General features: G+C 73.0%; 39 protein-coding genes and 1 pseudogene (1 of these 40 running past the window's edge). 18 read left to right on the top strand and 22 right to left on the bottom strand.

All coding sequences use genetic code 11. The annotated features are described in order from the left end of the window. The 13 genes from MXD59_RS21655 to MXD59_RS21595 form a co-directional block, all read right to left on the bottom strand. Positions 1–542, bottom strand: partial view of a polymorphic toxin-type HINT domain-containing protein gene (locus tag MXD59_RS21655; RefSeq protein WP_248826463.1) — the 5' portion only. Its footprint begins 313 nt before the window's first position; the window shows 542 of its 855 coding nt (coding positions 1–542); its start codon is at positions 540–542; its stop codon lies beyond the left edge, outside the window. A gap of 61 nt (positions 543–603) precedes the next feature. Next, entirely contained in the window at positions 604–1,371 is a 768-nt protein-coding gene (locus MXD59_RS21650; RefSeq protein WP_248826462.1) for a hypothetical protein, read from the bottom strand. A gap of 436 nt (positions 1,372–1,807) precedes the next feature. After that, positions 1,808–2,584, bottom strand: a complete 777-nt coding sequence (locus MXD59_RS21645; protein WP_248826461.1) for a thioesterase II family protein — start codon at positions 2,582–2,584, stop codon at positions 1,808–1,810. Positions 2,585–2,619: 35 nt separating this feature from the next. After that, positions 2,620–4,017, bottom strand: coding sequence for an MFS transporter (locus tag MXD59_RS21640; RefSeq protein ID WP_308301756.1), 1,398 nt, complete (start codon positions 4,015–4,017; stop codon positions 2,620–2,622). 669 nt (positions 4,018–4,686) lie between these two features. Further along, positions 4,687–6,135 carry an FAD-binding oxidoreductase gene (locus MXD59_RS21635; RefSeq protein ID WP_248826459.1) on the bottom strand — a complete coding sequence of 483 codons (1,449 nt, stop codon included), beginning with the start codon at positions 6,133–6,135 and terminating at the stop codon, positions 4,687–4,689. Next, positions 6,135–8,129, bottom strand: a complete 1,995-nt coding sequence (locus MXD59_RS21630; protein ID WP_248826458.1) for a rhodanese-like domain-containing protein — start codon at positions 8,127–8,129, stop codon at positions 6,135–6,137. Before MXD59_RS21630 ends, MXD59_RS21635 begins: the two co-directional genes overlap by 1 nt. A gap of 4 nt (positions 8,130–8,133) precedes the next feature. Further along, positions 8,134–9,996 carry a dipeptide ABC transporter ATP-binding protein gene (locus MXD59_RS21625; RefSeq protein ID WP_248826457.1) on the bottom strand — a complete coding sequence of 621 codons (1,863 nt, stop codon included), beginning with the start codon at positions 9,994–9,996 and terminating at the stop codon, positions 8,134–8,136. After that, entirely contained in the window at positions 9,993–11,153 is a 1,161-nt protein-coding gene (locus MXD59_RS21620; protein WP_308301755.1) for an ABC transporter permease subunit, read from the bottom strand. The genes MXD59_RS21625 and MXD59_RS21620 overlap by 4 nt, the downstream gene beginning before the upstream one ends. A gap of 10 nt (positions 11,154–11,163) precedes the next feature. Beyond that, the gene (locus MXD59_RS21615; protein ID WP_248826456.1) at positions 11,164–12,114 is read right to left on the bottom strand and encodes an ABC transporter permease; all 951 of its coding nucleotides are present in this window, start codon (positions 12,112–12,114) and stop codon (positions 11,164–11,166) included. A gap of 121 nt (positions 12,115–12,235) precedes the next feature. Continuing rightward, positions 12,236–13,903 (bottom strand): ABC transporter substrate-binding protein, encoded by a 1,668-nt coding sequence (locus MXD59_RS21610; protein WP_248826455.1) that lies wholly within the window; start codon positions 13,901–13,903, stop codon positions 12,236–12,238. A gap of 92 nt (positions 13,904–13,995) precedes the next feature. Then, positions 13,996–15,231, bottom strand: a complete 1,236-nt coding sequence (locus MXD59_RS21605) for an acyl-CoA dehydrogenase family protein (protein ID WP_248814226.1) — start codon at positions 15,229–15,231, stop codon at positions 13,996–13,998. After that, on the bottom strand, positions 15,228–16,397 hold the full coding sequence (locus tag MXD59_RS21600) for an LLM class flavin-dependent oxidoreductase (RefSeq protein ID WP_248814228.1): 1,170 nt from the start codon (positions 16,395–16,397) through the stop codon (positions 15,228–15,230). Before MXD59_RS21600 ends, MXD59_RS21605 begins: the two co-directional genes overlap by 4 nt. Positions 16,398–16,462: 65 nt before the next feature. After that, complete coding sequence (locus MXD59_RS21595; protein ID WP_248826454.1) at positions 16,463–17,446, bottom strand: alpha/beta fold hydrolase; 984 nt, start codon at positions 17,444–17,446, stop codon at positions 16,463–16,465. An 809-nt stretch (positions 17,447–18,255) separates the two neighbouring features. Between MXD59_RS21595 and MXD59_RS21590 the strand changes: the two genes are divergently transcribed. The 4 genes from MXD59_RS21590 to MXD59_RS21575 all read left to right on the top strand — a co-directional run bounded on the left by MXD59_RS21590 (position 18,256) and on the right by MXD59_RS21575 (position 26,130). After that, positions 18,256–19,497 carry an EAL domain-containing protein gene (locus MXD59_RS21590; protein ID WP_248826453.1) on the top strand — a complete coding sequence of 414 codons (1,242 nt, stop codon included), beginning with the start codon at positions 18,256–18,258 and terminating at the stop codon, positions 19,495–19,497. Between the two features lie 210 nt (positions 19,498–19,707). After that, positions 19,708–21,126, top strand: coding sequence for a GlnX family signal transduction membrane protein (locus tag MXD59_RS26680; protein ID WP_283097281.1), 1,419 nt, complete (start codon positions 19,708–19,710; stop codon positions 21,124–21,126). 415 nt (positions 21,127–21,541) lie between these two features. Further along, positions 21,542–24,613 (top strand): tetratricopeptide repeat protein, encoded by a 3,072-nt coding sequence (locus tag MXD59_RS21580; protein WP_248826452.1) that lies wholly within the window; start codon positions 21,542–21,544, stop codon positions 24,611–24,613. Positions 24,614–24,621: 8 nt separating this feature from the next. Further along, positions 24,622–26,130, top strand: coding sequence for a PP2C family protein-serine/threonine phosphatase (locus MXD59_RS21575; RefSeq protein WP_248826451.1), 1,509 nt, complete (start codon positions 24,622–24,624; stop codon positions 26,128–26,130). Between the two features lie 311 nt (positions 26,131–26,441). Here the strand turns inward: MXD59_RS21575 and MXD59_RS21570 are convergent, their stop codons facing one another. Next, positions 26,442–26,915, bottom strand: a complete 474-nt coding sequence (locus MXD59_RS21570; RefSeq protein WP_248826450.1) for a YbaK/EbsC family protein — start codon at positions 26,913–26,915, stop codon at positions 26,442–26,444. A gap of 97 nt (positions 26,916–27,012) precedes the next feature. Here MXD59_RS21570 and MXD59_RS27070 point away from each other — a divergent pair. Then, positions 27,013–27,861, top strand: a pseudogene (locus MXD59_RS27070) (helix-turn-helix transcriptional regulator). A 95-nt stretch (positions 27,862–27,956) separates the two neighbouring features. Further along, complete coding sequence (locus MXD59_RS21555; RefSeq protein ID WP_248826447.1) at positions 27,957–31,028, top strand: SpoIIE family protein phosphatase; 3,072 nt, start codon at positions 27,957–27,959, stop codon at positions 31,026–31,028. A 449-nt stretch (positions 31,029–31,477) separates the two neighbouring features. Here MXD59_RS21555 and MXD59_RS21550 read toward each other — a convergent pair whose 3' ends face one another. Beyond that, on the bottom strand, positions 31,478–32,923 hold the full coding sequence (locus tag MXD59_RS21550; protein WP_248826446.1) for an aldehyde dehydrogenase: 1,446 nt from the start codon (positions 32,921–32,923) through the stop codon (positions 31,478–31,480). Between the two features lie 222 nt (positions 32,924–33,145). On the opposite strand from MXD59_RS21550, the gene MXD59_RS21545 reads away from it, so the two are divergent. Further along, complete coding sequence (locus tag MXD59_RS21545; protein ID WP_248826445.1) at positions 33,146–33,286, top strand: hypothetical protein; 141 nt, start codon at positions 33,146–33,148, stop codon at positions 33,284–33,286. On the opposite strand, the gene MXD59_RS21540 is transcribed toward MXD59_RS21545, so the two are convergent. Then, positions 33,259–34,113, bottom strand: a complete 855-nt coding sequence (locus MXD59_RS21540; protein WP_248826444.1) for an SAM-dependent methyltransferase — start codon at positions 34,111–34,113, stop codon at positions 33,259–33,261. The two genes, MXD59_RS21545 and MXD59_RS21540, sit on opposite strands and share 28 nt — an antisense overlap. A 297-nt stretch (positions 34,114–34,410) precedes the next feature. Here MXD59_RS21540 and MXD59_RS21535 point away from each other — a divergent pair, with 297 nt between their 5' ends. After that, positions 34,411–35,280 carry an oxygenase MpaB family protein gene (locus MXD59_RS21535; RefSeq protein WP_248826443.1) on the top strand — a complete coding sequence of 290 codons (870 nt, stop codon included), beginning with the start codon at positions 34,411–34,413 and terminating at the stop codon, positions 35,278–35,280. 101 nt (positions 35,281–35,381) lie between these two features. Here MXD59_RS21535 and MXD59_RS21530 read toward each other — a convergent pair whose 3' ends face one another. Further along, positions 35,382–35,900: a hypothetical protein gene (locus MXD59_RS21530; RefSeq protein WP_163550095.1), complete on the bottom strand. Its 519-nt coding sequence runs from the start codon at positions 35,898–35,900 to the stop codon at positions 35,382–35,384. Between the two features lie 246 nt (positions 35,901–36,146). Between MXD59_RS21530 and MXD59_RS21525 the strand changes: the two genes are divergently transcribed. Then, positions 36,147–36,410, top strand: coding sequence for a DUF2277 domain-containing protein (locus tag MXD59_RS21525; RefSeq protein ID WP_248826442.1), 264 nt, complete (start codon positions 36,147–36,149; stop codon positions 36,408–36,410). A gap of 76 nt (positions 36,411–36,486) precedes the next feature. On the opposite strand, the gene MXD59_RS21520 is transcribed toward MXD59_RS21525, so the two are convergent. Together MXD59_RS21520 and MXD59_RS21515 are read right to left on the bottom strand one after the other, a co-directional pair. Next, positions 36,487–36,675, bottom strand: coding sequence for a hypothetical protein (locus MXD59_RS21520; protein WP_163550097.1), 189 nt, complete (start codon positions 36,673–36,675; stop codon positions 36,487–36,489). 413 nt (positions 36,676–37,088) lie between these two features. Next, positions 37,089–39,764, bottom strand: coding sequence for an MMPL family transporter (locus MXD59_RS21515; RefSeq protein ID WP_248826441.1), 2,676 nt, complete (start codon positions 39,762–39,764; stop codon positions 37,089–37,091). A gap of 793 nt (positions 39,765–40,557) precedes the next feature. Here MXD59_RS21515 and MXD59_RS21510 point away from each other — a divergent pair. The 6 genes from MXD59_RS21510 (at position 40,558) to MXD59_RS21485 (ending at position 47,429) form a co-directional block, all read left to right on the top strand. Next, complete coding sequence (locus MXD59_RS21510) at positions 40,558–41,874, top strand: cytochrome P450 (RefSeq protein ID WP_248826440.1); 1,317 nt, start codon at positions 40,558–40,560, stop codon at positions 41,872–41,874. Positions 41,875–42,304: 430 nt separating this feature from the next. Further along, the gene (locus MXD59_RS21505) at positions 42,305–42,532 is read left to right on the top strand and encodes a hypothetical protein (protein ID WP_248826439.1); all 228 of its coding nucleotides are present in this window, start codon (positions 42,305–42,307) and stop codon (positions 42,530–42,532) included. A gap of 206 nt (positions 42,533–42,738) precedes the next feature. Then, positions 42,739–43,689: an FAD:protein FMN transferase gene (locus MXD59_RS21500; RefSeq protein WP_308301754.1), complete on the top strand. Its 951-nt coding sequence runs from the start codon at positions 42,739–42,741 to the stop codon at positions 43,687–43,689. After that, positions 43,686–46,190: an SLBB domain-containing protein gene (locus MXD59_RS21495; protein WP_248826437.1), complete on the top strand. Its 2,505-nt coding sequence runs from the start codon at positions 43,686–43,688 to the stop codon at positions 46,188–46,190. The genes MXD59_RS21500 and MXD59_RS21495 overlap by 4 nt, the downstream gene beginning before the upstream one ends. A gap of 121 nt (positions 46,191–46,311) precedes the next feature. Next, positions 46,312–46,437: a ferredoxin family protein gene (locus MXD59_RS21490; protein WP_248826436.1), complete on the top strand. Its 126-nt coding sequence runs from the start codon at positions 46,312–46,314 to the stop codon at positions 46,435–46,437. A 398-nt stretch (positions 46,438–46,835) separates the two neighbouring features. Beyond that, entirely contained in the window at positions 46,836–47,429 is a 594-nt protein-coding gene (locus MXD59_RS21485) for a DUF4190 domain-containing protein (RefSeq protein ID WP_248826435.1), read from the top strand. Positions 47,430–47,698: 269 nt separating this feature from the next. On the opposite strand, the gene MXD59_RS27065 is transcribed toward MXD59_RS21485, so the two are convergent. The 3 genes from MXD59_RS27065 to MXD59_RS21470 form a co-directional block, all read right to left on the bottom strand. Beyond that, positions 47,699–49,849 (bottom strand): DUF6461 domain-containing protein, encoded by a 2,151-nt coding sequence (locus tag MXD59_RS27065; RefSeq protein WP_248826434.1) that lies wholly within the window; start codon positions 49,847–49,849, stop codon positions 47,699–47,701. Further along, the gene (locus MXD59_RS27060; RefSeq protein ID WP_248826433.1) at positions 49,846–51,879 is read right to left on the bottom strand and encodes a DUF6461 domain-containing protein; all 2,034 of its coding nucleotides are present in this window, start codon (positions 51,877–51,879) and stop codon (positions 49,846–49,848) included. Before MXD59_RS27060 ends, MXD59_RS27065 begins: the two co-directional genes overlap by 4 nt. Positions 51,880–52,080: 201 nt before the next feature. Then, positions 52,081–53,712 carry a metallophosphoesterase gene (locus MXD59_RS21470; protein WP_248826432.1) on the bottom strand — a complete coding sequence of 544 codons (1,632 nt, stop codon included), beginning with the start codon at positions 53,710–53,712 and terminating at the stop codon, positions 52,081–52,083. 528 nt (positions 53,713–54,240) lie between these two features. Here MXD59_RS21470 and MXD59_RS21465 point away from each other — a divergent pair. From MXD59_RS21465 to MXD59_RS21455, 3 genes are all read left to right on the top strand, one after another. Then, a complete protein-coding gene (locus MXD59_RS21465) occupies positions 54,241–54,942 on the top strand; it encodes a FadR/GntR family transcriptional regulator (protein WP_248826431.1) in 702 nt (233 codons plus the stop codon). A gap of 250 nt (positions 54,943–55,192) precedes the next feature. Next, positions 55,193–56,164 (top strand): FkbM family methyltransferase, encoded by a 972-nt coding sequence (locus MXD59_RS21460; protein WP_248826430.1) that lies wholly within the window; start codon positions 55,193–55,195, stop codon positions 56,162–56,164. A gap of 279 nt (positions 56,165–56,443) precedes the next feature. Then, positions 56,444–57,592 carry an MBL fold metallo-hydrolase gene (locus MXD59_RS21455; protein WP_248812104.1) on the top strand — a complete coding sequence of 383 codons (1,149 nt, stop codon included), beginning with the start codon at positions 56,444–56,446 and terminating at the stop codon, positions 57,590–57,592. Positions 57,593–57,671: the final 79 nt, after the last annotated feature.

The following is a 57,671-nucleotide window of genomic DNA, read 5'->3' as shown; positions in this document are numbered from 1 at the left end:
ACGGTGACCGCGACCAGAGGTTTCTTCCCCTGGCCCACGATCAGAGCGGTGACCGTGTGAGCCTCGGTGCGGCCGGTGTCCGGATCGGTGGACAGCACCCGATCACCGACCTTGACCTTCCGGATCGGTCTCGTGGAACCGTCCGCCAGGAGAACCTCGGTGTCACCGTCGAAACTGTTCGGTGTGCACGACCCCCCGGCGATGCCGGCCGCGCCGGTCTGGGAGCCGGCGCCGCTGGTGGTGTGCTGGCAGACACGAGCCTGGATGTCGTCGTAACGGTCGGTGAAGGGATTGCCCGTCTGCCAGCAGGTCTGGTCAGGAGTGACCGGCCGGCAGGCGGTCGCCAACGCGGCCACACCGGTACCGCTGCTGTCACACGGGTTCGACGCCAGATCCGCGATCGCCGGTGCCGGATCAGGCTGATCCGCGGCAGCCGGCTGGCCACCGTTGGCAGGCACAGCCGCCGGGCGGGCCGCGGGAGCGGTGCCTCGGGCGCCCGCGGCCGGCGTGTCACCGATGCAGCGCGCCGGCGGGGCGCACATCGCACCGTGGAACACATATCCCGCGGTCGGATCCGGAGTGGTGATACCAGGACCGGAGTTCTCACTCGCCTGCGCCTTGCGCTGCGGAAGATTCTCCCCGGGACTGTGCAGATCCAGCCGGGTCGCGGTGATTCCCTGAATGTTCTGCTGCGCCGCGGCCGCCGCCGGTGAGCCACCACCGACGCCGGCCCGCCCAGTGCTGCCTGCCGCGACGGTTGGCGGACGCGGAGCTGGTGAAGGGAACGTCGGCGACGTCGCGGGAGGCGAAGCTGCCGGTGCCCGGGGTGTACCAGCGCGCCTGCGCGGAGACCCGGGACGTCGACGGATCCGTCCACGATCCCTGGAAGCCCACCCGCAGACCTGAGGTGCCGGCGGCCACCGGGGTGCCGAACGGGCCGTAGTGACGGCTGTCGGTCAGCGAGACGCCGTTGGTCGTGAACGCGCCGATCACGTCACCATGGGTGTTGGACAGTGTCGCCCAGTTCCCCGCGGCCATGCTGGTGGTCACCGACGCGGGGTCGGTCCAGGAGGTCAGCCGGTCGGCGCGGTCATAGGTGTAGGTGGAGGTGCCGGCACCGGCGACGCCGGCGGGGCTGATCGTGGTGGACAGTTCGTTGTCGTCGTTGTCGTAGGTGTAGCTCTGGGCGCGCAGGGTGCCGCCGGGTCCGGCCAGGGTGTCGGAGGTGGTGCGGCCCAGGTCGTCGTCAGCCGGCCGGCGAGGTCGTAGCCGAGGGTGCGGGTCGCGGAGGTGACTCCGGTGCCGGCGCGGCGGGGCGGCGTTCTGTGTTGCTCGCCCGCTTGGACGGCCGGGACCTGGCCGCCGCGTCACTACCCGGGCACACGGTGACGGTCACCGTGACCATCCCCAAGGATGCCCGCACCGGCTGCCCGGCCCGGGAGATCCTCACGACGCGGATCGGGAACATCGACCCGGGCATGTTCGCCGGCTCTCGCGTCGCGGCACCGGGCTCCGGATCGATCATCCCGCTCTCGCCGTCGCCCTCGGGAACACCCGCCGCACCGTCGACGGCGCCGACATCCGTGTCACCGACATCCGTGTCACCGACGTCGACACCACCGACACCACCGACACCACCGACACCACCGACACCGTCGCCGACCTCGCCTTCGTCGCCGCCCGCACCGGAGCGTGCGGCGACGTCGGAGTCGTCGACGGCCGCGGGGTCAACGTCAACGTCCGAGGCGGTGGTGGAAGGGTCGACGCGGACGGCCGCTCCGGCGGGCTCGCCGGCCGGGCGGTCGGGTCAGGACGCCGGGTGAGGTGCGGGCAGTGTCGCCAGCACGCCGGTCAGGGCGTCGACGACGGCGGGCTGCTGGTCGACCAGGTAGAAGTGGCCGCCGGTGAAGTGGCGCAGCTCGAAGGACGCGCTGGTGTGCTCGCGCCAGCGTTCGGCCTCGGCGGTGGTGACCCGGGAGTCGGTGTCACCGATCAGGGCGACGACGGGAATGTCGAGCACCGCGTCGGGACCGGGCTCGTAGGTCTCGATGGCCTGGTAGTCGGCCCGGGTCGGCGGGACGATCAGTTCGAGCAGTTCGGGTTCGGCGAGGATGCGCGGGTCGGTGCCGCCGAGGCTGCCCAGCTCCGCGATGAACGCGGCCTCGGGCAGACGGTGGTAGGACTCCTCGCGCAACGTCGACGGCGCGCGCCGCCCGGAGACGACCAGCACGGCGGGCCCCGGCCGCTGGGCGGTGGCCAGCCGCCGGGTCACCTCGAAGGCGACGACCGCGCCGAGGCTGTGCCCGAAGAACGCCAACGGACGGTCATCGTCGAGGGCCCCGACGACCTCGGCGATCTCGTCGGCCAGCGGCGCGATCGCGGTGTGGGCGGCCTCCAGACGACGATCCTGACGGCCCGGGTACTGCACGGCGAGCACATCCGCCACCGGTGCCAGCGCCTTCGCCAACGGGACGAAGAAACTCGCCGACCCGCCGGCGTGCGGGAACAGCAGCAGCCGTGGCCCACCCGCCGGAGCGGGCTGGAACCGCCGCAACCACCGTTCGCCGTCCGCAGAGATCCCCATCACCGCATCATAGGAGACCTACCCGCTCCATCCGGTCAAAGTCGGACGCCTCGCTCCACTTCACCGTCCACCTGGCCGATGCCCGGTAGCCCAGCACCACCGGACGCCCCCGGACCACCGGACAGCCCGACGACATCGGACGGCCCAACAACATCGGACGGCCCAGCAGCACCAGACTGCCCGGGAACACCGGGCGGCCCGGGCTTCGACTGGGCCCACGATCGTTGGGCGGCCCAGGCCACCAGTGCCGCGACCGCCGAGATCGCGCCGCCGACGTACAGCCCGGCTCGGGCGTCCGCGACGGCGGTGAGCCCGCCGACGAGCGCGGCGCCCAGGGGGGTCGTCCCCTGCATGATGAGGGTGTAGAGCGCCATCACCCGGCCGCGGTACTCCGGGTCACTGCCCAGTTGGACGCGGTGGTTCGCCGCCTGCATGAAGTACAGCGAGGCGAAGCCGGTCACGGCGAACAGGCCGAACGCCGCCGCGAAGCTCGGGGCGAAACCCGCGGCCGCCTCCGCCAGACCGAACCCGAACGCCGCCGACATCACCAGCCGCGCGGACGGCCGGGTCCGCCGCGTGGTCGTGAGCAGCGCCGCGACCAGCGAGCCCACGGCGAGCCCGGTGGTGAGCAGCCCGAACTCCGCCGCCCCCGCGTCGAACACGGTCCGGGCCATCAACGGGACCGTGAGCTGGAAGTTCATCCCGACCAGTCCGACGGCGGCGACCAGGCCCAGCACCACCACCAGATCCCGCTCGCCGCGGATGTACCGCAACCCGTCGACGACCCGCACCGACCGCGCCGGATCCCGCACCGACCGGCGGATCTCCTGCGGACGCATGAGCCGCAGCCCGACGACGGTCGCCAGGAAACTCCCGGCGTTGATCGCCATCACCGGCCCCGTGCCGACGGCGGCGATGAGCGGCCCGGCCGCCGCGGGCCCCACGATCCGGGCGACGTTGAAGTACCCCGCCGACAACGCCGACGCGTTCGGCAGCAGCGCGCCCCCCACCAGTTCGCTGATGAACGCCATCCGCGTCGGCGCCTCCACCGCGTTCACCACCCCGACCGCCGACGCGAACAGGCACACCTGCCACAGCCGCACCGCCCCGCTGAACACCAGCACCGCAAGCCCCGCCGCCAGCACACCCGAGATCACGTTCGCCCCGGTCAGCAGCGCCCGCTTGTCATACCGGTCGGCGAGCCGCCCGCCGTACAACGTCAACAACAGCACCGGCGTGAACTGCAACGCCGTCACCAACGCCAGCGCGTTACCCGGGTTGTCGCTCAGCGACAACACCAGCCAGTCCTGGGCGGTGTACATGGCCCAGGTCCCGGTGACCGACAGCACCTGTCCCATCGCGAAGAGCCTGAAGTTGTGGACCCGCAGCGCCCGAAAAACCCCGCCATCCCCACCGGTCCGCGCCTTGTCCACTACCACCGCTCCCCCGCTTCCACTGCCGCTTTCACCCACATCCGCCCCATCCACCGCCTCTTTCCGGTCCGCACCGGCAGTCGCGTCCGCACCCACACTCCCACCGCGCCCGATGGCTTTCTCCTCCCCGTGCGCGCCGTGCCCGCGATCACTTCGTTCCCATCGGCCACCCAGCCGGGCCGCGCGCCCGACGGCGTGGTTCGGAGCTGCTTTCGAGGTGCGCGGGGACCCGCGGCGCGCCACCGCTCACCCGGCCCCGTCCGCTACGACCGTCCGTGGCCGACTCGCGGATCCGCGGTCCGCGGTCCGCGGTCCAGATCGACGGTCCGCAGTCCAGGTCCACGGTCCAGGTCCAGATCCACGGTCCGCGGTCCGATGCCGAGGCCTGTTCGGTCTCGTGCCGAGGCCTGTTCCGGATTCGACCCCCGGAAATACCGAACAACCCTCGGCGTTCCGAGCCGGCACGCGTTTCCTTTGGGTGTACGTCGCGTCCCCGCGGCCAGGTCGGGTCGGACGTCGGATGATCCCACGCCAAGGCGCCGAGCCAGGGCTCCGATACCTCCGCGGTGACCCCGAACGGAGCTTGATCACACCCTGCCGAGGTTCGGCGAAGAAAAACCGACCTCGAAGGGAAGCCCACCACGACCGACCGACCGAACGAACGAACGGTTACAGGCCTCGGCCGGGGTTGAGGATGCCGGTGGGGTCGAAGGCGGCGCGCAGGCGTCGTTGCAGGTCGTGGCTGTGGGAGCCGAGTTCGGTGGCCAGCCAGCGGCGTTTGAGGATGCCGATGCCGTGTTCGCCGGTGATGGTGCCGCCGAGTTCCAGGGCGAGTTCGAAGATCTGTTCGGCGGCGTGCCAGGCGGCGGGGGGCAGCTCGGGGCTGGCGGGGTCGACGACGATGATCGGGTGCAGGTTGCCGTCGGCGGCGTGGGCGAGGGTGTAGATGTCGACGCCGGTGGCGGCGGCGATGTCGGTGACGCGGGCGATGGCCGTCGCGAGCTGGCTGCGGGGGACGGCGATGTCCTCGATCAGGGGGCGGCCGAGGCGTTCGAGGCTGGGCAGGGCGGCGCGGCGGGCGGCGAGCAGGGGTTCGGCGGTGGCGTCGTCGGTGCTGCGGTGCACGGCGCGGGCGCGGGCGGCGAGGATGGCCTGCGCCTCGTCGGCCTCGGCGGTGGCGCCGGCGCCGTCGGTCTGGACCAGCAGGAAGACGGCGCCATGGGTGGCCAGGGTGCTGCCGGTGGCGGCGTCGACGGCGCGCACGGTGCGCTCGTCGAGTAGTTCGGCGATGGCGGGGACGATCCCGGCGGCGGTCAGGGCGGTGACGGCGTCGACGGCGGCCAGGGCGGTGTCGAAGTAGCCGGCGAGGGTGACGGTGGCGCGTGGGAGCGGGCGTAGCCGCACGGTGGCGCCGACGACGACCCCGAGGGTCCCCTCGGAGCCGACGAGCAGGCCGGTGAGGTCGTAGCCGGCGACGCCCTTGACGGTGCGCCGTCCGGTGGTGATCACTTCGCCGTCGGCGAGGACGACCTCGAGGCCGAGGACGGATTCGCGGGTGACGCCGTACTTGGCGCAGCGTAGTCCGCCGGCGTTGGTCGCGATGTTCCCGCCGATGGTGGAGATCGACGCGCTCGCCGGGTCGGGCGGGTAGCTCAGGCCGACCTGGCGGGCGGCGGCGTCCAGGTCGGCGGTGATGACGCCGGGTTCGACGACGGCCACCGCGTCGGCGACGGACAGTTCGCGGATGCGGTTCATCCCGGTGAGGTCGAGCACGACCGTCCCGGCGCCGGCCGCGGCCCCACCGGCCAGGCCCGTGCCGGCGCCTCGCACGATCACCGGCACGCCCCGGGCGGACGCGACCCGCAGCACGGACTGGACGTCCGCGACCTCCCGGGCGAAGGCGACACCGAGCGGGCGTCCGGGCGGGATCCAGCCGGAGCGGTCGAGCCGGTGGGCGTCGATGATCGCCGGGTCGGTGCTCCACCGTCCGACCGGCAGCGCGACGGCGAACGCCTCCGTCACCGCCGCCTCCCCGCCCCCGCGGCGCCCGGCGGGAGCGGCGGGAACGGCGGGAACGGCGGGGGCCGCGGGGAGGTCGGTGCCCACCTCGGTGCTCATCAGGCGCCGGTGGCCACGGGACGCGCGGGGTCCGACGACCAGGCCGACCAGGAACCCGGGTAGAGGGCGGCGTCGATGCCGACGACGGCGAGGGCGGCGATCTCGTGGGCCGCGGTGACCCCCGACCCGCAGTAGACCCCGACGGTCTGGTCGGTCACGTCGATGCCGAGGGCGGCGAAACGGGCGCGCAGGTCGGCGGCGGGACGGAACCGTCCGGTGGCGTCGAGGTTGTCGCCGGTGGCGGCGCTGAGCGCACCGGGGATGTGGCCGGCGCGGGGGTCGATCGGTTCGACCTCGCCGCGGTAGCGTTCGCCGGCGCGGGCGTCGAGCAGGATGCCGTCGTGGGCCAGTGCCGCGGCGGCGTCGGCGTCCAGGACGGGCAGGTGCCCGGCGCTCAGGACGATGTCGCCGGGTGCGGGGGTGACCTCCCCGGTTTCCAGCGGCAGGCCGGCCGTGCGCCATCCGCCCAGGGCGCCGTTGAGGATGCGCACGTCGGGCACCCCGGCCCAGCGCAGCAGCCACCACGCGCGGGCCGCGGACAGCCCGCCGACGTTGTCGTAGACGACCACCGGACGGCCTGCGCGCACCCCCCAGCGGCGCGCGGCGCGTTGCAGACTGTCGAGGTCGGGCAGGGGGTGGCGACCGGCGGTGCCGTCCCCGGTGGCGGCCCGGGCGTGGTCGGCCAGTTCGGTGTCGAGGTCGACGTAGACGGCGCCGGGCAGATGCGCCTCGCGGTAGTGGTCGTGCCCGTGCGGATCCCCCAGCGCCCAGCGCACGTCGAGCAGCAGCGGCGGGGTGGCCGAGTCCAGTTCGTCGCGCAACGCCGACGCCTCGACGAGCACCGCGCCCGGGCCGGTGCGTCCGGCCAGGTCCACGGGCACCCGTCCGTTCGCCACCTGCCCGCCGGCGGCGGGGGTGGCGGTGGCGAGCAGGGCCTCGAGGTCGGCGTCACCCAGGCCGCCGGGGGGAACGCCGCGGCGGGCGGAACCGGCGATGCGGGCCTGCACGCCGGCGTTGACCGGCGCGGTCAGGCCGTGCAGCCGGGCGAGCAGGACGATCTCGCCGTTGAGGAAGTCGGATTCGACCGAGCCGCCACGGGCCAGGCTCTGCCAGGTGGAGCTGCCCCCGCGCACATGCCCGGGGATGTCGGCGAGCACCAGGCCGCTCAGGTCGAGGCCGGGCGCGAGCCCTTCGGCCACGTCGATGCCGGCGGCGGCCAGGGCCCGGCGGGCCTCGACGACGAGTTCGGCGCCGGCGGCGTCGCGGCGCGGGCCGGGCGGGTAGAGCGCGTCCAGGTTGTAGGCGAGGTTGCCCAGCAGCTTGCCGGCCTTCCACCGCTCGATGTCGCCGATGACCTGCACGGCCAGCGAGGCCCGCCGCAGGTCGTCGGCGATCCCCGCCGTCAGCGCGTCCACCTCGGACGTCCCCACACCACCTGCGGCGGGGCCGGGGGTGCGGCCGAGCAGCAGGGCGGTGACGATCGGTGTGGCCGGGGAGATGACCTCGCCGGGGCGCAGGTGTGACGCCGGGCTGTACACGACGGCGTCCAGGACGGTGGCGAAGCGGCGCAGGGCGACGCGGGCGCTGTCCAGGCCGTTCTGCAACAGGACGACGGGCAGGGTCTCGGCCGCGGTGGCGGGGCCGCCGTCCACCGGCGCCCAGGCCCAGGCGGCGAGGACGGCCTCGCTGTCCTGCACCTTGGTCGCGAGGACCAGCACGTCCGTGGCGCGCAGGTCGACCTCGGCGGGGCCGGCGGCCACCGGCAGGTCGAGCTGGTGCACGACCGGGTCGCCGCCCTCGGTGGCCGGCGGCCGCAGGTAACGCAGGCCGCCTTCGCGCAGCGCGGCGAGGTTCGCGCCGCGGGCCACGACCAGGACGTCGATGCCGGCCAGCCGCAACTGCGCGGCCACCGTCGCGCCGACCGCACCGGCGCCGATGATCACGTAACGCCGGGTGGTGGCGGTCGCCCCGTCCCCGGGTGCGGTGCTGGTCATGCGGTCATCCTTCCAGTCCGGCGGTGGCGCCGGACACCTTCTGCGGACTCGGGCCGGTGGCTGCCCCGGCGAGATCAGTGGTGGCGGTCGCGGTGGCCCCGACGGTCGCGGTGGTCCCAGCGGTCGCGGTGGCTCCGGCGGCGGCGGCGAGGTCGGCGGCGAAACGCTGGCCGGGGACGGCGTCGAGCAGTTCGCGGGTGTGCGCCTCGGTGGGGGCGGTCAGGACGCTGGCCGCGGTGCCGCTTTCCACGATGCGTCCACCGCGCAGCACGGCGACGTGGTGGGCGAGCGCGGCGACGACGGCGAGGTCATGGGAGACGAACAGGTAGCCGATGCCGAGCTCGTCCTGCAACCGGGCGAGCAGGGTGAGGATCTGGTCCTGCACGGAGACGTCGAGGGCGGACACCGGCTCGTCCAGGAAGACGAGTTCGGGTGACAGTGCCAGCGCCCGGGCGATCGCGACCCGTTGACGCTGACCGCCGGAGAGCTCCGCGGGGCGCCGTCCGGCGTAGGAGACGGGCAGGGCGACCTGGTCGAGCAGTTCGTGGACCCGGGCGGTGCGGCTGGCCCGGTCGCCGACCCGGAAGCTCACCAGCGGTTCGGCGATGCTCTGCCCGACGCTGAAACGCGGGTCCAGCGACGAGTACGGGTTCTGGTGGACGAGCTGGAAACGTCGGCGCAGCGGGCGCAGGGTCGACCAGCTGGCACCGGTGATGTCGGTGCCCTCGAGCAGCACCCGGCCGCGGGTCGGCGACTCCAGGCCCATCGCGATCCGCAGCGCCGTCGTCTTGCCCGATCCGGATTCCCCGACCAGGCCCAGGGTCTGGCCGGCGTGGACGGCGAGGTGCACGTCGTCGAGGGCGGTGAAGACACGGGACTCACCGCCGCGGGGCAGCCGGAAGTCCTTGCCCACCCCGTCCAACCGCAACAGTTCGGACGTGGACGCCACCGGCGCCCCGACCGACCCGCCGGCCGGGCTCACCGAGGCGACACCCGCCGGGGCCGGGCTGGCGGCGACCGGACCGGCCGGGGCGGGGTGGGGCGGCACGCTGGTGTGGCGGGGGACGATGCCGCCGGCGTGCGAGAGCGCGGGGGCGACGGCGATGAGGTGGCGGGTGTAGGCCTCGCGGGGGTGCAGCAGGATCTCGCGGGGGCCGCCCTGTTCGACGATGCGGCCGCGGCGCATGACCACGACCCGGTCGGCCCGGTCGGCGGCGACCCCCAGGTCGTGGGTGATGATCAGCAGCGAGGTGCCGGACTCGCGCACCAGGCTCGCGAGATGGTCGAGGATGCGACGTTGGACGGTGACGTCCAGGGCGCTGGTCGGTTCGTCGGCGATGATCAGCCGTGGCTGGCCGGCGAGCGCGATGGCGATGAGCACCCGCTGGCGCAGGCCGCCGGACAGTTCGTTGGGGTACTGCCGGGCCCGCATCGCCGGCCGGTCGACACCGGCTCGTTCCAGGGCCTCACGCACCTCGGCGGGCACCAGCCGGCGGTCCACGCCGCGGCGGCGCACGGCCTCGCCGACCTGGTTGCCGATGCGCATCGTCGGGTTGAGCCCGACCATCGGGTCCTGCGGGACGAGGCCGACGAACGGGCCGCGCAGCCGGCGCAGCACCCGTTCGGGGGCGGCGGTGACATCGGTGCCGGCGAGGGTGATCCGCCCGGCGGTGACCACCCCGTTGGCGGGGAGCAGGCCGAGGACCGCGTTGGCGGCGGTCGTCTTGCCCGAACCGGACTCGCCGACGACGGCGACGGTCTCCCCCGCGGTGACGGTGAGGCTGAGGTCCTCGACGGCGGGCACGACCCGGCCGCGCGCACGGTAGCCGACCGACAGACCGGCCAGGTCCACCAGGGTCTCGCTCACCGCTCCAGCTCCTCGAGGGTACGGGCCACGTGGTTGAGGCTGAACACGACCAGGCCGACGAACAGGCCCGGCAGCAGCGACAGCCAGGGGCTGGTGATCAGGAAGTTGCGTCCGTGGGAGATGAGGCTGCCCCATTCGGCGGCCGGCGGCGGGCTGCCGAAACCGAGGAAGCTCAGCGTGGACACCAGCAGCACGGCGGTGCCGAAGTCGAGGACGGCGAGCACACCGACCGGCCCCCACGAGTTCGGCAGGATGTGGCGCCACAACACCCGCCCCCAGGACGCCCCGCCGGTGCGGGCCGCCTCGACGTAGGGCTGCGAGCGGACCCGCAGCACCTCGGCTCGGGTGGTGCGGGCGAAGCCGGGGGTGATGCCGACCGCGACCGCGATCGCCATCGGCACCAGGCCGAACCCGAGGGCGGTGATGATGGTCAGGGCCATCATCAGGATCGGGATGGCCAGCAGCACGTCGACGATCCGCATCAGCAGCACGTCGATCCAGCCGCCGAAGAAGCCGGAGACGATGCCCAGGGCCAGGCCGGCGACGATGGCGATCAGCACCGATCCGCCGGTGACCTTGATGGTCAGGGTGGAGCCGTGCAGCATCCGGGTGAACAGGTCCCGGCCCAGTTCGTCGGTGCCGAACAGGTGCGAGAAGCTCGGGCCCCGCAGTTTCTCCAACGGAGAGGTGTCCGAGGGGCTGCGTGAGGTGAACAGTCCCGGCGCCAGGCCCGACACGATCACGAACAGGACGAACAGGACCGCGAGGACGAACCCGGGCCGGCGGCCCAGCGGCCGCAGGGTGGCGGCGGCCCGGTGCCACCAGCCGACCGTCTCGTACGACTCGTGACTGCTCGCCTCCGACACCGCCACGACCCCGGCGGCCTCGCGGTCGTCGGTGATCTCACGGCCGTCGGTGATCTCACGGCCGTCGGTGGCCTCACGGCCGTCGGTGATCTCACGGCCGTCGGTGGCCTCACGGCCGTCGGTGGCCTCACGGCCGTCGGTGGCCTCACGGCCGTCGGTGGCCTCGCGGTCCTGGGGCGGTCGCGCCCGCTGGACGGGCGGCGCCGGGTCGGGTCCGCTGTCGTGGCCGGTCGACGGGGCGAGGCCAGGCAGGGTGGCGCTGAGGTCCGTGGCGGTCAGGTTGTCGGGCATGGCGGGCCTCCTAGCCCGCCCGCGCGGCGGCGGCCACGCGCGGGTCGAGCAGCGTGTACAGCAGATCGACAAGCAGGTTGACCAGGACGAAGCCGGCGGCGGCGATCAGCACGATGGCCTGCACGAGCGGCACGTCCTGGCCGAGGACCGCCCGTTCGGCGAGCTGGCCCAGGCCGTCCCGGGAGAAGATCGACTCGATGACCACCGCGTTGGTCACCGTGTAGCCGAGCAGGATGCCCAGCAGGGTCAGCGCCGGCAGGGCGGCGTTGCGCAGCACGTGGCGCAGCTGCACCCTGGCCCGGGACAGGCCCTTGGCCCGGGCGGTGGTGATGTAGGGCTCGCGCCAGGTGTCGGAGAAGCTGCGGATGAGCAGCTGGGCGAGCATCGACGCGCCGAGCAGGCTCAGCGTCACCGCCGGCAGCACGAGGCTGCGCCAGCTGTCCTCGCCGGTGGCGGGAAACCAGTGCAGCGAGAAGGAGAAGGCCTGGATGAGCAGCAGGCCGATGAAGAACTGCGGCAGCGACACCCCGACGGCGGGCAGCCGGGCGAGCAGGGTGCGCGCCGGGCGCCACTGGACGTAGCTGGTCAGGTAGGCGAGCCCGACGCCGCCGATGACCATCAGGGGGACGGAGACCAGCGTCAGTTCCAGCGTGGACGCGATCTTGTCGGTGATCAGGGAGGCGACGGTGACGTTCTGCGTCAACGACATGCCGAAGTCCAGGTGCAGGGCGTTCCACAGGCCGTGGAGGTACTGCGCGAGGATCGGGTCGTTGAGGTCGTAACGGTCCTTGAGGATGTGCAGCTGCTCGGGGGTGAGCTGGCTGATGTCGGCGCCGCCGGCGGACAGCTGCAAGGTGATCGGGTCGCTCGGCAACACGTGCAGGATGACGAAGACGACCGTGTAGGCGGCCCAGAGCACGGCCAGCGCCTGGGCGAGCCGTCCGGCGAGGTAGCGAGGCATCAGGTTCCCGGTCCTGTTCGGTTCCGGTCGGGTGCGGTGCGGGTGGACGGGCCGGCCGGCCCCGGTGACGCGAACCGGCCGGCCCAGACGAAGCGGGTGAAGCGGGTGAAGCGGGTGGTGCCTACTTGAGGAAGATGTCGTTGGCCCGCAGGAAGGCCTCCGAGGTGAACGCGAAGCCGTGCACCTTCTTGGACACCCCGACGGTCTGCAGCCGGTCGTAGAGCGGGACCGTGACCACGTTGTCGATCAGGTAGTCCTGCAGCTCCTTGTAGGCGGCGGCACGCTTTTCCGGGTCGACGGTGGACTGGCCGGTGGCGAACAGCGCGCTGACCTTCGCCGCGGTCGCCGCGTCCTGGCTGTACTTCGCGGAGTACTGCTTGGTCGCGGCCTGGTCGATGGAGGAGCCGAGCACGCTCGGGTCGGCCCGGGTCAGGTAGGTGCCGGCCAGGTCGTACTCGCCGGCGTTGGCCAGCGGGGTGTACTGCGCCTGGGTGACGACCTTGATCTGCAGGTCGACGCCGACCTTCTTGAGCTGGTCCTGGATGAGCTGGTCACCGGGGCTCGGCGCCGGGCTGAGGTAGGTCAGGCTCAGCTTCCTGCCGTCCTTGTGCCGGTAGCCGTCGGAGCCGAGCGTCCAGCCGGCACCGTCGAGCAGCTTCGCCGCGCCGGACGGGTCGTGGGTGAGCTTGGCGGACTCGTCGGTGAAGTAGGGGGTGCTCGAGGTCAGCGGGCTCTTGGCCGCCGGGTAGTCGTCCCAGAACAGGGTCCTGGCGTAGCTGGACAGGTCCAGGGCCTTCAGGACGGCCCTGCGCACGGCGAGGTCGGCCAGCGGCCGCCCGCCGGTGATGTTCGGGGTGAGCAGGCCGGCGATACCGGGCAGGGCGCGGGTCTCGATGGTGGCACCGGAGGCCTTGATGACCTGCTGGTCGGCCTCGGAGATCGGCTGGCGCGGCCAGGCGATGTCGATGCTGCCGCCCGTGAGGCTGCCGACCCGGACGCTGTCCTCACTGATGTAGGAGACGTCGATGCCCTGCAGGTGGGCCTCGCCCTTGTTCGCGACCAGCGAACTCGGCCAGGCGTAGCCGGCCCGGCGGGTCAGCTTCGCCGACTTGGCCGTGGTGTAGCTGTCGAGGGTGAACGCGCCCGAACCGATGACCTTGCCGGCGCAGCGGGCCTCCGGCGTTTCCCTGTAGGTCGCCGGCGACAGGATCGCCAGCGTCGTCGTGGAGGTGGCCTGCAGGAACGCGGCGTTGGGCCTGGCGAAGTCGACCTTGACGGTGGCCGGGTCGACCACGGTCGTCGAGGTGTAGCCGGCCAGGTAGGTGACGCCGAGGATGGAGCGGGGGCCGAGTTCCTTCAGACCGTCGAAGGCGGTCTTCACGGCGGCGGCGTCCAGCCTGGTGCCGTCACTGAAGGTCGCGTCGGTGCGCAGCTTGAAGGTGAACTCGGTGGCCTGCGGGTTGACCGTCCAGCTCGTGGCGAGCCACGGGACGATCTTGCCGGTCTTCGGGTCCTGGTCGGTCAGCGAGTCGGCGATGTTGCGGTCCAGGCTGCGCGACTCGATCCAGTACACCTGGTTCGGGTCGATGCAGCCCTGCAGGTCGTTCCAGAAGGCGAGCTTGAGTCGCCCACCCGAGACGGGCTTGTCCCCCTGTGATCCGCCGCTGCCGGCGGTGTCCGACCCGGATCCACCACCGCTCCCGCAGGCCGCGAGGGTCACGGCCGCGAGGACGGAAACGGCGGCAGCGGTCAGCCGCCGTCTCGTTCGGTGACGGTGTGTCGTGCTCATGTGATGGTGCTCCTTGCGCGAGGTAGGACGACAGCGGGACGAACGGTGGTGCTCCGGACGGGCGCTTCGGGGGCAGGTCCGTCCGGGTGGGCTCAGGGGGTGGGGGTCTCGGGTGCCGCGGCGGCCAGCGTGCGCCGGCCGGCGGCGAGCAGCGCGCTGTCCTCCTGCGGCGGGTGCACCCGCACGCAGTGGACGTCGCGCAGGTGGCGCTCGAGCGGGTTGTGTCGGGTCAGGGCCGGGTTGCCGAGGGCGGCGACCGCGGTCTGCACGGCGCTGATCGCCGCGCGGGCGATCAGCGGCTTGGCGACGACGACCCGCCCGAGACCGCTCGGGTCGCCTGTCTCGAGCCGGCGGGCGACCCCGAAGGCGATCTCCTCGGCGGCGGTGAGCTGCGCCTCGATCTCCCCGGCGATCGTCTGGATGCGTTCGGTGGTGGCGATGGGACGGCCCAGCGCCGTGGGGACCCGCTCGTGGGCGAAACGCAGGAAGAAGTCCTGCGCGGCCCGGGCCACCCCGATGTACAGGGCGGTCGCGCCGAGTCCGACCGCGGCGAAGGTGGCGTCCGGCGGGACCTGCGCCGACAGCCGCTCACCGCGGAAGTACGACTCGGGCACCACCACGTCGTGGTAGAGCACGTCGTGGGTGCTGCTGGCGCGCAGACCGAAGTGGTCCCAGGTGCGGACGATCTCGATGCCCTCGGCCTCCGCCGGGACGATGACGTGGCCGATCAGCGGGTCGTCCTCCTCGGTGGCAACCCAGACCAGGTGGTAGCTCAGTCCTTCGGAGCTGGTCGCGAAGCCCTTGTGGCCCCGCACCACCCAGCCGTCCGCGGTGCGTCGGATCTTCGTCGCGGGCAGGCCGCCGCGCACGGGCGCGCCCAGTTCCGGTTCGGCGCGGATCGCGTTGAGCAGCACCGGGCGGGTCAGGGAGTCGGCGACGACCCGGCGGTAGAGCTCGTCCGGCCAGAACGGCGCCCGGCCCTGCATGACGTGCTGGAACACCGTCATCGACGAGATCAGTGCGACGGACGGGTCGCCCTTGCCGAGTGCTTCGAAGACCCGCACGCTGTCGGTGGCCGACAGGCCCTGACCGCCGTAGCGGGCGTCGATACCCAGCCGCAGCAGACCCGCGTCGTGCACCGCCTGCACACCGGCCCACGGGAACTCGCCGCTGCGGTCGTACTTCTCGGCGGTGCGGGCCAGGGTCGCGCCGACCCTGGCCAGGGCCTCGTCGGAGAGGTCGATCGCCGGCAGCGGCTCGACCCCCGCGGGCCCGTCGGGCGCGGTGGGCTGCGGGATGGACGTGGCCAGCTCGGTCGGGGCGGTCATGCCGAGGCACCGGTGGCGCCGACGGCCACGAGTTCACGCTGGTCGAGACCGGCGTCGAGGGAGACGACCTCACCGCGGCGGCCGGTGGCCTCCCGGTGCGCGAGCTCCTGGCGGATCAGCGGCAGGACATAGCGGCCGTAGTCGACCAGGTCGTTGTAGTTGTCGTAGCCGCGGATCGAGATCAGGTCGGCGCCGAGGTCGATGTAGTCGAGGATCGCGGCGGCCACCGTCTCGGGCGTGCCGACCAGCGCGGTCGAGGCGCCCCCGGCGTTGGTGGCCTTCGCCGGTGCCGTCCACAGTGCCCGGTCGTGGACCTCGCCGCGTTCGGCGGCGGCCAGCAGCCGCTGGGAGCCGACGTTGGCCGGGGGGAGACCCTTGCGGCGCAGGAACTGGGCGGCCGCGCCGGCGGTCCGCGTCAGCACGCCCAGGGTGCGGTGGGCCTTCTCCCAGGCCAGTTCCTCGGTCTCGGCGATGATCGGACGGAAGGTGACCCAGATCCGCGGCCGGTCGGTGCGACCGGCCAGACGGGCCTGCTCGTAGACGGCGTCGATCTGCTCCCGCGTCTCACGCAGCGGCTCGCCCCACAGGCCGAAGATGTCCCCGAGCGCGCCGCCGACCCGGTAGGCGTCCGCGGACGACCCGCCCACCGACACCGGGATGGTGCCGTTGACCGGCCGGACCAGCGAGACGAAGTCCTCGAAGGAGTAGTAGGTGCCGGCGTGGTCGAACGGGGTGGTCGACGTCCACACCCGGCGCAGGATGTCGATGTACTCGGCCTGGCGGGCGTAACGCTGCTCCTTGGGCAGCCGGTCGCCCTCGCGGGCCTGCTCGTGGTCGTCGCCACCGGCGATGAAGTGCACCACGGCCCGTCCGCCGGAGAGCTGGTCGAGGGTCGCCAGCTGCTTGGCGGCGACCGTCGGGAACATCGTGTTCGGGCGCAGCGCGACGATCGGACGCACCCGCTCGGTGTGCTGGGTGAGGGCCGCGGCCACGGTGAACGGGTCATGCCCGGGCGAGCCGTAGGGCACCAGGGTGTAGTCAAAGCCGTACTCGTCGAGCGTGCGGGCGTAGCGCCGGAAGAACGGCAGGTCGACGGCGGTCAGACCCAGCCGGTTGACCTCGTTGGACGGATTGACGTTGACGGCGCTGATGAACTCGACAGGCATGGTTCCTCCGTGCGTGCGGGTGCTGGGAGCGGATACCGGGGGCCGACGGCCGCGGGCGGGTGGGATCAGGCCCAGCGGGCGATCGTCGGCAGGTCCGCGCCCAGCCGCAGCCGCTCGAGGAACAGCACGATCGCGGCGGCGGCGCTGCGGTGGGTGGCGTCGTTGAGCGCGTCGTGGCGGCCACCCTCGATGGTCACCAGCTCCGCCCGCGGCGCGGCGGCGTAGCGGGCCCGGGCCCGGCCCAGCGGGCTGACCAGGTCGGCCGTGCCGTGCACCCCGAGGACCGGGACCGTCACCGCGGCCAGGTCACCGTCGGCGAGCCAGGCCGCGGGCACCGGCCGCTCCAGCGCGCCGCGACGCACCTCGGGGTCGGCGTCCAGACGGGCCTGGTGGGCCGGGCACGCCGTGCGCACCTCGAGTTCCGCCGTCCAGCCCGGTGCGCCCTGGCCGTCCGGCGCCGCCGCACCCCGCTCACGGGCCTGGTCGGACGGGGCCGAGTCGCCAGAGTCAGCCGAGTCAGCCGAGTCAGCCGAGTCAGCCGAGCCAGCCGAGCCAGCCGAGCCAGCAGAGCCAGCAGAGCCGGCGGTGGGCAGGCCGACGAGCAGCAGCGCGTCGATGTCGACCGCGCCGGTCGCGGTCAGCGCGGCGGCGAAGGCGGCGCCGGCGTCCGAACCGGCGAGGACCCGCGGCGCCGGCAGGTCGGGGTCGGCGAGCAACGAGCGGACGTCCGCGGTGACCGTCGCGGCCGCCTCCTCACCCCGCGAGGGGTCACCGACCACGCGCACCCGGTAGCCGTCGGCCGCGATCCGGGTGCCGAACCGCTCGTAGACGCCGGGATGCTCCCCCCGGCCCGCGACGACGATCACCGTTCCGCGCGCCGCGACCTGCGGCGGGTTGTCGAAGGCCCGCAGCGTCGGCGTCGCCTCGCCGGTGGTGTCGCCCCCGGTCACCACCGACGCGCCCGACGGCCGCGGCGCCGCCGCGGTGGCCGCCGACGAGGTCACCGCCGACGAGGTCGCGGTGGTGGGGATGAGCGGAGTGGAGGTCATCTCGGTGTCCTTCGTCCGGCGTGTTGACGGTCAGCGCAAACAGGAATGGCAGATATGCACATAACGGACTAATGAATGTTTCGACCCGGTGTTGTCCGCCCGGGCATGACGCCGACGACCCTCGGGTCATGCCGGGAAAAGGACCGCCTCGCCACATCGGGACCGGTCACCGCGACGAGGCTGGTCCCGCCGATCCGAAACAACGGCATACATTTCCCCCTGGACGGCCGGGCAGCTGGTCGTGGAGCCGCCCTGGCCGCGGCATCTGTACTGCGACGAACAGCGAGGGCCGGGGTTGTCACACCGCGGGAGCGGGACGCCGGCAGGGCACGAGATGTCAGCCGAATCGAACCGGTGACCGGCCCGAACACGCTCGGGCCCGCCCGTCCAAAAACGGCAGGATCAGCGGGTCGGACAGGCCGAGGAGGCGAGGAAGCCGAAGTCGACGACACGCCTGCGGGTCAGAATCCGCCCAGGCGTGGACGCGGGCAGGACAGCACCGGGCCGGGGAGCTCCGTGCCCCCCGCACCGCCTGGTCGCTGACTCCCCGAACATGTTCATCAGAATGGTGGGTTTTCCCGGCGATGTCCAACGCGGATCCGCGATGGCACCAATCAGCAAACGCGATCGGTTCGCCCAGGTTGCGTCCCTGCCCACCGGGCACACCACCACCGCCGGCGATCGGGATGACCGTGATGGGTGGCCGCGGTGGCCGCGGTGGCCGCGTCCGGGCGCACCCGGGGTCGTGCGGGGCGCATGGGATCGGGCGCTCGGGGGCATCCTGCCCGTGGAACCCGGAGGTGGTCACGATGACGGAGTGGGCGCTGGAGTCGATCGCAGCGGTCCAGCTGCCACAGGCCGAGACCATCGTCGCGGACCTGCTCGACATCCTGCGCCGGCAGCTCGATGTCGACGTCGCCGTGCTCGCCCGGTCCGAACAGGGTGAGCTGGTCGTGCAGGTCATCCGCGGGGATCCGGGCTCGTTGGATCTCACCCCGGGGGTGCCGCTGACCAGGGACAGCGGCCTGCTCGCCAGCCTGCTCGGCGGCGACATCCGACCAGGTGCCGTGCGTTCGACCGCGTCAGCGCCGGTGTTCGACAGCGACGGCGGGATCTACGGGGTGCTGGCCTGCCTGACCACGCGGCCGCACCCGGCGCGCAACGCGGCCCGCGACGAACGGTTCCTGCGGCTGATGGCCGCCTTCCTCACCGACTCGGTGCTGGACCTCCAGGAGATGTGGACGCGGCGTCGGCGCGTCTGGCAGGAGGTCAGCGACCTGATCGACGACGGCGGGCCGCAGGTGGTGTTCCAGCCGATCCTGCGCCTGAGTGACCGGCGGATCGTCGGCCTCGAGGCGCTGTCCCGGTTCCCCGACCTCACCGCCGCGCCGCAGCACTGGTACGCCAACGCCGCCACCGTCGGTCTTGCCACCGAACTCGAACGCATCGCGATCCACGGTGCGTTGCGGGTCCTGCCGATGCTGCCCCCCCACCTGACACTCACCGTCAACGTCTCGCCCTCCACGCTGGTCGCGGGTCTGGTGGATGCCCTGCCGCCCGTCGCCGCCGGCCGGCTGGTGATGGAGATCACCGAGCACGAGCACATCAGCGACGACCAGGAACTGCTGAGCACCGTCGGGGAACTGCGTGCCCGCGGTATCCGCATCGCGATCGACGACATCGGCACCGGCTACGCCGGACTCGCCCAGCTGCTACGCCTACGCCCCGAGATCATCAAACTGGACGGGGTGATCACCCGCGGGATCGACACCGACGCCGCCCGGCGGGCGATCGCCGCGGGCCTGGTCGAGGTGGCCCGGGAGATCGGCGGGCGAGTCGTCGCCGAAGGCATCGAGACCCCCCGGGAACTCGCCACGGTCGAAGCCGCCGGCATCGGCTACGGCCAGGGCTTCCTCCTCGGACGACCAGCCCCCGCCAGCGAGGTCACCCAGGACACCACCACCGCTGCCACCGCTGCCACCGCTGCCACCGCTGCCAGGATCGCCGGGGGGGCCACCGCCGCGGGCTCCGCGCCCGCCAGCCAGGCCTGACCGCCGGGCCTGCCGCGTCCGCTTCGGCCTCCCGCCGGTGGACCTTTCGTTTCCACCCCCTCGGCGCGACCCGGATGGGCGGATCTTGCTCCGGGGCTGGTCGCGGGTGTGGCGGCGGCCGGAGCGGGTCCGTTCGGGGTGGCCCGGGGGGATGACACCCAGCGGACAGATCGACCGGAGTGCGCCCGATGTCGCCTAGCATCATCCGATATGACCGGGGTGGGCACGTCGTCGCAGCCTGCCACGGGCACACCCCCGGACCCCGCCTCCGCAGCACCACCATCCGCGCCATCGCCGTCGTCGCCGGCCCCCTTCTCGCCGTCGGCGTGGGGGTGGCGGCCGTCGGACTGGTGGTCCTCGCCACCCGGTCGGCTGCGGCTGGTCTCGCTGGTCGTGATGGTGCTGCTGGTCGCGCTGTGGATCACGGCGTTCGCCACCAGCCAGGCCCGGCAGGGGACGCTGGACGCCCTGTCCGGGCGACCCGGCGGCGGGCAGAGCGCCACGCTCGTCGCGGCACTGCGCCTGCGTTCGGACCTCGCCGGTACCGATGCCGCCGCCACCCGCGTCCGCCTCGGCGGCAACGACGGCCTCGAGGTGGCCCGCCAGCGGGAGGCCTACCGCCGGGCGATGGCGGACGTCGGGGTGCAGCTCGTCGTGCTCGCCCGCGCCCACCCCGACGCCGACGGCGGCACCGACGCCGATCCGGGCTCGGCGCTCACGGTCATCGCCCAGCAGCTGTCCCCCTACGGTGGCGAGGTGGCGCAGGCGAAGGCCGCCCGTTCGGAACTGATGTGGCGCACGATCCTGCCGGCGGCCGACCGGATCGTCGCCACCGAGCAGAGCCGGGCCGAACACGCCCTGCACCGGGCCGAGGCCACGAACCCGCTGGTCGGCGTCGTCGTTCTCGGCGCGTTGACGTTCGGGGCGCTGGTCAGCACCCAGATCTGGCTGGTGCGGCGGACCAACCGCGTCCTGAATCCCGCCCTCGCCGCCGCGACGGTCCTGTCCGCCGTGGCCGTGGGCTGGACCCTGCTCGCCTTCGCCGCCCAACATGATCACATCGCGGACGGCCGCGACCACGGCTACCTCCCGCTGACCCGAACCTCGCAGGCCAGGGTGCTGGCCCTGCGTGCCTGGACCGACGACGTCCGCGCGCTGCTCGACCGATCCGATGCCCCCCGCCTGGACGCCGACTCCGCCGCCGCGAGCACCCGCCTGCGCCACGACCCGGCCAGCGCCCCCGCCGCAGGTGCCGCCGGTTCCGACGGCGCCGGCCTGCTCGCCATGATCGCCGCCCCCGGTGGCCCCGACCAGGCCGCCCGCGCCGCTCTGACCCCCGCCTGGACCGACTACGCCGACATCGCCGCGCGCATCCGCGACGGCGCGGGACGACCCGAGGGCCTCTGGCCGGCCGCGCTGCTCGCCCAGCAGGACGCGACCGGTGCCCTGCGCACCTTCGACGAACGCTCCGTGGCCGTCCTCGACGCCAGCCGCACCCATCTCACGGACGACCTCACCGCCGCCGCCGACACCGTCGACACGCTGCCCGCCGCCCTGTCGATCACGCTGGGCCTGGCCGCCGTCCTCACCTTCGTCGGCCTCCAACTACGCATCAACGACTATCACTGACCTGCGCCGGCCCCCGGTTCCAGGGAGGATCCAGGGTAGGCGAGCGGGTGGAGGCCGCCACATCGGCGGCCCCGGGCGAACCGGCCGTGGATCATGAGATGCGAGGGTCGACCGCGGGCGGTGCTCGAGCGGGTGCCCTCCCCTGGGTGGCCGGCGGGCCACCGGAGGGTGGTGACGCCGGCCACCCCGCCCTCGGGCGCCGAGCGCGATGCACGAGTGCGTCCAGCCATGATGCGACGATGCGCGGATCGGGCATCTCGGGTCGGATGACGAGAACGCGACAGCTGGCCGAAATCGGTGATCTGGCGACCTACCATCGGTCATCGTGCGGGCTTCACGTTGGCGGGCGGCCTGGCCAGTGACAAGGAGAGCAGTGACCGATCCCCAGCGCTGCCCGCGGCCCACGTGCCACGGTGTGCTCCAGGACGGTCGCTGCCCGGCCTGCGGCTGGTCCCGCGGCCCGGTCAGCTCCGCGGCCCACGAGATCAGCACCGACACGAACGCGGGCACCAGCACCGGCGTCGCGGCCTCGGCCACGCTGCGACCCTCCGCGGTCCCCCAGGTCACGCATCAGCCGGTGGCGCCCCCGCCCACCATCTTCTCGGCTGCGACCTCCACCCCTGGCGGACCCGAGCTGGACCCGACCCGGCCCACCACCTTCTCTCCCGCCGTCCCGCCGGCGTCCCCGTTCACACCCTCGGTGTCCCCGTTCACATCCCCGGCACCTCCCGCCGCACCGCCGGCATCCCCCGCTCCCACCGCCGCACCGCCGGCATCCCGTCCGACGCCCGTGGCGAAACCGTCCGGTGGCTCCGGCGGCGCGAGCTCGGGAAATCCGAGCGCAGATGGCGCGGGCACGGGTGGCGCGGGCACGGGTGGCGCGGGCACGGGCGGTGCGGGCACGGGCGGTGCGGGCACGGGCGGCGGCGCTGCCGGGCGTGGGGTGCTGGACGAAACCGACGGTGATCACGAGGCGGCGACGCTGCCGCCGCGGCCGGGATGGTCGGGGTGGTCGGACGAGGTGGGGGCCTCCGGGTTCCCCACCGCACCGCCGCCGACCGTCTGGACGAAAAGCGAAGGTGACGAAGGCGCCGAGCCTCCGGCGCGTCCCGCCTCGGTCGCTCCGGCGCGCTGTCCGGCACCCCGGCCCGGACAGAACCAGCTCTGGTCCGCGGCTGGCAGCGCGACCGGCGGGCGCTCGCAGCGGGCGTCCGACACCTCCGGGCACGGCGCCGTCGACGGTGCCGGTTCGGGCAGCGGGGCGGGAACCGGCCTCGTCCACGGCCCGGCCGGTGGGCAGGGAACCTCGGCCGGCGGGTCGGGCGGGTCCGGTGGCGAACCGGCGGCTTCGGGCAGGGGGACAGGCGGGTCCGGTGGCGCGTCGGGACGGTCGGGCTCCGGGTCGGTCAACGGGCCGGGGGCGGGGCTGGTGGAGCTGCCCGCGGTGGAACGGCCCGATCCGGCGTCGCTGCTGCTCATCGACCCACGGCTGCCGCTGCGGTTGCGGGTGTGCCGGGGCTGCGGGGAGCCGGTGGGACGGGCCCGGGCCGGCCAGCAGGCACTCGCGGAGGGTTTCTGCGCCGGCTGCGGACAGCCCTACTCCCTGCGGCCGTCGCTGCGGCCCGGGGACCAGATCGGCCGGTACGAGATCGAGGGTGTGCTCGCCCACGGCACCCATGGCTGGACCTACCTGGCTCTCGATCACAGCGCGGAGGCGCAGCCCTGGGTCGTCTTCCGAGGGCTGTGCACCTCCCCCGAGCGGGACGTCCGGGTCGCGGCGATGGCCGAGCGGGGCTTCCTCACAGAGCTGGACCATCCTGGGATCGCGAAGGCCCACACGTGCCTCGAGCACGGCGACACCAGCTATCTCGTCACGGAACACGTCTCTGGTCTTACGCTTCGTGATATGCAGCGACGACGGCAGACCGATGTGGGACGACCGGACCCGCTGCCGGTGACCGCCGCGATCGCCTACGTCATGGCCGCGCTGCCGGCGCTGGAGTACCTGCACCGCCGCGGGCTGGTGTACGGGGACGTCCGGCCGGACACCATCATGGCCAGCGGACACCAGGTACGGCTGGTGGACCTGCGGGCCATCCAGCGCCTCCAGCGCCGACCGGGCAGCGGCCGCGGCGGCGCCGCGATGGGGGCGCTGGGGTTCCAGGCGCCGGAGGTGGGCACCGACGGTCCCTCGGTCGCCGGCGACCTGTACGCCGTCGGACGGACCCTGGCCGCCCTCGCCCTGGACCTGCGCGGTTTCACCTCGACGTACCGGTTCAGTCTGCCGCCGGCCACCGCGCACACGGTGCTGGCCCGGCACGAGTCGCTGACCCGGCTGCTGGCGAAGACGACCGCCCGCGACCCGGCTCGACGTTTCGCCAGCGCCACCGAACTACACGGTGAGCTGCTCGGTGTCCTGCGGGAGATCGTCGCCGCCGAACGCGGCCGGCCGCTCCCCGCCCCCGTCCGCAGCACCCGTTTCGGCCCCGACGCCAGCCCCGACAGTGGCACGGGAACTGGCGGTGGTGCGGGAACTGGCGGTGGCACGGGTGCTGGCGGTGAACTGGCGGGGCCGTGGCCGGTGCTGTCGTGGCGGGTGCTGCCCCAGCTGCTGGCCGAGCCGGCCGATCCGGCCGCCGCTGCCCTCGCGACGTTGCCGGACGTCCCACCCGCCCAGCTCGCGGACCTGCTCGCCGCGCTGGGAGCGGCCAGTCCGGCGGCCCGGCTCCGGCTGGCCGACCTGCACATCCGCACCGGTGCACGGGATGCGGCTCGGACACAGCTGTCGGCCATCGCGGCCGACGACCCGCGGCAGTGGCGCGTCCACTGGCTGCGTGGGCTGCTGCTGCTCGCCGAGGATGACGCCGCCGCGGCGTCCAGCGCGTTCGAGCAGGTCTACGACGAGGTTCCCGGTGAGCTCGCCCCGAAGCTGGCGCTGGCCGTCGCCGCCGAGTCCGCGGGCAATCCCGATCGGGCCCGGGTGCTCTACGACCTGGTCTCCCGGACCGACAGTTCGTTCGCCAGCGCGGCGTTCGGGCTGGCCCGGCTGCGCCTGGCCGCCGGGGACCGCACCGGGGCGCTGGAGGCCTACCGTCGGGTGACGTCCACGCCGAACACACCGGACGCGCACCTGCGGTCACGCATCCACCTGGTGCGAGCCCTCGGTGTGGCCGGTGACGACCCGGCGACACCGACCCTCGCGGGTCTGCGCAGCGCGTCAGCGATTCTCGCCGAGCTGGACCTGCCACCGGCGACCCGGGCCGCGCTCACCCGGGACCTGCTCACCGACGCGCTGCGCCTGCTACGCTCCGGCGCCCAGGCGCCCGACCCGGGCACCGAGATCGCCGGGACGCCACTGCAACCGGTGCCCGTCCGTCTGGGCCTGGAACACGCCTACCGCACCCTCGCCCGGCACGCTCCCACCCGACACGAACGCCACCACCTGGTGGATCTCGCCAACCGCATCCGCCCCCGAACCCTCCTGTGATGTCTCCGATGACGCTGCCGCCCTCCCCCACGCCTCCCACCCCGTCGAGCTCGTCCGTCCCCTCGACCGTCGGCGACCCCGCGGGTTCCCATCCGGTGCCGGTCACCGATGAGACGCCGACCGTCGACATCGTCACGTCCATGGTCGGCGGCAACGGCGACCACAGCGAGCTCGACCTTGACCTGGCCGCCGCGGTCAGCAACGTCGGTCTGGTCCACCACACCAACGAGGACGGCTTCGCCCTGCGCACCGTCCACCCGAACCCCTCGCGGCAGGACACCGGCGCGCCCCCCGGACCCATCGCGAACCACACCATCCCGGCCGGCCATGCCGGCGGCGGCACCGTCGCACAGGGCGGTGGCGTGGGTGGCCTGGGTGGCGCGGGTGGCGCGGAGACCGGCGGCCTCGAGTCGATCATCCTGGCCGCCGTCTGCGACGGGGTGTCCACGGCTCCCGGTTCCGGTCCGGCCGCCGTGCGCGCGGCCCGTGACGCCGTCGACCTGCTCACCCACATCGCCACGACCATGTCGTCACCCACCGGCACCGCCGACGAGGTCGTCTCCCACGAGGCCATCACGGTCGGCGCCGGCACCGGCATCCTCCTGGACGCCTCCCCCCTCACCGATCCCGGCCTCACCGCTCCCACCGGGGCCGGTCACGCCGGGGCCGGTCCTGGCGAGGTTGGTCCTGGCGAGGTTGGTCCTGGCGAGGTTGGTCCTGGCGGGGCCGGTCACGCCGGGGCCGGCGGTGGGAGTGGCGCCGCGCCCGGCGATGCGTCCGACGCCGGTGGCGCGGCCGAGGCCGGTGACATGCTCGATGCCGGTGGCACGGCCGAGGCCGGTGAGGCGTCCGCGTTCGGGGGCGACCCCTGGGACGAGGGCGCGCCGGCCCACGATCGGGACCCGCTCGAGCGGGACCTGGCCGCCGGGGACACCCGTCCGCTGGGACCGCGCCGTCATCCGGCCGCCGGACCCGGCACCGCCTGGCAGCCGAGTGCGCTGCGGGCCGCGGCGTCCGCCGCCGAGCGCGGCGCCCTGGCCACCGCGCTCGACAGTGACAACACCCCCGCCTGCACCTTCGTCGCCGCGATCGTCACCGCCGAGCAGATCACCATCGGCTGGCTTGGCGACAGCCGGGCCTACCTGCTCGACCAGGCCGGGCCGCACCTGCTGACCGCCGACGACACGGTGGCGGCCGAGGCGGTACGGGCCGGGCTGCGACCGGCGGGCACCGCCGAGACGGGTCCGGGTTCGCACACCATCACCCGCTGGCTTGGCACGTCCAGCCCCGGCACGGCACCGCACGTGGTGACGTGCACGCCGACCGGGCAGGGTCGTCTCATCCTGTGCAGTGACGGGCTGTGGAACTACCTGTCGGCACCCAAGCGCCTCGCCGCGCGCGTGCAGGAACTCCCGCCCGAGGCGTCGGCGCTGACCGTCGCCCGGCACCTCACCTCCGCCGCGCTCCTGGCCGGCGGCGGGGACAACATCACGGTGATCGTCATCGATCTCCCCTAGTTGTCCATGAACGTTTCCGGCCGCGGTGGAGTCGCTGCGGGCGCACACTCCGGGACGGCAGACGGGCCCACCCGTCCCGCCGGGCTGCCAGCGGTGACGACGGCCCGTGACGACGGCGCTGTCGGTGAGACATGCGTGGACAGCGCACTGGCCTGACCCTCGTGGCGCGGGGGGCCGACACGGTCAGGGCCGGAAGCGTGGTCGCTGAGCACGGTGAGAGCCGGGCCGAGCGACCACGCATCGCGGGTTGGCTACCTATCGCGGGTTGGCTGCGGGACGGGGCGGGGCGTGGTTGCGGGGTGGGGCGGGGGTCAGGTTATGGGGAGAACGGTGTGGGGGTCGAGAATGGTAGTGATCTTGCCGGGAATGCGGAAGACGGCGTTGGGGGTGCCGGCGGCGGCCCAGACCTCGTCGTACTGAAGAAGGTCCTCGTCGACGAACAGAAGCATCGTCTGTTTGTGGCCGAGGGGGGGAACGCCGCCGATGGAGAAACCGGTGGTCCGTTTGACGTAGGCGGCGTCCGCCCGGGCGATGTCACGGCCGAGGACGGCCGCGATCTTCGTTTCGTCCACCCGGTTCGTGCCACTGGCCAGGACCATCACGGGGCCGCCGGTGTCGGTGTCCCGAAAGACCAGCGACTTGACGATCTGTGCCTTCGAACAGCCCAGGGCACGGGCGGCGTCGTCGGCCGTGTGGGTGGAGTCCGGCAGTTCCAGGACCTCGAGCGCATAACCGCGACCGTCGAGCATTTCCTGGAACTGCCCAGCCCGCTTGCTCAGACTCATCTGTCCCGCTCCTCGCATGTGACCCCTGCCAATCCGACCCGACGCAAACGGGTCAACACTAGCGACATCAGCGACGAAAACCAGCCGGATGGGGATGATGGCGGACCCGAGCGCGCGAATGTTGCGGCTTTTGTCATTGTTGCAGACGCATCGGCACTGGCCGGGTGACCTGCTGGCCGAACGACTCGAGGTGAGCGCCCGCACGCTGCGTCGCGACGTCGACCGGCTGCGGGAACTCGGCTACCCGGTCGAGGCCAGCCGCGGGGTCGCCGGCGGTTACCAGCTTCAGGCACCGCCTTCACCGTGCCGGCGCCGCTGTCCGGGCCGACGGTCGACGTGACGACGCTGACCGCGCTGGCCTCGGCCTGCCGCGCCGAGGAGGAGGTGAGCTTCGCCTACACCGACCGGGCCGGTGCGACGAGCCGCCGCCGGGTGGAGCCTGGCCCTCGGCGGACGCTGGTATCTGCTGGCCCGCGACGTCGACCGGGACGACTGGCGCACCTTCCGGGTCGACCGGGTCCAGGCGGTGACCGGCGGCGGACGGCGGTTTCGACCTCGTGAGCTGCCGGACGCCGACGCGGCGGCCTATGTGCGCCGGGGAGTCGCCGGGGGTGCCTCCCGGCATCGGGTCGTCGTGCGGGTTCGGGCGCCGGCGTCCCAGGTGGGTCGGGTGATCGGCGGCTGGGGACGCACCGAGGTGATCGACGCGGACAGTTGCCTGCTGCGGATGGACGACGTCGCGCTCGACTGGGCGACGATGCTGCTCGGCGTGGTCGGGGCCCCGTTCACCGTGGTCGACCCCCCTGAGCTGGTCGATCAGGTCCGGGTGATCGCCGAGGTCCTGGCCCGGGCCGCCGCGGCCGGGCCGCCGGCCACGACGGGGACGTCCCGCGGTGGGTCCGTCACCGAGGACCCCCGGTCGGGCGGTCCACGCGGGAATCACTGAGCTTGTCTGGCATGCTGGACGTCGCGGAGACACAGTGCGGGCAGCCGCGTCTCATCGGACCGTCAAGGTGCCGGCATCCTCAAGGTGGCCGGCCGGTGCGGGAGGCCGGTCACAACGTGAACGGAGACAGCGGCGCGGAGAACACGTCCAGCGCGCACGGCGTTGCCGACGCGGGCGGCCCCGCCAACGTGGGCGGCGTTGCCGACGCGGGCGGCCCGGTCGACGCGGGCGGGACTGCCGACGCGGATGGTGTGGTCGTCATGCGGTTGGACGCCCGTTCCGGCGGGGTCGACAAGGTGCGCCGGGCGGTGGCGAAGCTGCTCGGCGGCGGACGCTGGGAATCGTTCGGCGACGACGCCTGTCTGGTCCTCAGTGAGCTGACGACCAATGCCCTGTTGCATGGTGACGCGCCGATCGAGGTGCGGGTACGTACCGGTGGGGCTGCGTTGCGGGTGGAGGTGCGCGACGGGAGCCGGGTGCTGCCGGTGCGGCCACCGGCCGGTGGGGACGCCCTGACCGGCCGCGGGATGGTGCTGGTCGCGGCCGCGTCCAGCCGGTGGGGCGTCGACCCGCTGCCCACCGGCAAGATCGTCTGGGCCGAGTTCCGCCCCACCGACACCAGTGGCGAGGACGACGTCCAGGTCGCCGATGGCGGTGTGGCGGTGCGTGGCCTGACCGGGATTCGTGGGGTCCGCCAGCAGACCCGTCCGGTGTCGGGTTCGCCGTCGTCGTCGCCGGGGCACGTCGTGCGCCTCGGCGATGTGCCCACCGATCTGCTGCTCGCCGCCAAGAACCATGTGGACGGGCTGGTCCGCGAGTTCACGCTGGCCGCCTCGGGCGCCGCGTCCGGGGCGAGCGTGGCCGTGCCCGAACGGCTCGCCGAACTGCTGACCATCGTCACCACCCGGTTCGCCGGGCCGCGGATGGCGATCAAGCGGCAGGCCCTGGGGGCGGCCGCGGCCGGATGTCCCCGCACACCGCTGGAGCTCGTCCTGCCCTCGAGCGCGGCGGCGGACGCCGAGCAGTACCTCGCCGCCCTCGAGGAGATCGAGGGTTACGCCCGGGCCGCCCGGCTGCTCACCGTCGAGTCCCCGCCGCAGCATGTCGCCTTCCGCCGCTGGTACATCGGATCCCTGGTCGCCCAGCTACGCGCGGCCGAGCACACCGCCGAGCACGCCGCCGGCCAGAACACCGGGCCCGGTCCGGCCGCGACACGCAGTTTCGAGCAGTACCTGCTGGACACCCTCGACGTCGTCGTCGTCGCGCAGCGCACCGCGGAACGCTCCGCCCGGTTGCAGCGGGTCACCGCGGCGCTGGCCCAGGCGACCACACCGGAGCAGGTGGCAACGGCCGTCGTGTCCCAGGGCGCGGCGGTGCTGGGCGCCTCCGGTGGGGTGCTGCTGGTCCCCCAGGACGCCGGCCGGCTCGCGGTGACCGGGTCCATCGGCTACGGCGACAGCATGATCGCCGCACTGCGGTCCGAACGGATGACCGACCGGCTGCCGGCGATGGCGGCGCTACGCACCGGCGAACCGGTGTGGCTCGAGTCCCGTCGCGAACGTGACCTGCGGTTTCCCGCCCTCGCCGAGCTGGAGCCGACGGCGGAGTCGATGTGCGTGCTGCCGTTGTTCGCCGGCGAGCGCACACTCGGTGCGCTGCGCTTCACCTTCGACCATCCACGGTTGTTCGACGAGGACGAACGCGCCTTCGTCGAGGCGCTGGCCGCGCAGACCGGGCTCGCCCTGGAACGGGCCCGGCTGTTCGCCGTCGAACGGGCCGCGCGTGAGCGCACCACCCTGTTCGCCGCGGCGACCGATCTGTTCACCTCCACCCTCGAGACGCCGCGCATCCTCGAGCATCTGGTCGGCCTGCTGGTGCCGTGGCATGCCGCCCGCGCCGCCGCCGTGCTCGTCGACGAGGACGGCGGCGTGCAGGTCGTCGCCGTCGCAGACCGCGCCGACCTCACCCCCACCGCCACCCCCCTCACCCCCACCGCCCTCACCCACCACGCCAACACCGCCAACACCGCCGGCACCACCCAACCCGTCAACACCGCCGGCACCGCCGTACCCGCCAGTGACACCCTCCAGCCCAGTGCCGGTCGGGTCACCCAGCCCCAGCCGCGCCTGGGCAGCCAGGGCGAGTCCCGGTCGTTCCTCGGCATGACCGGCCAGCCGTGGGACGAGTTCGACTCGGTGCGGGCGGCGCGGCCGGTGCAGCGAGCGGTGGCCGATCCCGTCGGGATGACACAGGCACTGCGCACGGGACGGCCAGCACGCTCGCAGGACGGCGCCCGCCTCGCGTTGCCGCTGGCCCTCGGCGGACAGGCGGTGGCCGCGGTCGGCCTGGTCGCCGCCGACGGGCATGTCTACGACGAGGACGACCAGCGGGTCGTCGCCGAACTCGTCGACCGGGCGACGGTCGCCATCGGCAACGCCCGCCAGTACGAGCACGAGCGGCGCACCGCGGTCACCCTGCAGCGCAGCCTGTTGCCGCAACTCGTCCCGCAGCTGCCCGGACTCGCGTTCGCCTGGCGCTACCTGCCGGGCAGCGCCGGTGCGCTGGTCGGTGGCGACTGGTACGACGTACTGCCCCTCGACGACGGACGGGTCGCTCTGGTCATCGGCGACGTGATGGGCCACGGCATCCACGCCGCGGCGACCATGGGCCAGATCCGCGCGGCCGTGCGGGCACACACGGTGGCACCGACGCGCCCGTCCACGGTGCTCACCCGGCTGGACGCTGCAGCCACCCGACTCGAGCAGGGTCGCACGGCGACGGCGGCGCTCGCGGTGCTCGACCCGTCCACCGGTCGGCTTGTCGTCGCCTCCGCCGGGCACCTGCCGCCGCTGCTGATCACGCCGGGCGCGCCGGCCCGGTATCTGCCGATCGACCCCGGCCCGCCGCTGACCGCCGGCCTCGCTGACTACCCCGAGACCTCGCTGACCCTGACCGCCGGCAGCACACTGCTGTTCTACACCGACGGCCTGGTCGAGGACCGTAGCCGTCCGGTGGACGAGGGCATGGAGCTGCTGCGCTCGCAGATGTCCGCCGGCGGCAGTCCCGACGAGGTCTGCGACCGCGCGCTGGCCGCGGTCGCCCGACCCAGCGGCCACGAGGACGACACCGCCCTGCTCGCCGTCCGCTTCGCCGGCCCCCCTCGCTGACCCACCCCGTCACCAGCCCCACGGACCTGGCGTGCCCGGCCCGTCCCCCACCCGTCTTGCCCCTCTGCCCCCTTCCCCTTCCCGACACCGGCACCGAGCCCGACGCGGGCTCCGACACCGCCACCGAGCCCGACACCGACACCGCCACCGAGCCCGCCACCGCCACCGCCACCGAGTCCGACACCGGAACCGAGTCCGACACCGGAACCGAGTCCGACTCCGGCGGCCCACCTGTCGCTGTGCCGAGGGTTGTTCGGGCTCGTGCCGAGGGTTGTTCGGGAAATCAGGCCCTGATTCCAGAACAACCCTCGGCATGTGGCGACAGCGATGGTTTTGCGGCTACGGCGACCGACGGAGAGCGACGATCGCCGAACGGAGAGCGACTAGGGGTGAGTGGAGGGCGATAGGTGGAGGGCGGAGGGCGAGCGGCGGACGGCGATCTGCGGAGGTCAGGTGGCGGGGCCGGCGATCGACTTCAGTTCGACATAGGCGTCGAACCCCTCGGGTCCGTGTTCCCGGCCGATGCCGGACGCCTTGTAGCCGCCGAACGGAGCGGCGAAGTCGGTGGTGTAGCGGTTGACGGCGAACGTGCCGGTACGCACCCGGCGGGCGACGTCCAGACCGCGTTCGGCGTCGGCGGTCCACACCGAACCGGCCAGGCCGTACTCGCTGTCGTTGGCGAGCTCGACGGCCTGCGCCTCGTCGGCGTAGGGGATGACGGTGAGCACCGGGCCGAAGATCTCCTCGCGGGCGATGCGCATGTCGTTGGACGCGTCGGCGAACACGGTGGGTCGCACATACCAGCCGACGGGCTGGCCGGGTGGGCGGCCGTTGCCCCCGGCGACGACCCGGGCGCCCTCGGCCTGGCCGAGCGTGATGTAGTGCTCGACCCGTTCCTGCTGGCGGGCGGCGACCAGCGGGCCGATGTCGGTGGCGGGGTCCGCCGGATCGCCGACCCGCAGGGTGGCGACCAGATCGGCGAGGGCGTCGACCACCTCGGTGTAGCGGGCCCGGCTGGCCAGGATGCGGGTCTGGGCGACGCAGGCCTGGCCGTTGTTCATGAAGCTGGCCATCTTCAGCCCGTCGACGGTGGCGGCGAGATCGGCGTCGTCCAGGATGATCGCCGCCGACTTGCCGCCGAGCTCCAGGGTGACGCGTCGCAGCCGCTCACCGCACAGCGCGGCGATGCGCCGTCCGGCCGCGGTGGACCCGGTGAAGGCGATCTTGTCGATGCCGGGATGGGTGACCAGATGCTCGCCGATCTCGCGGCCCGCCGGCAGGACGGACACCACGCCCGCCGGGAAACCCACCTCGGCGATCACCTCGGCGAGCGCCAGCGCGTCGAGCGCCGTCTCCGGCGCCGGCTTGACCACGACGGTGCAGCCGGCGAGCAGTGCCGGGGCGAGCTTGGACATGATGGCCGCCTGCGGCACGTTCCACGGCACGATCGCGCCGACCACCCCGACCGGCTCGCGCCGCACGGTGATCGGGTCGCCGAGCACGCCGGTGCGTTCGGCCTCCCAGGGGTAGGTCTCGGCGAGGTCGGCGAGGGTGGTCAGCAGCAGCCACGGTGCGAGGGTCTGCCCGGTCTGGCTGAACCCGATCGGCGAGCCCATCTCCGCGGTGATCAGCTCCGCGAACTCCGGCGCGCGGGCCACGTACAGCTCGGCGAACCGCCGCAGCAGCGCGATCCGCTCCCCCGGGGCCAGCCGCGGCCATGGTCCGGTGTCGAAGGCGTCCCGGGCCGCGGCCACCGCCCGGTCGACGTCCGCCGTCGTCGCCGCGGGTGTGCGGCCCACTAACTCCGTCGAGTGTGGTGAGTGCACGTCGAGGACGTCCGTCCCCGTCGAACGCTCCCAGTTTCCGCCGATGAACAACCGGTCATAGCCACGCACAGGACCTCCCGCTGATCGCGCCGGGCCGCCACACGCGACGTGCCATACGCCATGCGCGCCCGCCGTTCACTGCCCGCCGGTCGACGGACGCACGGGACATCCTGCACCGATTGTCGCGCCCGCTCACCCGATCACGGTTGTGGGCCGGCGGGGCACACGGTCACGGGTACGGGTACGGGGCGGGCACAGTCGCACCGGTCGGCGGCGTCGGAACGGGCCGGGATGCGGTTCGTCTCCGCGGACGCCCTCAGTGGCCCGGTGGTGCGCCGCGCGGTGCTCGACGCCGAGCCGGACGCTGTCGTCCACCTGCTCACCGCGATCCCGGCTCGGATCGGTCAGGGGATGCGGGCGACGCCGCAGTAGCCATCGACGGCCGCCGGCAGCGCCCCGTCGGCGGTAGGCGCGGGACGCCAGTGGGTGTGCGGAACGATGCCGGGCTCGATGAGCGTCAGACCGTCGAAACGGCGGGCGAACTGGTCCGGGGTGCGCAGGATGTAGGGGATGGCGCCGCTGTCGTTGTACTCGTCCTGCGCGGCGTCGAAGTCGCCACCACCGCCGCTGTCGGCGTCGCTGTCAGGTGCGGGGCCCGCGGGCAGGGTGCCGTCGTAGCTCACCAGGTAGCTGCCGGGCACCAGCGGGGCGAGCAGGGCATCGACGATGCGGCGAAGCTCGTCGTCGTCGGCGATGTGGCCGAGCACGCCCATGAGCAGGAGCGCGACGGGTTGGTCGAGGTCGAGGGTGCGGGCGGCACCGGCCAGGACGGTGGCGGGGTCGTGCAGGTCGGCGTCGAGGTAGTCGGTGGCGCCCTCGGGGGTGCCGACGAGCAGGGCACGGGCGTGCACGAGCACCAGCGGGTCGTTGTCGACGTAGACGATCCGGCTGTCGGGGGCGACGCGCTGGGCGACCTCGTGGGTGTTGTCGGCGGTGGGCAGCCCGGTGCCGACGTCGAGGAACTGGCGGATGCCCGCCTCACCGGCGAGCCACGTGACCGAACGGGTGAGGAACCCGCGGGAGGCGCGGGCAAGCTCGGCGATGCCGGGGAAGACCTTGAGGTACTCGTCGCCGGCCACCCGGTCCACCGGGTAGCTGTCCTTGCCGCCGAGCCAGTAGTTCCAGATCCGCGCCGAATGCGGAACCGAGATGTCCACCCGGTCCTGCGGGCTGGACGGAACAGCCGCGTCAGCCGACATCGCGCACTCCGAAGGGTCAGGGGCCAAGGGCCGCGGAGACAGCGGCATGACAGGCGGCAAAACCGCAAAACTGCTCTGCGATGCTGCGGACACCCTAATACAGGGCAGCACCTGTGGGCGGCCGGGCGCATGATGGGTGGCATGGGAACGGGCATGCGATCCGCCCGGAGCACCGTGGGCGATCCAGACGCATCGAGTGATCCAGGCATATCAGGTGATCCGGGCATATCAGGTGGTCCGGGCAGGCGGATCCGGCAGGGCGCCACGGGCGGGCCGGGTCCGGTCGAGGCCGGGCCGGTGGCACAGCTGCGGGGCTGGCTCGGTGGGCAGGTGTTCCAGCGGGTCGCCGGGCCCGAGGGCGCCGGGCGCCGCGAGCGGATCTTCGCCGCGCCCGGTGAGCGCTGGTTCGCCGAAGACCGGCCGATCCGCCTGGTGCATGCGGACTCGGCGATGTTCGTCGGTGGCCTGCGGGCGTTGCTGTTGCAGTCGCTGCATCCACTGGCGATCGCCGGGGTGACGCAGCATTCGGATTTTCGTAACGACCCGTGGGGCCGCCTGGCGCGCACCAGCTTCTTCCTGGCGGCGACGACGTTCGGCCCGGCCGACGAGGCCGAACGGGCCATCGCCCGGGTGCGCGCCGTCCACCGGCGGGTCCGTGGTGTGGCCGCGGACGGCCGGCCCTACGCTGCCGGCGACCCGCAGCTGATGCGCTGGGTGCATGTCGCCGAGGTCGACAGTTTCCTCGCCGCCTACCAGCGGTACGGCGCCCATCCGCTGGATGCCGCGCGGCGGGACGGCTACGTCGCCGACACCGCCGTCATCGCCGAACGGCTCGGCATCAAGGATCCGCCGCGTACCACCGCCGAACTCGACGACACGCTGCGTTCCTACCGGCCGGAGCTCACCGGCACGCCCGAGGCCCGCTCAGCCGCCCGCTACCTGCTGTTGCGCGCGCCGCTGCCGTTGGCCGCCCGCGCCCCGTACGGCGCGCTCGCCGGTGCGGCGGTGGGGCTGATGCCCGTGTGGACGCGCTGGCCGTTACGCCTGCCGTACCTGCCGGCCACAGAGGCGACCGTCGGACGTCTCTGTGGCCAGACGATCGTCACCACCATCCGCTGGGCGACCCGCGCGGCCGACCCTGCCGTGCCCCACGCCGGCATCGACTAGTCGCCGGCTCCCCCGCCCACCGCGGCACGGCCGTTGGCATGCCGTCCACGACTGCTCGGGGACAGCGCCCTCAGCACCCTGTCGCAGCGCCGCCAGCGCCGTCAGCGCCGTTCGAACACGAAGGCGGCGGCGACGGCGGCGCCGACGATGACTCCGACGATCAGGATGCCGCCGAGGACGAAGAAGCCGACCGTCTTGATCAGGGCGATGACGACCGGCAACCCGGCCATCATCAGATAGGAACCGCGGGTGCGTACCGGCGTGTTGGCGACGGTGGTGATCCGCTGCACGGCGGTGACCCGGGAGACGTTCATCTGGTCTGACACCGACGGCATCAGGCGGATGGTGCTCCAGGTCAGCGCGACGAACGCGCCCGTGAGCAGAACCGCGTAGATGAGGCCGAAAGCACGCCCGAACGCCTCGAACGACGCGCCCGCCGCGATGACGGTCGTCACCAGGGGCAGGTACCACCCGGTGGTGCGATCCTGCCCGGCCTGGCTGACCAGCCGCCGTGCCTGCGCGAACCGGGCGCCACGCCCGCCTCGACCCCCCGGACCGCCGCGCCCACCCGCACCGCCGCGGCCGGGTTCGGCCGATCCGCCGTAGTAGCTGTCCGCCATGACCGCCTGACTCCCTCCGCGCCTGGTGCGCCGACCCTCGGCCCGCTACGCCGACCGGATCGACCTGTACCGCGCCGGACGCGGCACTACCCAACCTATTCTCCCCCTTGCACGGGGAAGCAGACGCGGATTTCGCCCGGCGGGTCCACCCCCGGGCACGATCCAGCCCACCTGGGCCGATACGTGCGTCCACGGGGCGGCGGACGTCCGCGGGAAACTGTCGGTGAGGGAAGCTAGCGTGACGGCATGTGTCGCAACATCACGGAACTGCGGGGCCTCGAACCACCGGCGAGCGACGAGGAGATCGAGGCGGCCGCGCGCCAGTTCATTCGAAAGGTCAGTGGGGTGCGTCGTCCGTCATCGGCGGCCGATGACGCGGTCGAGGTGGCCGTCGCCGAGGTGGCGGCGGTGGTCCACCGGCTGCTCGGGACGTTGCCCGCCCGCCGGCAGCCACCCGCCACTGTGCCGCCGCTGCGCCGCCCCGAGGTGCGTGCCCGGCTCGGGCTCTGAGCCTGGCCGGTCTGGCATCGGCCCTACCGTCAGCGGCTCCTACGGCTGGCGACGCCGGCGATCAGGGCGCCTGCGATCAGCGGCGGTGGCGGGCCATGTCGGCGCGGGAGCGGCGCCGGCGGTTACCTGAGTCGACGAGCCGCTCCGGCGGGCGACCGGCCTCGGCGCCCGCGCGGTCGGCGGCGACGCTGTCGGCGATCAGTTCCCGGGTGCGGTCCTGTTCCTGGTCGTCCAGTCCGGTCAACAAGCTGTCGAACACACTCACCTGGTTACTCCTGGTCCTCGCTGCCGCCGAAATGTTCCGTTGCAATAGGCTTTCCCGCAACGTCGGCTGATAAAGCACGCCATCTTCGCTGATTGCGGCCAAGCATCCCGGACCAGAACGTCGCAGGTCGGATCGCCTGTGTCGCATCCGGCGATCAACCTCGGCGGCACGACCCGCGAGAAGCGGCCATCCCACCGGCACGCACCGGCGCCACCACCGCCTGTCACGGCCCCTGGACGACCACGGGCCGACCGCGACCGCACGGTCGGCCACCGCGGATACCGCCCGCCCGTTCGGACGGCCCGTTCATCGGCCGCCGGGTGCTGGTCGCCGGGGACGGGTCGCCGCCCGCCGTCCCGGAGCGTGGACCGGCGGCCACCGCCCCATCGCCGGAAACGTTCATGGACGGCGATCTAGCGGGAGCGGCGACCGTGCCGGCTGGATCGGCGCAGCTCACCGGTGGTGGCGGCGGAGGTGGTGGACGGCCGGGCATGGCCGGGTCCGCCGGACTGGCGCATGGCGGGCATTGTCGTGGTCGGTGAGGAACGGAACCGCCCGGTGGCGGACGGCGGCGGGACCGTCCACGGACCGGTGGAGGCGGCGCTACCGGGGTCGGCGGCGGGCCTGGAACGGCGGGAACCCGCGCGCGGCGAGGGGCCGTCCGCCGTGACGATGCCCCGCCCGCCCGGCCCGCCCGGCCCGCCCGGCCCGCCGGGACCGAAGGAGCCGAAGGGGCCAGTCGGGCCGGTGTGGGTGCTCAGGCGTTCGGCCGCCGCGACGCGGTGACGTCCGCTGTTCCCACCGTCGCGGCCACCACCGGACCGGCCCCCACCCGAACGACCGCTGTCCGAGCGACCGTCACCGGAGCGGCCACCACCCGCGGCGCGTCCGGCGCCGACGCGGCCACCGACGGGTCCGGTGTCGGACGTCCCGCTGCGAAAGACGCGCAGCCCATGGCCACCATGACCGGAGCCGCTGGACTCGTCGGTGCCACGGCCGGGACGCAGCAGGTGCAGCAGCGCGGGCAGCAGCAGGATGCGTACGACGAGCGCGTCCAGGACGACACCCACCGACAGGCCGACGCCCAGCAGTTTCATCACCCGAACGGGCTGTGCGGCCAGCGCCGCGAACACGATCACCATGATCAGGCTGGTGGTGACGACGATGTGGCCGACGTCCGCGTGGCGGCTGCTGATGGCCCGGCGCTGGTCGGGATCGTCGGCGGCGGCGTGCAGGCTGCTGAGCATCGTCAGGTGCATCCCGATCGCCAGACCGAAAACGACGATCATGATGATGCCGAGCAGGAACGGTTCGACCGGGCCGGGTCGCACGCCGAGACGCGCGGCGAGGTGGCCTTCGGTGAACACCCAGGTGATCGCGCCCAGGGTGGCGGCGAGGGCGAGCAGGCTCGCCGTCATCACGGCCAGGCTGTGGCGCACCGAGCGCAGCGCGAACAGCGTGGTGAGCCCGAGCATGCCGAACTCCAGCGCCAGGAAGCCGGGCAGCACGGCGGCGAACCGGCTGGACATGTCCGCGAACAGGGCGGCCTGCCCGCTGATCCGCACGGTCAGTCCCTTGCCCGCGATCGCCGCCGGCACCACCTGCTCACGCAGCCGGTGGACGAGTTCGGTCGCGCCCGGCGCGCGCGGACCGTCGTCCGGCAGGATCTGGACGAGCGCCCCGCCGGCGGCGTCGTTGCGCAGCGACAGGAACGCCCGTGTCACACCGGGCGCGTCGTTGAGCGCCTGGATCACCCCGGGGAGCGGGTCGGGCGCGCCGGTGTGCAGTCCGGTCACGACGGCGAGCATCGGGCCGTTGAGCCCGGGGAAGTACGCCTCGCTGATCAGGTCGTAGCCCCGCCGGGTGGTGTTGGACGTCGGATCGGCACCGTTGTCGCCACCGCCGAGGGTCAGCCCGGTGACGGGCATCGCGAGCACGGCGAGCGCGACGATGGCCACTCCCGCGAGGACCTGCGGGTGCCGGGCGACCATGCCCGCCCACCAGGACCGCAGGCCCGGGCGCACCGGCAGGCCCGTGCCGCTGCGGCGCAGCAGGGTGCGTTCGGTCCAGACGAGCAGGCCGTGCCCGGTCAGGCGCAGCGCCGCGGGCAGCAGCGTCATCACGGCCAGCACGCTCGCCATCGCCGCGGTGAACCCGGCCAGGGCCAGGCCGTCGAACACGCTCAGACGCAGGGCGCTCGTGGCGAGCATGACCCCGGCCAGCGCCAGGCCGCCGATCGCGGTGGCCCGTCCCGGGTGGCGCAGGGCCGCGCGGGCCGCCTGGGGCGGGTCGAGTCCGGCACGCAGCTGGTTCTGGGTGCGGTTGACGATGACGACGCTGCTCCCCAGGGTCATCCCGAAGGCGAGGACGAGGGTGAGCAGCGGGGCGAGCTGGTTGAGGTCGGCCCGCAGCGACAGCAGCATCGCCGCGGCCGTCGCCATCCCCGCGGCGACGAGCGCGACCAGCATGCACACCGCGACCGCCGCCGGTGCCCGGACCATCAGGCCCAGCACCAGCAGGGCGATGCCCACGGCGAGTGCGACCGGCCACAGCGAGATACCCGACTGCACGATGATGGTGGCACCGGGTCCGTTCACCTCGACCTGAAGGTCGGGCCCGTCGTAGGCGCGGGCGGTGTCGATCAGCGCGCGGACGGCGGCGTGGTCCGGCGCGGTCGGCGAACCCTTCATCAGCACCGAGACGACCGCGGCCTGGCCGTCGGCGCTCAGCGGCGACCCGCCTATCGGAAGCGCGGCCGCCGGGCTGAACGGGTCGAACGCACCGGCGACGCCGGGCACCGTCCCCAGCTGCGCGACCATCTCGGCGATCCGGGCCCGCACCGCCGGGACCTGCACCGTGCCGGAGCGCGCCCGCACGACGACCGTCTCCAGATCGGGCACCGTCCCCGACGGCATGAACGACGCGGCCGTGTCCAGGGCCCGCTGTGACTCGGCGTCATGGCCGGCCAGCTCGACGGAGAACCGCGGCCCGGCATGCCCGGCCATCGCGAGCGCACCCACCAGGGACGTCACCCACACCGTGACGACCAGCCAGCGGTGTCGCTGACACCAGCGCACCAGCAGAGCCACGGGCCTCATCCTCCGGCACGGCACGGGCCGGCTATATGGCCCTTTACGGAAATTGTCCGATTTACTTCGGCAAATCTCACCCGCCACCCGCCGACGCGTCAACACGATCCGCAGTCGGAACGCCCAGATAGGCACTCCGGTGGCGGTAGTGGGCAATCGCACCGAGAGCTGGCGGCAACATCCGCGAAACAGCACCCACACGTCCACCCATCCCGTCGGACGCCGCCGCCGGGACCGCCGCCAGCCATCCGGACGCCTGCCCGACAACGGACATCGGGCACCCGCGGGACGCCCCCGGGGCACCGTCGGGCCACCCGCGTACCCGGCCGGACCCACCCAGGTGACCACCGGCGGGTGGCCCGGCACCCGGTGACACCGCGTGAGGACGCGCCGACCTGCCCCCATCCGGGGAGCCGGAAGCGGCCCCGGGCGGACACCCGTCCGGGTTGGGCCACACGTCGGATCGCCGACCCCCACCCCTGCTACCCCGCGCGGCCGCCACGCCGGCGTGGCCCGGCCGCCCCGGTCATGGCGTACCACCCCGACGCCTCGGTGACCGTGCGGGTCCGGACTGGCCATGAGTTGCCACGATCGGACGGTCACCGCGCGCACACCCATACGGATGGCGCATCACGGACATCCGACGTCCAATCGTTCGATTCTCACAACCTGACGCCAACGTCACGTGTGAGGATGGCGCTCGATCGGACGGCACCGCGTTTCCCGTTCCGCTCCCGGTTCGCTCCCGGTTCGGTTCTTCGCCCCCACGGCTCCGAAGGGAACTCCGACCCCGATGTCGGTCACCGAAACTGTGCAGAACACACAGGACATTCCGTCCTTCCCGTTTCCGGACACGTTTCTTCCGCACACCTCCACCCGCATCGCCGAACTTGCCCGCCAGGGCCCCGCCACCCGCGTCCGTTTCGGTCCGTCCCAGCTGCCCATCTGGCTGATCGTGCGCACCGCGCCGGCCCGCGCGATGCTCGCCGACCCCCGGTTCTCCCGGACCAGAACCCTCGACTTCAACCCCCCGCTGACCGCCGGGCAGATTCCCGACCCCAATTCGCTGCTGTGGCTCGACCCGCCCGCGCACACCCGCATTCGTCGCCTGGTCAACGCCGGCTTCGCGCACCGCCGGATCGAACGGATGCGCCCGTTCGTCCGCGCCACCGCCCATGCGCGGATCGACGCGATGCTCGCCGCCGACACCCCCGCTGACCTGCGGCCACTGGCCTTCCACCTGCCCATCGAGGTCATCTGCCATCTGCTTGGCGTCCCCGACCTCGACCGGGAGAAGGTCCGCACGTGGAGCGAGTCCCTGTTCCGCTTCCACCTCGACCCGCAGGCCGCCGCCGCCGGACTCGGCGCTCTCTACGGCTATCTGGGAAACCTCGTCCGTACCCGTCGCGAAGCCCGGTCCACCACCGTCTCCGCAGCCACCGACGGCCTACACAACGGTGTCAACAGCGCCGAGCCACAGGGCCTTCTTGACGTCATCCTGGACGCCTACGAAGAATCCCTCCGTGATGCGTCCACCTCTGCGGGGGAAACGTCGCCGGAGGCGGGCGACGTGCCGCTGACCGAGACCGAACTGCACTCGCTCACCATGACACTGCTGATCGGCGGCTTCGAGACGACGGCCGGCGTGATGAGCAACGTCCTCACCACACTGTTGGACGACCGATCCCAATGGGAATGGCTGGTGGCGAACCCGGACGGGATGCCCGACGCCGTCGAGGAGCTGTTGCGCTACCACCCGCTGTCGATGACGTTCCCCCGTGTCGCCACCGAGGACGTCGACCTCGGCGACTTCGTCGTCCGCGCCGGCGAGGTCGTCGTCGTCCCGCTCGCGGCCATGAGCCGCGACCCCGCCGTCTTCCCCGATCCCGACCGCCTCGACCTCACCCGCACCCCCGTCCCCAACCTCACCTTCGGTCACGGCCCGCACCACTGCATCGGCGCCCACCTGGCCCGGGTGGAACTCACCGAGCTGCTGACCGCCCTGATCGAGAAGGTCCCCGACCTGCGACTGGCCGTCCCCGCCGCAGACCTGCGCTACGAGGTCAAGGCCCCCATCGGACGTCCCGAGGCTCTCCCCGTCACCTGGTAGCCCCGTCACCTGGTAGCCCCGCCACCTGACAGCCCCGCCTCCCGCAGCCCTGATCACCTCCCGGTCCAGTCGCACAGGGAGTAACCGGCAGGCCGCCCGGTACGTCCACGTCGTGCCGGGACCGGAGCTACACGGGTCGCCGTGGGGGCAAATCGGACACGAACACCCCCACGACGACCCGTGTAGCCGTCACGTTCCCGCCCGCCAGCCCACCACGCCGGGACCTTGTTCACCGAGAGTGGTCCATGGTCGTGGTTTCGACGTTCTTCGGTGGCGCACCCCGCACTCGGCCAGCCGCACAGGGGTGGCAGGCGGTGCGTGGGATGACGCAGGGGAGAGGGAAAGCCAACGCACAGCGGGCTCACAGCATCACCTCCCAGTGTGGTCATCGTGCGCTTCGTTCGGGAGCGCCGAGGCTGGGAGGGACACGGTGGCCACACGAGAGCAGGGGCTGCGGCAGACGGGTCCGATCACGGCGGTAACAGCCGCCCTCGCGACCGCGGGCATGATCGGATTCGGCGTGCTGGCGCACGAGCATTCCACCGCCACCGCCGCCGACGCGGAGACCTCGAGCGGGTCCACCACGGACTCCAGCGGGTTGTTGACCGGCTCCACCGGCGACAGCGGCAGCACCCACGTGACGACCGGGGGCTCCTGATCATGGATCGGACCCTGGCCACCACAGTCCCGCCCCGCTCCCCCGCCCCGTCCCCGTCCCCGTCCTCACCTTCGGCCCCGGCCCCGGTCTCGCTCCCAGCCCCAGCCTCGGTCCCAGCCCCGCCTCCCGGTCCGATTGCGGCTCCCGTTCCGCCCTCGGCCTCGACTCCGATCGGGCCAGGGGCGCCGGCATCCGCGTCCTGGTCCGTGTGGAGCACCACCGCACAGGTCGTGGTGACCGATCCGGGCCAGTTGGACGCGGCCAGGCGGATCGTGGCCAACGAGATCGCCGCCGTCGACCGGGCCGCCAGTCGGTTCCGCCCGGACGCGGAGATCATGCACCTCGACGCCGCCGGGGGCGCTCCCCAGCAGGTCAGCGAGCTGCTGGCCGAGCTGATCGGGGTGGCGCTGGACGCCGCGCGGCGCACCGGTGGGGATGTCATCCCGACCCTTGGTGGTGCCCTGGCCGATCTGGGCTACGACCGTGACCTGTCCCTGCTGGCCAGGAACGGACCGCCCGTCCTGACGGTGCGCCGACCGGCGCCGGGCTGGCGGCGGATCAGCCTGGCCGGTCGGACGTTGACCCTGCCGGTGGACGTCCAGCTCGATCTCGGGGCCACGGCGAAGGCGCACACGGCGGACCGGGCCGCGGCCCAGGTGGCCGCCCGGCTGGACACCGGGGTGCTGGTCAGTCTGGGTGGGGACATCGCCACCGCGGGCCAGGCGCCAGCGGGCGGCTGGCAGGTGCACGTCGCCGACCAGCCGGGTGAGCCGACCTGCGTGGTCGGTCTGGCCGCCGGCACGGCGGTCGCCACCTCGAGCACGCTGGGCCGGCGCTGGCAGCGCGGTGACCGACTGCTGCACCACATCCTCGATCCCCGCACCTGCCAGCCGGCTCCCACGGTGTGGCGGACGGTGACGGTCGCGGCCAGCACCTGCGTCGCGGCGAACACCGCGAGTACCGCGGCGGTCGTGCGAGGCCAGGCGGCACCGGGCTGGCTCGGCGCGCTCGGTCTGCCGGCCCGCCTCGTCGACGCCCACAAGGAGATCACCATGGTGGCCGGCTGGCCGTCCTCGCCGGCCCCCATCCGCCGGCTGGGCCAGCCGGGTACCGCCCTCACCGCGGCTCCCACCCGTTCCGAGGGCACGTCGCGATGAGCGTCGACACCCTCTGGTACGTGGCGCGCGGCTCCGGCGTGGTGACGTTGCTGCTGCTGAGCCTGAACGTCGCACTTGGCATCATGGCCCGTTCGGGCCAGGGTCTCGCGGGCCTGCCCGGCTTCGTGGTGGCCCAGGTACATCGCACCGCGGCGCTGCTGTCGGTGGTGTTCCTCGGCATCCACGTGCTCACCCTGCTGCTCGACCCGTACGCGCACCTGACCGTGCCCGATGTGGTCATCCCCTTCGGCGCGGGCTACCGCCCGCTGTGGACGGGCCTGGGCACGCTGGCGCTGGACCTGCTCGCGGCGATCATCGTGACCAGCCTGCTGCGCCACCGGATCGGCCGGCGCGTCTGGCAGGCGGTGCACTGGTCGGCCTACGCGGCCTGGCCGATCTCGATCGGTCACGCGCTTGGCGGCGGCACCGACAGTGGCACCGGCTGGCTGCAGGCGATGGTGGTCGTCTGCGTGCTCACCGTCGCTGGCGCACTCGCCTGGCGCCTGTCGACCGGCTTCGCCCACCCGCCCCGGGCCCGCGGTGCCCAGCCCAACCCCGCCACGCCGGCTGGCCCGCCCGGACCAGCCACACCCCCCGGACCAGCCACACATCCCCCGGACCAGCCACACAGCCTGCACCAGCTACGCCGCCCGGACCAGTCACGCAGTACGACCAGACCGCGGACGGCTACCAGGGCGCGCAGTACGACCAGGCCGTACCGGCCATACCTGGTAAGTGGCCGCTGGTCGCATCCGGATTCTCGACGCGGTCGGTCACGGCCGAGGCCACCGTCCCCGGTTCGGCCTGTGCCGCCGGCTCCGCTCTCCCACGATCGGACCCCCACCATGACCTTCGATGACCTCCAGATGATCAACGATGACGCCCATGCCGCCGCGTCCACCTCGATCGGCGCCGCACCCTCACCTGCCTTCTCCTCCCGTACACCGCTGGCCCGGCCCTCACCGCCGTCCCCCGCGGCAGCGCCCACCGCCGATCCGACCCCGACCCCGACGCCGGGCCGGGCTCCCGGTATGGCCCGGCCGGGGGATGGCGCGGGGATGGCTGGGGCGTCCGAGGGCCTGGGCGGGGTGGTCCTCAGCCGCGATGGCGAGCCGGTGGCGCTGACCGGGCCGGGACGTCCCACGCTCGCGGCCCGGCTGATGGGACTCGCGGCGGCGGACCTGGCCGAGCACGATCGGCTCTACGGACCGGTGCCCTGGCGGGGACCCGGTGGGGCACTGCTCCACGACCTGCGCGACGCCGGCCTGACCGGTCACGGCGGCGCGGCCTTCCCCACCTGGCGCAAACTGGCCACGGTGCTGGAGACCGCGCGGCGAGGCGCCCCGGTCGGATCGGGGCGGCGCACCGCCCGGGTGGTCGGGCCACCGATCGTGATCGCCAACGCGGCCGAGGGTGAACCCGAAAGCGCCAAGGACACGACCCTGCTGGTCAGGGCGCCCCATCTCGTCCTGGACGGGTTGGCGCTGGCGGCAGAGGCGGTCGGCGCCGGCGAGGCCGTCGTCTATGTCAAGCCTGGCCCGGGTGCGCAGGCCGTCCGGTGGGCGCTGTCGCAGCGCCAGGTGGCCGGACGGGACCGGTGCCCGACACGGGTGCACGAGGCGCCCGCGTCCTACCTGGCCGGGGAGGCGTCGGCGGTGGCCGCGGCGGTGGCCGGCGGTCCCGCGCGGCCGCACGCGCACTGGCTGCCGCTGGCCGAGGTCGGCATCGGCGGACGGCCCACCCTCGTCGACAACGTGGAGACACTCGCCCATCTCGCGACGATCGCCCGCTGGGGCGCCGGCTGGTTCCGTACCCTCGGCACCGTGGACGACCCGGGCACCGCCCTGGTCACCGTGACCGGGGCGGTGCGGGTACCGGGTGTCGTCGAGATGCCGTACGGCACCACGCTCGGTGAACTGGTCGAGCTGGCCGGTGGGGCCAGCGCTCCGGTCGGGGCACTGCGCATCGGTGGCTACGGCGGCACCTGGCTGCCGGCGTCCGCGCGGGCCGGGACGGTCTTCTCCCGAGCGGGGCTGGCCGCCTGGGACGCGGCGCCCGGTCCGGGCATCCTCACGGTGCTGCCCGCGCATGCCTGCGGTCTGGCGAAGACCGCCCGCATCGTCGCCGAGCTCGCCGCCCAGAGCGCGGGCCAGTGCGGCCCGTGCGTCACCGGCCTGCCGCGGCTGGCCGAGGCGACCGCCGCCATGGCCGCTCTGGGCTCCCCGGTCGGCCACACCGTCGTCAGCACCTACACCCATGATCCGCGCGAGGCCGACCCGTCCGTTCGGGCCAGCGGCCCACGCCCCGCCGGCGCACCGCACCGAGAGAACCCCGCGGCCGCCGCCAGCCGGGCGCTGGCCCTCGCCGCCCTGGTCGCCGGACGTGGCGCCTGCCACCATCCCGACGGCGTCGCCCGCCTGGTCCGCAGCGCCCTGCGCACCTTCGCCGCCGACATCCGCGCCCACGCCGACGGCTACTGCCGCGGCAGCGCCCCCGCCTGACCGTCCACACCACAGCCACGGCCCACGACGGTGCCAGCCCACACGACGGTGCCAGCCCACACGACCGGTCCGGCCCGCGCGACAGCTCGTTGGTGGCCATCTCGGCTCATCCGCAAGGAGGATGTATGGCCCGCACGGCCCAGCAGTCCGGACCCTCCGGCTGTGGATCGACTGGACGGCCTGCGACGGCCGCGGCTGGTGCACCGAACTGCTCCCCGAACTGCTCGACAGCGATCCGGACGGCTAGCCCATCGCGCTGCACTCGGCCACCGGCCAGACCCGCGAGCTCACCGTGCCCGCACCCCTGGCCGACCACGCTCAGCGCGCCGCCGACCTGTGCCCACGCCTCGCCCTGCACCTGCGTCCGGCCTCGCCCCAGAACACCGGACGGAGCTGAACCACCGCCCAGGCGCCAGCGTGGCACCGGACCCGCACCACCGACGGGGCCTGGGTCACAGCCTGGGCCACGGCTGCGACCGGGTCACCGTGGTTTCGACGCGATCAGGAGGTGACAGTGGCTCAGGCCTGGGTACCGCACCATCACGACGCGATCACCACCGCACGACACCACAGCACCACGCAGACAGGCACCACCCTGGCAGACCCGCCCCAGGCAGACCCGACGCGTAGAAGGGACCCACCCCCATGACCAGGCCCTACACCGTGGACGACGCCAACGACACCCGCCACATCGCCGCTCCGAGCACCATGCCAGCGGCCAACCCGTACCGCGAGCAGCCCCGCGGCCCCCAGCCCAACGCCGGACGATCCGACTACGGCCAGCCCGACTCCGATCGGTACGACGCCGAGCAGACCCGGGTCAGCGGCTCCTACGGTAACCCCGCCGCCGGCAGCCAGGCGTACAGCAGCCAACCCCATGGCAGCCAGTACCCCGCCCCGTCGGGCTACCCGACGCACCAGAACGAGCCCGGCGGCTACCTGCCGTACCCGGACACCGGCCGTGACCAGATGGAGTACGGCCGTCCGTGGCAGCAGCAGCCGCAGCCCGGCGGCCCGGGCGCGGCGGGTGTGGAGCCTGCCGGCGCGCGGACGCTGTGGATTCTCGCCTTCGTGTTCTCGGCCGTGGCGCTGCTCGTGCCGTTCGTCGGCTTCGCCGCCATCGCCTGCGGCGCGGTGTCGTGGAACAAGGGCAGCCGCCGCGGCAAGCTCGCGACCTTCGTCGCCATCGGCGCGACCCTCGTCGGCTGGGTCATCGGCGCCCTGCTCGTACTGTCCTGACCGTCTCCGCACCGCCGGCCGACATCGTCGGTCACCATCGTCCGACGGCCGGCGCACCACACGCCGGTGCCGCATCGCCCTCGCCCCTTCCGTGATGCGGCACCGGCCCATCGTCCGACCGGGACCCATCTTCCGACCGGGACCCATCTTCCGACCGGGATCCACGTCCGAACAGGCCGCGGCATGGCGGCGCAGTGTCACCGTCCACGCCTTCGCGCGGCACCTCCCCCGAAGTCAGCAGATCATCGTCTCATCTGGTATCGGGGCGTTCACCCAACGGACCGTCGCGGCCTCTGCGGCGGCCAGGGGCCTGGGGGGATCTGGTGGGCCAGCGGGTCGTTCCAGAGCCGGTCGACGTCCTGGGGGCGCAGCGCGTAGCCGGTGAGACGTTCCAGGACGAGCAGGCCCTTGGGTACCGACCCGTCGAACCGGGTGAGGTCGAGGCCGTGGAACAGCGGGGCGAGCGCGGGGCTTCTCGGCGCGCGGTCGAGGCTCTCCTCGGCCAGCAGCAGGTCGCCGCCGCTGGCCAGGCTCAGCCGGTTGTCGACGTTGACGTTCCAGAACACGCTGCCGGCATGCCCGCCCAGGGACAGGTCGGCGATCGTCGGGCCGTGCGAGCCGGCGAAGCTGTTCTCCTCCATCACCACCACGATGTCGGTGCCCGGCACGTTCATCGCGGCGAGCCAGCCGACGCGATCGGGGGCGTCCATCAGGGAGTGCAGCGATCGAGGACGAACCGGGTTCGCGCCGAAGATGCGGACCACCTCGTCGCGGTCGGTACCGACGACGATGGTGATCGTCGCAGCCTCGCAGAGCACGCAGCCGCGGGACCGGATCCAGTGGTACTTCTCCTCGGGCGGCGAGGGTGGTTCGGGCTGGCCGCGCAGCCGGTGCCCGAGCCGGTCGGTCTGGCGCAGCACCAGCGGCTGCCTCAGGGGCGCGGACCAGACGAGTAGCTCGTAGGACTCGCTGTCGTGGTCACGGCCACGGGCGGCGACCCGCACCCGGTAGTCCCCCGGCCAGGGCGGGCTCTGCTCTCGCCACTCGTGCTGCTCGGTAGTCGGTCCGGCGCCGACCACCGACGCGAATCCGATCTCGGCATGCCAGCTGACCTCGACGACCTCGTCGTGCAGCGCCAACTGCCGGGCGGTCCGCTCGGCGTTCGGTGCCTCGGCGAGCACCTCCAGGCACAGGTTGACCGGACCGTCGGCGCGACCGGTGCGCACCAGCAGCCCACCGGGCACCAGCGCGACCAGACCGTTGTCCGCGAACCGGGCATCCGCGGCACCGGCACCGGCACCGGCACCGGCACCGAGCAGCGTCGCGTCCCCCTCGAGCAAACCGAGCTCATGACCGTGGACGTCGACCAACCCGGCGTGTGCTCGGGGCAGAGTGAACAGCCGCCGGCGGCGGGCGAACAACGCGGGCCCGTAGGCGGCGGGCATCGGAGCGTGGGCCAGGTGCACCGCGGTGCTGCCAAGCCCCAGACCGACGATCGTCGCCGCGTCGTACGGCGAGCCATCCGCCCGCCGCATGATCGCGGCCGCCGTGGCGATCCCCAGGGCCAGCGCCCGTGCACCGTGGCGGGCCGCGATCTGCGCCTCTTCCACCAGTTCCGCCGCGGGTGCGAGGGCCGCCGCGGCCTCGGCGGGGTCGTCGGCAGGTGCGTTACCCGGCCATCCTGGTGGCCCGGTGACATACGCCGCCTCGGTCAACCCCGCGAGCCACGCGGCATCACCGCCCGCACCTACAGCCGAACCGGGGGCCGAACCCGGATCCGAGGCCGGGGCGAGCAGGCCTGCGATCGCCGGATGTTCGGTGAGGGCGGCGACGACATCCTCGACGAAGGCGCAGACCTGCGGCTGGTGCAGATGCAACCGGCGCACCGCCCGAGCGGCCACCGACTCGGCGATCGACCCGCCCGCACGGTTGACCACGCCGACCTGGACGCGGGACGTGTACCCACGTGAAACCGGCACCGGCACCGGGATGACCGGCGCTGGCCGCAGCCCGTTCACCGTGAGCTCGAGGGCGCCGAGGAGCCGGTCAGCTACCGACACTCCCATCGCCCGCAGGGCGCCGAGGACCGCGGAATCCTCAGACTGGAAGTACCAGGGCCCAGTCGGGTGGCTCATCATGTCTGCTCTCCCGAAACCGAACGGCGGGAAGCCAGGCGGCGGGAAGCCGCGGTGCTGCGGGAAGCCCACGTCACCCCAGCCTGCCACCCAGCCGGGCGATCTGGCAGCAGTCCCGTTGCCGAACGCGGTCGCCGGATCGAGGGTGGCTCCGAGGCGGCCGAGCGCCACCGCGACCGGCGCGGGGATGAGCGCGGCCAGCGTCGGGGCCAGTGCCAGCACCACCGGCATGATCGCCGACAGGGTGCCTTCCGGTACAGGCTCGCGCCCTGGTGGCTGTCTCACCGTGCGATCCGGTGGGCGAGCTCGTCGTTCCAGAGTCGCTCGACCTCATCGGGTTGCAGCGCGTGGCCGGTGAAACGTTCGAGAACCAGCAGACCCTTGGGCACCGTGGCGCCCCACCGGCTCAGGTCCACGCCGTCGAACAGCGGGGTCAGCTCGGGTTCGATCGCCATGTCCTCCATGACCTCATCGCTGAGCAGAAGACTGCCGAAACGGGCCAGGCTGAGTCGGGTGACGGCGTTGACGTTCCAGAACATGCTGCCGGCCACGCCCCGCCGGGACAGCTCCGCGAGCAGCTGGGGATCGGTGCCGGCGAAGTCGTTCTCCTCGATGACCACCACGGTCTCGCTACCAGGGATCTGCATCGCCGCCAGCCAACCGTCGCGGTTCAGGTCGCCCAGCAGCGACGCCAGCGACCGTGGGCTGACCGGCTCGGCTCCGAACAGGCGAACGACGTCGTCCCGTGGGGTGCCGACCACGATGGTGACGGTCGCCGCCTGGCCAAGAACCGAACTCGCCGCCCACACCCAGTGGTACTTCTCCTCGGGCGGTGGTGCCGGTTCATGCTGGCCGCGCAGCCGGTGCCCGAGCCGGTCGAGGTGCTGCCAGACGACGGGAGCCGCGGGGGGCGCCGACCAGACGAGCAACTCGTAGGACTCGTGATCGTCGGCGTGGTCGCGACCAGCGGCGGCGACCCGCACCCGGTAGTCCCCCGGCCATGGCGGCGTCGGATCACGGTGGTCGACCAGATCACCCCAGCCAGCCGGCGTCGGCTCGCAGGACACGTTCGTCACCACGGCCGATCCCGCCTCGGCCCGCCAACTCATCTCGACGATCTCGTCGTAGGTGCGCAGCTGCGCGTCGGTCATGTCCGCGCTCGGCGGATCGGCCAGGATGCGCAGGGTGAAGGACACATGCTCGGCCTCCTGGCCGGTGCGCACCAGCAGCCCACCGGACACCACCGCCACCAGGCCGTTGGCCGCAAACGGAGCATCCACGTCAGAGGAGATGCCAGTCGAGCCCGTGCCGGCGGCAGCGGCAGCGGCAGCGGCAGCGGCAGCGGGGACCAGCGTGACGCCGTCGTCGGTGTGGGCGACCTCAAGCAGACCGAAGACATGGCCATGGGTGCGGACGTGTCCGTGGGAGGTACGCGGCAGCAGATAGAGCTGGCGGCGGCGCTCGAGCAACGCCGCCGCGTACTCGACCGGCATCGGTGCCTCGGCCAGGTGCAGCGCGGCGGCCGCGAGCCCCACACCGACGACCGTTGCCGCGTCGTGGGGCGAGCCGTCCGCGTGCCGCGCTGTCATCGCGGCGACCGCGAGGGCGAGGGCCAGTGCCCGCAGGCCATGCCCGGCGGCGATCTCCGCCTCCCGGCGGAACTCCGGCGCCGACACCTGTGCCGGACCCGGCTCCCCGTCCGCCTGGCCCGGCCAGCCCTGGGGCCCCAGCGCGGACGCCGCCTGCGCCAGCCCGCTCCCCCAGCCTGTGCCACCACCAGCCATCCCAGTGCCAGCCACGGCGTCACCGGTGCGGACCGCGCCGAGCACCGCGGTGACAGCCGGGTCCGCGGCCACACGTCCGACGAGCTCGGTGATCAGGACTGCCGTGTGGGGAGACTGCTGGTCGAGCCGGCCCGCCGCCCGCCGTGTCGCGGAGCCAGCACTCAGATCGTGCAGGCAGTCGACGGTGAACACCGACCGCGGCTCGGGCGAGCAGAGCATCCCCACAGCGGCGACCCGCGGTGGGCTGAGCTCAGCCTCCAGCTTCGCGAGGCTGAGCTCCACCGCGCCGAGCAGCCGATCTCCCAGCGGCTCGCCCAGGAACTCCAGCGCTGCCAGCGCGACGGACAGCCGCGGCCCGTGCTCCTGGCCGGGGGACGACCTGGCAGCGATGACCCTGGCCGCACCGGGGGTGGCCCCCAACCTGCCGACGACCGTCGCCACCGGGGCGGGGATGCGCTCGGCCAGCGTCGGCGCGACCTCGAGCACCCACCGCACGACCACCGCCATGGTCACTGCGTCGATCTCACTCACGGCCAACCGCCTCCTCTGCGCGCAGGGTCCGTAACCAACGGGTCGCACGCTAGAAGACGGGTCCGACAAAAATGCGCGGAAGGTCGCGAGACGACGCCTTGGCGCAGCCAACCGCCAGGTCGGCGGCCGGTGGCGGGTCAGCGGGCCAATGGCGGGTCAGCGGGCCAATGGCGGGTCAGCGGGTCAGCGGCGGGCAGCGGGTCAGCGGCGGGGGCAGGGGCGGGACAGGGTGACACGATCGAACTCGGCGCCGTGTTCGTCGATGCCGCGCACGGTCAGGGTGGACGCGCCGCCGGGATGGCCGGGAGTGGAGTCGACGGCGACGAAGGCGTAGTTGTCGAAGCGGGTGCGCGACCAGCTGATCGACTCGGTCACCTTGGTGCCGTCGGGGGCCCAGACGTAGCTGTTGGGCACGATGTTCGAGCCGGGGGCGGCGACCTTGCCGCGGTAGGACTCGAGCTCGCCGGTCTGGAACGCGTAACGGGGACGGCCCGCGGAGCCGGCGGTGATGTAGATCGTGCCGTCCCTGGCGGGTTCGATCGTCGAGCCGTCGAGGGCCGCACGGGTCGGGGCGTTGCCGCGGATCGGGTCGGTGCGCTCGTAGAGGTGGTTGTGTCCCTGCAGGACGAGGTCGACCTGGTAGGCGTCGAACAGCTTCGTCCAGGCGGCGCGCACCCCGCCGTCGCTGGCGTGCTGCGACGTCGTCGAGTAGGCGCAGTGGTGGAAGAAGCAGACGATGAAGTCGATGTCGGGGTCGTTCCGGTAGCCCTTGAGGGTCCGCTCCACCCAGGAGGTCTGCGCGCCGCCGGAGTAGCCGGTGTTCGTCCTGATCTCGAACGAGACGTCGTTGGCGTCCAGCGAGAGCACGGCGACGTTGCCGTAGACGAAGGAGTAGACGCTCGGGCAGCCCTGGGGTCCGCCGCCGGGCAGGTCCAGGCGGGCGGCGTGGCCGCCGTAGCCGTGCGGGGAGTAGAGCGCCTCCATGTCGTGGTTGCCGGTGGCGAACATCCACGGGCTGCGCGCGGCCGACAGTTCGATGTCGGAGAGGTAGACGTCCCACACGGTGGGGTCGTAGTTGTCGAAGCCGGTCGGCGGCTGACCGGTGGTCGTCCGCTTCGGCGGCCTGCCCATGCCGGACGGGTCGGCGTAGCAGATGTCGCCGGCGAGCAGGTGGAAGGCGGGATCGACGCGGGCGATCGCCGCGGTGATCGCCGAGGCGTGGGCGACGGTGGGCTGGTTGTCGTCCTTGTAGTAGTTGTCGTCGAAGAGGGCCTTGGGGGCTCCGGGGGGCGTGTGGTTGGAACCGTGGTCGCCCATCATGGTGAAACTGAACGGCCCACCCGCGCGGCCCTTGGCATGGCCGGTGCGGGTGGCCGTGATCGGCGTCGCCGCCCCGCCGGGGACCCGGAAGCGGTAGTAGTACTCGCGTCCGGGGGCGAGCCGGTCGAAGGCGGCGTGCACGTAGAACTGCTCGACGCTCAGAATCGAGCCGTCCACCTGCGGGACCTGTGACAACAGTGGACGGATCTCCGCCTCGACGGTGCCGCCGAGGGCGCGGGTCGGGCCGATGTCGACCAGGACGCGACCGCGGCCGGGGCTGCGGGTGAGCTGGCCGGCCAGGCGCAGCTGGCGGGCCGGGTCGGTGCCGAAGGCGGTGTGGCGGCCACCGACCAGCAGCGGCGCCTCGTCCGTCGCGGCGTAGGCGGCGCGGCCGAACGGGGTCGTGCCCAGGGTCGCCGCACCAGCCCCCGCGAGGCCGCCCAGCAGCAGACCGCGGCGGCTCACCGGCCGGCGGCGCAGGAAGTTCTGGAGCCAGTCATGCTGCTCGGCCATCGTCATGTCCTGCGCGAGACGCGCGGGAACTCCGGACGCCACAACTTCGTCTGAAGGACTCACAGGCATGGGTTCGAACGTAGGACCATCGCCGGCCACCATCACCTACCGCGACGTGGCCGGGCGCCGAAGAGTGCGTAAACAACGAGGTGCTGGTTGCCCGCACGCCACCTGTCGACCCGGTGGTCGCCTCGCGATGGTTCGGCGATGGCCCGGCGATGAGGAAGCGCTGTGATGATGGTTCGCCGATGATTTCGCACTGGTTCCACCAGGCCAGAACGCGTCACCGGACAACGTCGGACAAGTTCGTACGGAAATCGGGAATAGGCCAGATCATCTCCCGTCCAAGATGTTACGTTGATTACAAAATGATTTCCTCCAGATTTCCTCGGATGCTGCTTCCTCGGCGTGGCACGAAGTGGCCGTTCCACTGGATACGATGCCCGGGTGACATTGAAAGATTCGGGGGACGGCCAGCGGGACCGCACATCGGTACACCCGCCCGTATCGCGCGCAGAAAAGGTTTCGGTGCAGCTCGCCCGGGCGATCGTCCGCCAGCTGGCGGAACTTCCCCGTGGTGCGAGCCTGCCCGGCGAAGCCGAGATGATCTCCAGTTACGGCGCGAGCCGCAGCTCGGTCCGGGAAGCCCTGCGCATTCTCGAGGTGCAGGGCCTCATCACCATCCGTCCTGGTCCAGGTGGCGGTCCGGTGCTTGTCGGCCCGCAGAGTTCGTCGCTCGGGCGCACCGCGACGTTGTTCTTCCATCTGCTCCAGACCCGCTACTCGCATCTGCTGCGCGCCCAGGTCGCACTCGAGCCGCTGCTGGCCCGCCTGGCCGCCACCAATCCCGACCGCGAGGAGCTACGGGTTCTGGAGCGGTACGCCACCCCGGAGCCGGTCGACGTCGAGACGTTCGCCTATCTGGACCGGGCGTGCGCCTTCCACGCGGCGGTCATCGCCGCGTCCGGCAACCCGGTGCTGGCCCTGATCTGCCAGTCGCTGCGCGACATCGCCGAGGACAGGCTGGCCACCCGCATCAAGGGCGCGGTGTTCCGTGACCCGTGGGAACGGCAGGCCACCATCGACGAACACCAGGCCATCGCCACGGCCGTGCTCGCCGGCGCCGCCGACACCGCCGAGGCCCGGATGGCCGCGCACATGGAGGCCTACTGCACCCGGGTGCTCGCCGGCCACGCCGAACTCGCCGAGGAGATCGTCGACTGGCACTGACCGTCCACGCACCGCCCACTCACCCAGCACCGGACCCTTCCGTGAGGGTAGCTTTTTCCTTTTCCGCAAAGCTTTGCCCTGTTGACAGTGGATGAGCTGTGGATTTACTGTGACTGCCACCTGAACGGAGCCATCCGGAGCTGGCCCGCCGCATTCATCGCGGCCCGCCTTTCTGCTGGCACCGCGGATTTTCGCGCCGCGTTTCCCTGACACGGCGTTTCCCGGACGTTGTCGAGTATCGGGGGCACACATGCCGGTGGCGGATCTCGCGACGCGGGTCGTCGGGCAGGCGAAGGCGTCCTTACGACGCCACGAGCGGCTGCGCGGCGGAGTCGTCGCGGCAAAGGACGCCGCCTGGCAGGTGCGGGTGGCCCTGGGCACCGCCCGCCACGGGGCGGTGGTCGTCGAGGACGAATACGGCATCACCCTGCTCGTCCCCGCCGATCAGCGCGACCGGCTCCGTTCACTCATGCGCCGCCCCGGTGACCGCCCGGCGTTCCAGTTGATGGACCGGATGCTCGGCGAGGGTGATGTCGTCCTCGATGTCGGTGCGAATCTCGGCGTCTACAGCGTGCACGCGCAACGCCATGTCGGCGAATCCGGGCAGGTGTTCGCGTTCGAGGCCGTTCCCGCCACCGCCGACCGGCTCACCCAGACCCTCGCGCTCAACCGCGCCACCGACGTCCAGGTCGTGCGGGCCGCTGTCACCGAGACCGCCGGCAGCGCCCTCATGCACGTCTTCGACGACCCGGCGTGTGGCTGGAACTCGCTCGGCAGTCATCCGATGTACGGCTACGACGGCGCCGCCGTCCGTCCCAGCGCCACCGTCGAGGTGCCCGCGATCACCCTGGACGACTTCGCCGCCGAGCATCACCTCGACCGGGTCGCCCTGTGCAAGGTCGACGTCGAGGGTTTCGAACGCCACGTCTTCTCCGGCGCCCGCGGCCTGCTCGCCGAACACCGCATCGACGTCCTGTGCTTCGAGATCAGTGAGGATGCCCTGGTCGGTGAGGGCGGCACCCCCGCCGAGGTGTTCGACGCCCTCGACACCCACGGCTACCTGACCTACCGCCACGAGGAGTCCGACGACACCCTCGTCGGCCCGATCGACCCCACCGCCGAGCAGCGCCGCCTCGCCACCGAGCCCGCCCGCCCCTACGTGGCCAACTACTTCTCCACCGCCACCCCCACCCTCCTGCTGCCCCCCACCGCCCTGGTCTGACGACCGGCGACGACCGGCTCGGCACCACTGGCGGTCCGGCGCACGCCGAGGGCAGGCCGGAGACCGACGTCAGAGTGCGGGCTCCGTGCCACAGCGCGGGCTCCGTGCCACAGCGCACCGCGGCCTCGGCCGCCCGCCGCACAGACCCGCCGGCGAGGCGGGGTTCACCACGGTGGATCGGCGACTCGATGGCCCGTCGGGCCGGCGGATTCGGGCGCGGGCGCAGGTCGCGATGCGTGGGGCGTCCGCCGTCGGATGCCCCGGTGGGGCCGCGGTGCGATGATTAGCCTGGTAAAGGCCCGGTGGCCGAACGGTTCGATCCCACACGGACGGATCGGGACGCGACGGACCGGGCTGGGCGGCGATGTGGTGGAGGGGTACGACATCAGCGGGACGCGGGCGTTGCCAGAGTGGGCCGAACCGAACGTCGAGCAGGTGGAGCCGGGGGTCCATCGAATCCCGTTGCCGTTGCCGAACGACGGGTTGCGGGCGGTCAACGTGTACGCGATCGAGCAGCCGGACGGGCTGGTGCTCATCGACGCGGGCTGGTCGGTGCCCGAGTCGGAGCAGCGCCTCGAAGCGGCCCTGGGCAAGCTCGGCGCGGGCCTCGGGGACATCCAGCGGTTCCTGGTCACCCACATCCACCGTGATCACTACACCCAGGCGGTGGTGCTGCGGCGACGGTTCGGGATGCGGGTGGCGCTCGGCCTCGGCGAGCAGCCGGCGCTCGACCGTTTCATGAACCGGCCGCGGGCGGAGAGCCGGGAGATCCAGCACCGCCAGCTGATCCGCCTCGGCGCGGCCGAGCTCGCCACCGAGCTCATGCGGTTCTTCCTCGAACAACTGGTCAGGGACGACAGCACCGACGACTGGGCGGTGCCCGACGAGTGGCTGGACGCCCCGGTGGACGTCCAGCTGGACGGCATCACCCTGCGGGCGGTGCCGACGCCGGGGCACACCCGGGGGCATGTGGTGTTCCACAACGAGGCGTCCCGGCTGTTGTTCGCCGGTGACCATGTGCTGCCGACGATCACCCCGTCGATCGGGTTGACCGCCGATCCGGGGCCGCTGCCGCTCGGCGCGTTCCTGGATTCGCTGCGTCTGGTCCGCTCGATGCCGGACGCCCGGCTGCTACCCGCCCACGGCCCGGTCACCGACAGCGCGCATGCCCGGATCGACCAGCTGCTCGCCCATCACGCGACCCGTCTCGACGTCGCCGAGGACGCCGTCCGGGTCGGCGCCGACACGGCGTTCGCGGTCGCGCGGGCGATGACGTGGACCCGCCGCGAACACGCCTTCGACGACCTCGACATGTTCAACCGGATGCTGGCGGTCACCGAGACCGCCGCCCACCTCGACCTGCTCGTCGCCCAGGGCCGCCTGCGCGCCGGCGAGGTCGACGACGTCCTGTACTACGCCCTGCCTTGACGTCCTCTCCGCCCTGAAGGGAGGAGATTCCCGTCTGCTACACCCCGGTAGGGGTGGGCTTCGGGTGGGTTCCCGTTTC

Origin of the sequence: Frankia umida, assembly GCF_023242945.1 — a bacterium.
Taxonomy (GTDB): Bacteria; Actinomycetota; Actinomycetes; order Frankiales; family Frankiaceae; genus Frankia; species Frankia umida.
This window is presented reverse-complemented; position numbering and strand designations above follow the sequence as displayed.

Coding starts and splice junctions, on each gene's coding strand:
- MXD59_RS21645 (WP_248826461.1), bottom strand. CDS start 2,584: ATGGGGATCTCTGCGGACGGCGAACGGTGGTTGCGGCGGTTCCAGCCC.
- MXD59_RS21635 (WP_248826459.1), bottom strand. CDS start 6,135: ATGAGCACCGAGGTGGGCACCGACCTCCCCGCGGCCCCCGCCGTTCCC.
- MXD59_RS21630 (WP_248826458.1), bottom strand. CDS start 8,129: ATGACCAGCACCGCACCCGGGGACGGGGCGACCGCCACCACCCGGCGT.
- MXD59_RS21620 (WP_308301755.1), bottom strand. CDS start 11,153: ATGCCCGACAACCTGACCGCCACGGACCTCAGCGCCACCCTGCCTGGC.
- MXD59_RS21615 (WP_248826456.1), bottom strand. CDS start 12,114: ATGCCTCGCTACCTCGCCGGACGGCTCGCCCAGGCGCTGGCCGTGCTC.
- MXD59_RS21610 (WP_248826455.1), bottom strand. CDS start 13,903: ATGAGCACGACACACCGTCACCGAACGAGACGGCGGCTGACCGCTGCC.
- MXD59_RS21605 (WP_248814226.1), bottom strand. CDS start 15,231: ATGACCGCCCCGACCGAGCTGGCCACGTCCATCCCGCAGCCCACCGCG.
- MXD59_RS21600 (WP_248814228.1), bottom strand. CDS start 16,397: ATGCCTGTCGAGTTCATCAGCGCCGTCAACGTCAATCCGTCCAACGAG.
- MXD59_RS21595 (WP_248826454.1), bottom strand. CDS start 17,446: ATGACCTCCACTCCGCTCATCCCCACCACCGCGACCTCGTCGGCGGTG.
- MXD59_RS21590 (WP_248826453.1), top strand. CDS start 18,256: ATGACGGAGTGGGCGCTGGAGTCGATCGCAGCGGTCCAGCTGCCACAG.
- MXD59_RS26680 (WP_283097281.1), top strand. CDS start 19,708: ATGACCGGGGTGGGCACGTCGTCGCAGCCTGCCACGGGCACACCCCCG.
- MXD59_RS21575 (WP_248826451.1), top strand. CDS start 24,622: ATGACGCTGCCGCCCTCCCCCACGCCTCCCACCCCGTCGAGCTCGTCC.
- MXD59_RS21570 (WP_248826450.1), bottom strand. CDS start 26,915: ATGAGTCTGAGCAAGCGGGCTGGGCAGTTCCAGGAAATGCTCGACGGT.
- MXD59_RS21545 (WP_248826445.1), top strand. CDS start 33,146: ATGCGGTTCGTCTCCGCGGACGCCCTCAGTGGCCCGGTGGTGCGCCGC.
- MXD59_RS21540 (WP_248826444.1), bottom strand. CDS start 34,113: ATGTCGGCTGACGCGGCTGTTCCGTCCAGCCCGCAGGACCGGGTGGAC.
- MXD59_RS21530 (WP_163550095.1), bottom strand. CDS start 35,900: ATGGCGGACAGCTACTACGGCGGATCGGCCGAACCCGGCCGCGGCGGT.
- MXD59_RS21525 (WP_248826442.1), top strand. CDS start 36,147: ATGTGTCGCAACATCACGGAACTGCGGGGCCTCGAACCACCGGCGAGC.
- MXD59_RS21510 (WP_248826440.1), top strand. CDS start 40,558: ATGTCGGTCACCGAAACTGTGCAGAACACACAGGACATTCCGTCCTTC.
- MXD59_RS21495 (WP_248826437.1), top strand. CDS start 43,686: ATGAGCGTCGACACCCTCTGGTACGTGGCGCGCGGCTCCGGCGTGGTG.
- MXD59_RS21490 (WP_248826436.1), top strand. CDS start 46,312: ATGTATGGCCCGCACGGCCCAGCAGTCCGGACCCTCCGGCTGTGGATC.
- MXD59_RS21485 (WP_248826435.1), top strand. CDS start 46,836: ATGACCAGGCCCTACACCGTGGACGACGCCAACGACACCCGCCACATC.
- MXD59_RS21470 (WP_248826432.1), bottom strand. CDS start 53,712: ATGGCCGAGCAGCATGACTGGCTCCAGAACTTCCTGCGCCGCCGGCCG.
- MXD59_RS21460 (WP_248826430.1), top strand. CDS start 55,193: ATGCCGGTGGCGGATCTCGCGACGCGGGTCGTCGGGCAGGCGAAGGCG.
- MXD59_RS21455 (WP_248812104.1), top strand. CDS start 56,444: ATGATTAGCCTGGTAAAGGCCCGGTGGCCGAACGGTTCGATCCCACAC.